Source organism: Helicobacter sp. 16-1353, from assembly GCF_003288815.1.
Taxonomy (GTDB): domain Bacteria; phylum Campylobacterota; class Campylobacteria; order Campylobacterales; family Helicobacteraceae; genus NHYM01.
Genome location: NZ_NHYM01000009.1, coordinates 1 through 56,492, shown reverse-complemented (window position 1 = coordinate 56,492; position 56,492 = coordinate 1). Strand labels below are relative to the sequence as shown.

The following is a 56,492-nucleotide window of genomic DNA, read 5'->3' as shown; positions in this document are numbered from 1 at the left end:
ATTACGACTTGGAAGTAATTTATTTTGTGTTAAAAAAATATCTAATCGCATCAAAATTTAGGATTCTCAATCTATAATTGCATTTCAAAAACTTCATATGTAAAATCAAAATTCATCTCTCCTATAGTATCCACTACAAGATTGAGTTTCATATTTTTTTTATCATATTCATCAATATCATCAAATGCGATTAAAAACCCCTTGCTCCATTTATTTGACACATTTAGCACATCATCAAATTCATCTTTATCAACCTCCCGAATCCACAAAAACCGCTCATTATTCGTTATACTAAAAGTCATATAATATATAAGTGGAATATCTAATTCGCTAAAAACCTCTATAAAAAAATATTCTCTAGTATTATAAATATCTGGGTTTACATTATTTAGATAAGTGGCAATTACCACCATCACAACCTTTCCATTCTGCACAATCTCTGCTTTTCTGCTTGATAATATCTTTTTTTCGGCTAAAACCTCTGGCTTAAAGCTATTATTATAAAAACCACAACCACAAAATACAAAACAACATATAAATATAATAATTTTCAATTTAACACTCTTGAAAAATAATTTTAGATATGATTTTACCATCTTTTAGTTTAAGAGGAATGTATATGCTACAACATCTAATAAGCACCAAAGATTTAAGCTTAGAGAGTATCAATAAAATCATAGATGAAGCTATTAGTTATAAAGATAAGATACCGCATAACACACTTGAAAATAAGCTTGTAATAACTATTTTCTTTGAAAATTCAACGCGGACTTTAAGTAGCTTTGAGATTGCTGCAAAAAGATTAGGCTCAAAAGTCGTTCGATTAGATATTGCCAAAAGCTCCACATTAAAAGGTGAGACGATAGCCGATACTGCATCAAATATCAATGCGATGAATCCAGATGCTATAATAATTCGCCACAGCCACGCAGGAGCGGGAAATTACTTGGCGAAATATGTCTCCTGCCCTATAATAAATGGCGGCGATGGAGCTCACGCTCACCCCACACAAGCACTTCTTGATGCAATGACAATGAAGCTACATTTTGGTGATTTAAAAAACAAAAAGATTGCAATCGTAGGAGATATAATAAATTCTAGGGTTGCAACAAGCGGGATAGATTTATTTAGGCGATTAGGAATGAAAGTATTTTTGGTCGCTCCGCCACATTTTCAAAGTTTATTTGAAGAGGAGGAGAATCTAAAAAAAGTTAATAATATACAAGATTGCCTCGATGATTGCGATGCTATAATGAGTCTAAGAACACAAACAGAACGACATAATTATCAAATCTATAGTTCGCTAAAAGATTATGCATCAAGATTCTGCATAACCAAAGAATTAATAGGGCATAGAGATATTATCGTGCTTCACCCCGGACCAGTTCATAGAAATATAGATATTGATGATGAGATGTTGCGAGATTCTAGATGTAAGGTGTTAAATCAGGTTTCAAATGGTGTTTTTATACGAATGGCAATACTAAATCGATTTATCAATAAGCTAAATTAATTATTAAAATAATATAATTTCGACTATTTTACAATTTATAAGGATTCTAATATGGTTATAGCAATCTTATGTGGTGGAAGTGGCACTAGGCTTTGGCCTCTATCTAGGGAGTTAATGCCGAAACAATTTGTATCATTAGTAAATCATTCTTCATTATTCCAACAAACGATAATTCGAAATATCGAATTTAGCAATGATTTTTGCATAGTTACTAATGATAAACACTATTTTTTAGCCCTTGATGAAATAGAACAAATACAAGCAGAAAATGTAAAATATAGATATATCCTAGAGAGTGTTTCTAAAAATACCGCAGCAGCACTACTTTTCGTTGCATTAAGTAGCAAAAAAGATGATATTATCCTAGCACTTCCAAGCGACCATATTATCAAAGATAATGATTCTTATAAAAATGCGATTTTGCAAGCACAAACATTAGCAATGGAGGGAAATATCGTAGTATTTGGCATAAAACCAACCTCAGCAAATACGGGATATGGCTATATAAAAGAAGATAAAAATGGTATTGAGTTTTTTGAAAAGCCAGACAAAGCCACTGCAAAAAACTATATAGAAAATGATTATTACTGGAATAGCGGAATGTTTTGCTTTAAAGCAGAGGTGCTAATTAATGAATTTAAACTATATAAACCTGAATTACTAGAATCTTGTAAAATAGCCCTAGATTCTGCGGTAAATGAAAACTCATTTAAACGAATTAGAAAGGAATATTCTAACGATATTGAGGAAATAAGCATTGATTATGCCATTATGGAAAAATCAAAAAAATTAAAGTTAGTAAAAGGGGATTTTGCTTGGAATGATGTAGGAAGTTTTGATGCCCTAAAAAATGAATATCCAAAAGATTCTAATAATAATGCCTCAAACACAGAGCTTATTGCCTTAGATTCTAAGAATAATTTCATCATATCAAATAAATTAACAGCCACAATTGGCGTAGATGATTTAGTCATTATTGATACTACAGATTCGCTTCTAGTTAGCAAAGCAGGGGAAAGCCAAAAAATCAAAGAAATAGTTAAGATTCTAAAAGATAAAAATAGTGAATTATGCAAGATACATAGCACCGCATATCGTCCGTGGGGGAGTTATACTATATTACTCGATGCGACTAATTATAAGATTAAGCAAATTGTAGTTAAGCCAAAAAAGCGTTTAAGTCTGCAAAAACATTTTCATCGAAGCGAACATTGGGTGGTTGTAAGTGGAAGTGCTATTGTTACACTAGAAAATAAGGAATTTTTCCTAAAGGCAAATGAAAGCACATATATCCCAATGGGAAATGTGCATAGATTGGAAAATCCCGGGAAAATAGATTTGGTTATTATAGAAGTCCAAGTTGGAGAATATCTCGGCGAAGATGATATTGTTAGAATCGAAGATGATTTTAATAGAATAGAAAAAGAATAATCCCCTAAATATTATAGTTGGAGTTTATTTGCTATCATCATAAGAATCAAAATGAACTAGTATAGTCCATTTATATGCATTAGATAGTTTTTCAATGCTTTGCTCAATATCATTTGATATGGAATGAGCATCAAAAAGCGAAATATGCTCATTAAACACCAAATGATATTCCAAAAATATAGTATCTCCGCTAATCCTACTTTTTATATCATGGTAGCTTGTTATGTTCGTATTCTTATCTAAAATATCCACAATTTTCTTATACAAATCATCATCAATCGCCCTATCAAGCAACATAAAAAATCCGCTTTTAGTGATTTTAAAAGCATTGTAGCAAATATATATCCCAAGCACACAGCCAATGATAGAATCTAGAAATCCAAATCCTGTAATTTCTATAATCAAAAGAGAGATAATAATACCCAAATTGCCAAATAAATCTGTTTTATAATGCAGAATCTCGGCTTTTATAATAAGATTATTTTTAGCATTTAAGGAGATTTTTTTCAAATATATTACTAAAAATAATGTTACAAAAATCGATACAATCATCACAAAAAGCCCTTGATTTATATTACTAACCCCCTCATTATTTATAAATTTTATAATCGATTGATAGATAATATAGATTCCAGATATGAATATCGCACAACCCTCAAATAATGATGCTAATCCCTCTAATTTACCAAATCCATAATTAAAATATTTATTTGATGGGGATTCTATCTTTCGTAAAGCTATGTAATTAAATAATGAAAACACTACATCTATAAGGGAATCTAATGCAGAAGCTAAAACGATAATAGAACCGCTAAAAATACTAAAAATTATTTTTAAAATAGCTAGAGATAAGGCTATCAAACTAACAAATAAAATAGAATTTTTCATTTATTTGTTTCCTTGCTTGCCTTTATCTTTTGTAAAAAAAGGTGTTATATTTAAAACAATCTTTATAATAATCATAAAAAGCACTGCTTCTAACATAGCACTTAAAACGAATGAATAATATTGCTCTTTTTGAATGGCACCTATTTTTAGCCCAAGTGTAGCAGTTGCTACTAAAAAAGTTAAAGGCATAGTATCGCTCAATGCAAATAATAATGTATTTTTAAAATTCCTAAAAAATGAGCTAAAAACAACACTAGCAGCAATCAATCTAATAGTAATCATAATAAAACAGATTTGAAATGCGTGGAAAATCACTGCTTTATTAGCGAAAATAACATTAAAATCTAATGTAGTTCCTATATAGACGAAGAATAAAGGTATTAGAAATCCAAATCCAAAATCATTCAATTTATAATGCAATTCTTTTTTGTATTTAAAAAAGCTTGATATGATGAGACCAGATAAAAATGCCCCAAGTGCAGCCTCTATATGTAGAAGTGAGACTATTACTACCATTATAAAAAATAACATCATACTATATCTTATATCTTGATTAAGTGTGCTAGAAGCTGGGATTAACATCAAGCGAATATTAGGAAACCACCAAAATAAAATGCTTGATATTTTAAAAATAAGCACCATAAGAAGTAAGAATGCAATTAAGATTCCAAGTGATTTATATAATTCTAAACCTACACCAAATGAATAATATCCATTTAGCAAAACAAGCATTAAAATACTTACTAATTCGCCTATTATGCCAATCTTTAAGCATAGATTCAGCCATTCATATTGTTTGCCATAATCTTGTATCAAAACCATTATCATACCAAGCGACATCACAGGAAAAGCAACAATATAGATAATAGAAAAATCAAATATGAGAATTATGATTAAAGCGACGGAATATAGGATAAAAAAATAGAGAACTACTTGTTTAAAAAATGATTTGCCCATCATTTTAAAGCTTTTTAAATCCACTTCCATTCCAGCTAAAAACATCAAAAACAAAAAGCCGATATGGGCGATTCCCTCTACTACTTCAGATTCTACTAGCATTCCAATGTTAATAGCAAATGCCCCAAGCAATATCTCAACTACAACAACAGGAATCCTAGTAATGCTATTAATCAATGGTGCGATAAAAATAAGTATTGATATGATTCCAAAAAGGATTAAATCTTGCATTTACTTAATACTTTCAATATGGCTTTTGGGTAGATTTTATACTCTAAAGAATGGATTCTAGCTTCAAAAGATTCTAAACTCTCGCCTTCTATTTTATGGATAATATCTTGCTCTACTAAGATTCCGCTATCTAACTCCTTGCTTACGAAATGCACACTTACACCCGCTATTTTCATATCGCTTTGGTAGGATTCTATAATTGCATTGCTACCTTTAAAAAGTGGTAAAATCGAAGGATGTATATTTAATGCACAAAAAGTTTGGCAGAATCTATCGCTTAAAATACGCATAAATCCCGCTAATACTACCAAATCGATATTATATGATTGCAATATCTCTATTAATCTAGCATCATATTCTTCCACACTTTTATCCTTATAATCCTTACTTGATAAAATCTCGCATTTTAGATTTAGATATTCACATCGTTTGATTCCATATGCATCTCTCCTGCTACTTAAGGCAAGGGGAATATTTATTTTCATACCATCAAAAATCTTATTATGCAAATGTAAATAAAGATTTTCCAAATTACTTCCATTGCCACTAAATAAAATTGCTAGATTTTTTATCTTCATATTTATTTAAAAAGCTCCCTCTTTGTATTTTTTAGCTTTAGGATAATATCACGGACAGCTTTATAGTCATAAATTGCATCATCGTCCATCTCTTCTACTATATTTTGATATTCCTCAAGAGCTTTATCCATAGATTCATCTTTCACACCAGCTAGGCTTAACGCTGCCATCAACATCATTATTATTTCATCTAATAATTCATTTTGCTCTATCTTATCCATTGTATTCCTTTCTTATTCTTTCGAATGTAGTAGATTTACTACTTGTTCTTTTGCATATTCATATAAAAATGTTTCCTTAAAGCCCTCAAATTTTCCACCAGAGGCATTTTTATGCCCTCCGCCATTAAAGCAAATCTTAGCCATTGAGCTAACATCACAATTACCATTTGCCCTAAGAGATACATTTCCCCTATTACTAATATCCATAAAAAAGTCAAAATCGCTATTTTGCTTTAAAAAAAGATTCGCCACAATAGAGATTCCACCAACCATATAAGTTAATAAACCTTTTTTATCATTATAAAAAATGCTATATTCGTCCTTATTTTTATTCAAAAGCTCTGTTTGTTTTAGGGATAATATTTCCTCCATCGTTTGTGTTTGCACATCTCCGCCAAGCAATTCTTTCTTAAATAGAAAAATATTATTATCAAGATTCACATTTGCATTTGGTATTAGCTTATTAGCAGAATCTAATAGGTATTTTTTAGCTTCATATAGCATATTAAACTTAAAGTTTCTATCATAATCATCAAACATAAAGCGACTAAATTCCTTGCTTTGGGCTATCATTCCAAGTGCCACTTTACCAAAAGAAAATGCAAAATTATTTTCCTGCCAAGTATCTGCAGAATTTATCATCTCTACAAATGGCTCTAACCATAAAGCTACTTCATTCCTAAATCCAAATTCTTTTTTTAAGATATTAAAAGTAATCTTTGAAGCACAAATACTAGAATCCAAATGATACCAATCAAACGCCTCCGCACAATCCTTACCACTTATATGGTGGTCTAATAATTTTAGCTTGATGTGTTTATTTGATAGATTTAAAATGCTTACTTCATCTTGTAAAAATGTTGCTTCATTAAATGTTAGATTCAAATCTGTAATTAATATCATAAAGTTAGATTGATTACTTTTTTTAATATTGTCTAAGATGTGCTGGATTCTAACCTCTACTTCTTTGCCATAGTTTGCATTATAGAATCTTATATCACTAAAACATTCTTTAGCGACCAATTGTGCTCCATATCCGTCTAAATCAATATGTGATAGATGATGAACTTGCATTTTTATCCTTACAATGTATTAAATTTTAAATCTAGGTTTCCTAGAATCTCACATTTTGCATTACTGCTTATTTCGGAATGCCCTATAACCTTAATAGCTAAAGCATTACTTTCCATCTCTTTTGCTAAAGCTCTACGCAAAGTCGTCCCAACAAGCACAATAGGAATACTATGAATACTCTGTGCTTTTGCTATCGCTTCTTCTACAGCATTTCTTAATATTTGCGTTTCTCCAATGCTTAACATTAATTTTCGTCCATATGGCTGTATATCTTTTAATTTAGAAAGCAAATAATCCTCGCTATCTTGCGGTAGAATAAATAGCTTTACAATGCCATCATCACTTTTTAAACTATCTGTTATCACACGAGCAAGAGCACTTCTCACATAATCCATAATAATAGGAACGCTATTTTGTGCCCCCGGTGCTACCTCAATAATCGTCTCTAAGATAGTAAGCATATCTTTTATAGGTATTTCATCGTGTAATAATTCTTTTAAAACCTGATGAATCACCCCAAGTGGAATCTTATCGCTATCCGCAACGAGGCTTGGGAAATCATCTTTTAATCTATCAATTAGATTCCTTACATCTTGTCTTGTTATAATATCCTCTGCATAATATTTAATAATTTGTGAGATATGAACGCTTATTATATGTGCAGAATCCACAACGGTATAACCAGCAATAGTCGCATCATCTTTATCTTTTTTATCAATCCAAAGTCCGTCCATATTAAGTGCTGGGTCTTTTGCCTTTATCCCTTCTATCTCTGTTATTTCCATACCTGTAGAATTTATAGCCAAAAATTTATCTGGCATAACCTCACCCTGCCCTACACTAACGCCTTTAAGCAGAATCTCATATCCATTTGGAGAAAAATCATAGCTTGGATTAGCTTTAATGCGAATATGTGGCACTACAAAGCCATAGGTTTGTGCGATATTTTCTCTTACACCGCGAATCCGCTCAATTAGCTCACTATCTGGGTGTTCTGCCAACCTAGTCAATCCATATCCAAGTGATAGTTGCAAAACATTAATCTTTAATTTATCATTTAAACTTGCTTGTTCTTTTAGCCTTATATGCTCTTCTAATTCCCTTATACTTTTAGCACTTCGTGGCTCTTTGGTGGATTCTTTTGGAACTTGTTTAATTTGTGGTTTTTTATCCTCAATATCCATTTTTTTAAATAGCCATTTTTTACTATTTGTAAAAATATTATCCTTACCTTGTGTGCCTAGTAAATAGCTCATCAATAAAAATATCATTCCAACAAATCCAAGTGAAAGACTAGGAAGTCCGGGGATTAACGCAAAAAATATTAAGATTCCGCCTACTATGGCTAGAATCTTACTATTTCCTAAAAGCTGACTAACAATCCCAGAAGCAAAATCTCTCTCTTCATTTTTTGTAGCACGAGTTATCACTATACCTGTAGCAGTTGAGACGATTAAGGCTGGGATTTGTGTAACTAAACCATCACCAATCGTTAGAATCGTAAATACACTAGCACTTTCTGCGATACTCATATTATGCCCGAATACGCCTATTAAGAATCCACCAATAATATTTATAAAAGTGATGATTATCCCAGCAATCGCATCGCCTTTTACGAATTTTGAAGCTCCATCCATTGAGCCATAGAAATCTGCCTCTTGGACTAGAATCTCGCGTCGTCTTTGGGCTTCTTCTTTTTCTATTAAGCCAGAGTTTAAATCCGCATCAATTGCCATTTGCTTTCCGGGCATAGCCTCTAGTGTGAATCTCGCTTGAACTTCTGCGACCCTTGTAGCACCATTTGTAATAACTATATAATTCACAATTACAAGTATGGAAAATACTATTATACCTATGACATAGTTTCCACCCACAACAAAATTTCCAAATGCACTTATAATCTCACTTACGCTATCCACTCCTAAATGTCCATTGCTTAGAATCATTCTTGTGGTGGCGACATTTAATGCTAAACGAAATAATGTAACCATCAATAAAAGTGTAGGAAATGCACTAAAATCTGTTGGCTTTGCAATATATAAACCGATTAATATAATAAGCACAGATAATGCAATGGAGATTGTTAAGAAAAAATCAAGTAAATAGCTTGGCAATGGAACGATTATAATAGCTAAAACCGCCATTATAAATAACACAACCACTAAATCTTTTGATACAAAAAGATTCTTTAGTAATGGTGATATTGCACCTATAATTTGCCCTCGTTCTTTTGCCATTCACACTCCAAGATTTTTGGATTCTACTTAAATAGAATCTAGGATTTTAACAATTTTGTATTAAATCTTTGCTTTTTTAAAGAAATTTATAGTAGAATTTTGACTTTTAAATTATACCAATCAGGAGAAGGTCAAATGGCTTTAGATTCGGCGAAAAAACAAGAGATAATATCTCAATTTGCAAGAAAAGATAATGATACAGGTTCAAGCGAGATTCAAATAGCATTGCTTACAGAAAGAATTTCAAGCTTAACAGAGCATTTAAAAGTAAATAAAAAAGACCATTCAAGCAGACTTGGAATGCTAAAGCTAGTAGGTCAAAGAAGAAGTCTATTAAAATATCTAAAAAGAACGCAATATACTAGATACGCAGAGCTCATCAAAAAACTTAATCTAAAAGATAAATAGATTAGATTGCTAGGGATATTTAATTAAGATATTAAATATCCTAATCTAAAATCTTCCTTTAATCATTCAATCATAATACCACAAGATTTAATAATGTAAAAATTTTATTCTCAAATAATATAAAGTAAAATTATCTTGGCTTTAAGAAGAATCTTAAGAAATCTCTTTATTATATTTTTAAAAGATTTATAAAAAGTAGTTTAATGGTGTCAAGGGGGAGACTTGAACTCCCGACCTCCGGCTTATGAGACCAGCGCTCTAACCAGCTGAGCTACCTTGACAAAAATGAGTTTATATAAATTTCACAATAAAGCAAGGATTCTACTTTAAGCAAAATAAAAAGTCAATTATATTTATACTTCGCTTAGATTAATATTTTATTTATCTAATTTAATTATATCGTTGTAGTATTTTTATAATACTATCTGCGACATATTCAGCGTCCTCTTCATTCATTTTTTGATGACAAGGAATGCTTATCTCGCTTTTATAAAAATTTTCCACATTTTCTATAATAGAATGATTTTTTTTATATAAATTGTATTGATATATTGGCTTATAATGAACTTGAACTCCTATCCCTAAATGAAGCAAAGAATTAAAAATCTCCTCTTTATAGCACCATAGATGTTGATTTAGTAAAATAGGGTATAAGTGATGAGTAGATTTTATATACGATGGAATATTTAATGTCCTAAAATGTCTATTATCTTTAAAAAAAGTATCATAAAATAATGCGATTTTATGCCGTTTATTGATAAAAAAATCTAGTTTTTTTAATTGTGATAAACCAAGACTTGAAGCGACATCGCTTAATCTAAAATTATACCCAATGGAATCCAACTCACTATTCCAAAGCCTTTTTTTGATGATTGAGTGAGAGCGAAGCAATATTGCTTGATTGTAAAATATCTCATTATTTGTAGCTATAGCACCTCCTTCAATAGTGGTTATTGGTTTTAATGCATGAAAACTAAAAATAGTCATATCTGCGAATTGTCCTATTTTCTTATTTTTATATTCACCACCACAAGAATGGGAACTATCGGATATAAAATACAAATTATACTCTTTGCAAATATCCAATATTCTATCTACATCTACACTATTTCCAGCAAAATCAACGCTAACAATAGCTTTCGTATCATTTGTTATATTTGCTTTTATGGATTCTGGTGATATATTTCCATTATCATCGCAATCACAAAATATAGGATTTATATTATTTTCAAGCATCATATTAGTAGTTGCACAAAATGAAAGAGGTGTAGTGATAGCTCTACTTCCACTCAAAGGTAAAATTTTATATGCAATATTTAACGCTGAGGTAGCGGAATTAAACACAGCTACAAACTTAACACCTAGATATTTTGCTAATTCTTTTTCAAATTTATCTACCATCTCACCTTGCGTTATAAAATCGCTTTTAAGTGTAGCTATAACAGCATTTATATCATCATCATCTATACATTGTGTGCTATATGGAATCATCATTTATGCCAATAATGCATCAATCTTTGAAGCAAGTCCTGCCACATTATGTGCTTTTTGAAAAAGGTTTGAATTTGAATGTAAGAAATCTTTATTAAACTCTATATTATTAATATTTTCTATAGTGTCATTTTTTATATTATTAATAGAATCTACAATAAAATTATGCTCCACTCTTAAGGCTTTTTTAAATATATAAATATCTTTTTTATCCTTAGGTAATATATCTAGAATCCTATTTGCATCAAACAATATATTATCATTAGAATCTTTTAATATTTGATTAGAAACGAAAATCGGCTTATTTAGGAATGTAGCATTTTCTAATTTATTTAAAGTTTCTTCGAGAGTTATATTATTATCACGCAAAATCTCATCTATAACCCTATCTGCAATCTGTAAAATCCCAATATTATTATTTAATTCTCTAGTCTTTAAAGAAGAATATCCATTGTCTATAAAATCACTAGAAAGTCCAATTTTATTTTTAGATTGGATTTGCTTTTTATGATTTATAATGCCTTGAGAATCTAATGTTTTTGAACTAACAATATTATTGGAATCTATTTTCATAACAATGCCTTTAGTAAAGTAAATTTACTAAAGTTTATAGCATTTTTTGTTCCAAATATTTTGTGTGGATTCTGGATTTTTGGAAATCCTCGTTATCCATCATCTTAATATGAAATGGGATAGTAGTCTTTATCCCCTCGACCTTGAACTCCCTCAAAGCTCGCTTCATACGCACAATCGCCCTCTCTCTATCCTCTGCCCAAACGATTAGCTTAGCAATCATTGAATCATAAAACATTGGCACGACATACCCAGCATATACATGCGTATCAAGTCGCACATTTCCCCCGCCGGGCGTAATCCAAGTGGTGATTTTCCCCGGGCATGGATAGAACTTCTCTGGGTCTTCGGCTGTGATTCGGCACTCGATAGCATGACCTCTAAAAGTAATCTCGCTTTGCTCTGGGAGTTTCTCGCCCTCTGCGATTTTTATCATCAATTCGATTAAATCAAGATTGCTTACCATTTCGCTAACTGTATGCTCGACTTGAAGCCTCGTATTCATCTCCATAAAATAAAAATCTTTTTTGTTTTCATCTAGTAAAAACTCAAAAGTCCCCGCGCCCTCGTATTTTATATGCTTTGCCGCACGCACTGCAGTTTCAAGCAATTTTTTGCGAATTTCTGGGCTTAGCACGGCTGCGGGAGATTCCTCTATTAGCTTTTGCTGTCGCCTCTGTGTAGAACAATCGCGCTCCCCTATATGCAAGACATTACCATATTTATCCGCCATAATCTGCACTTCAATATGCTTTGGATTCTTGATAAATTTCTCCACATAAATCGACCCATCGCCAAAGGCACTCACAGCTTCGCTCTCTGCGGCAAGTAGCGAGTTTTTAAATGCTTCTTTACTTTCCACTATCCGCATTCCGCGTCCTCCACCACCTGCAGCTGCTTTGATAATAACTGGATAGCCTATCTCATCGGCGATTTTTTCTGCCTCTTTGGCGTCCTTTACCACGCCATCGCTCCCTTGAATAACTGGAATCTTCGCTTCCCGCATCACATCTTTAGCACGACTTTTGTCGCTCATCAGCTCCATTACGCTTTGGCTTGGTCCAATAAATGTGATGTTGTGATTTTCGCAAATCTCCACGAAATTCTCATTCTCACTTAAAAACCCATATCCCGGAAATATCGCATCGACTTTGAAAAGCTCGACCACGGTGATAATTGCTGGGATATTTAGATAGCTCTCGCTTGACTTTGGACCACCGATACAAATCTTAATATCAGCGATATCCAAATAATGCACATCTTTATCGGCAGTGGAGTAAATCACCACGGCTTCTTTCCCCATATCTTGGATAGTGCGGATTGCCCTAAGGGCGATTTCCCCGCGATTTGCGATTAGAATACGATTTAACTTTTTCTTTTTCATTCAACTTCTCTTTTTTGTTTTTCTATTATTTTTGCCCTATTTTACGATTGCTCTAAGCCACTTTTATAGAATCTTTAAGAATCTATTATTAGAATCTAGATTCTAATAAATTTATATTTTTTCTACCTGAAATAATACCGTGCTAAACTCCACGCTTTGAGCGTCATTTGCTACAATCTCAACGATTTTACAATCAAACTCTGCTTCAATCTCATTCATTATCTTCATAGCCTCGATAATGGCAATTGTCTGCCCCTTTTTGACCTTATCGCCCACATTTACATACGGAGCAGAATCTGGACTAGGAGCGCGGTAAAATGTGCCTACCATAGGTGAAGTAATAGATTCAGTATTTACACTTTTTTCTTTTTCTTTGACTTCTGCATTCGATGGGACACTTTCTTCAATATTATTTGATATTGGAGCAACACTTGCGATATTGGTGCTAGGTAAACTAAATTGAGGTATAGGAGGCGATTTTGGATTTTTTGCTCCACTTTTTTCTAATGAAATTTCAAAATTCTCATTTGTAATTTTCAGTTTAACAGAATTTGAATTATCAAACATTTCAAGTAATTTTTTTATTTCTTGTATATTCATCAAATAAGCCTTTTTAATGTTATAATAAAATAGAAAATGAATAATCAATTTTGTATAATAGCACAAATAAAATAAAAAGGCTTAGTTTAATGGGGTTAAAATCTGATAAATGGATTAAAAATATGTCACTAAAAAAGGCAATGATTGTGCCTTTCGTTGATAGTCAAGTGAAAAGAGGAATTATTAGCTATGGGGTTAGTAGTTATGGCTACGATATACGCGTTGCGGATGAATATCAAATATTTACGAATGTTAATTCTACAATTGTTGACCCTAAAAATTTTGAATCTTGTAATGTCGTTCATCATCAAGGGGAAACTTGCATTGTCCCGCCGAATTCTTTTGCTCTTGCTAGAACAATAGAATATTTTAAGATTCCGCGAAATGTGCTCGCCATTTGTCTTGGGAAAAGCACCTATGCAAGATGTGGGATAATCGTAAATGTAACGCCATTTGAGCCGGAATTTGAAGGGCATATAACCATAGAAATATCTAACACAACGCCACTTCCAGCTAAAATATACTCAAATGAGGGCATTGCACAAGTTTTATTTTTCGAGGGCGATGAGCCGTGCGAAATAAGCTATAAAGATAGAGGTGGCAAATACCAAAAACAAACAGGAATTACGCTTCCAAAAGTGATAAAATAATTATCTATTGATAAAATTAAGAATAAAGAGCGATTATCAAAATAGCACTAATAAAAATGACATAGAATTAAATCAATATAAAAAGAGAATTAAAGTAATTTTCTACCGATATTTTATCAATAATGATAATTTTTATAAATCGATGTTCTAACTTGGATAGTAAAGAGAGAATCTATAAGAACATTAATGCTCTTATAGATTAGGAGAATCTTAGATATATTATATAAATTAAGGGCTATTTTACAAACTCTATTATAGCCATTGGAGAGGCATCACCTCGTCTATTTCTAGTTTTATGGATTGAGGTATATCCACCATTTCGCCCAGCAAATTTTGGGGCAATCTCACTAAGTAATTTTTTCGTAGTTGCCTTATCTTGCAAGCTAGAAAATACTTGCCTATGGGCATTACTATCGCCTACTCTAGCCTTTGTAATTAGTCGCTCGATATATGACTGAAGCTCTTTTGCTTTGAATAATCCTGTTTCAATCTTTTCGTATTTAATCAATGCAATTGAGAGATTCTTCAATAATGCCTTTCTATGAGCCGAAGTTCTCCCCAGCTTTCTATAGTCGTTATTATGTCTCATTTTTCAATCCTTAACTCTGTTTATTAAATTTTTTATATAAAAGCTCTTTAATATTATTTGGTAGTTTTTCACCAACTTGATAGCCTATCTCTTTTAATTTTTCAGCTATTTCATCATAAGACCTTTTACCTAGATTCTTAATATTTTTTAAATCATTTTCTTCCATTAATACTAATTCACCAATGTATTTTAGCCCTATTTTATCAAAACAATTAGAACATCTTGCACTAAGATTTAAGGTTTCTATTTTTTGGAATAGAATCTTAGCTTCATTTGGTTCTTGCTCAATACTTTTATCAGAGCCATCTAATATATTTAATTCTTGGTTAAATATACTCATTTGTTTATACATAATTGAAATAGCATATTTAAACGCATCAATGGCACTAATTCTGCCGTCTGTTTCTATATCAAAAATAACTTTTTCAAAAGTTGGGTCATCTTTAACTAGAACATTTTCTATCTCATATACAATCTTTTTTACTGGTGTAAAATAAGCATCAACTGGTATAAAAGTATCTAATATAGTATCTCGTATATCTTCGCTAGATACATAACCTATGCCTTTATTTATAATGAGAGAAAAATCAAGCTTAGTATCATCATTAATCGTAGCAATATAAACATTTGGATTTATAATATCAACTTTATCTGTTTTTAGGTCAGAACCTAAAAGTATTTTTTCACCCAAAAACGAATAATTTACAACAACATTCGTTTCTTCAGGGTCTTTAATCTTAAATTGTAACTTCCGCAAATTAATTATAAAAAGAGATACATCTTCTGTTACACCTCTTATGGAATCAAACTCGTGAGTAACACCATCAATCTTAATACCAACTACAGAATAGCCAACAGAGCTTGACATAAGAAGTCTTCTTATAGGATGAGCCAATGTTATAGCGTAGCCGGTCTCAAATGGATATGCCGAAATCCTAGCCCTATTTGGAGTGATTTGCTGCACATCAATATTTGTAGGCACAAAAGGAAAAGTTTTAATAGTCTTCATTACTTACACCACCTAACAATCATTATTTAGAATATAATTCAACGATAAGTCTTTCCTCGATAGGAATCACAACTTCATCTCTATTTGGCAATCTTGTAAATATACCAAAAAACTTACTCTCATCAACATCAACCCAAGGAACAATACCTGTTTGCTTTGTAAGCTCTATAGAGCGAATAATTTGCTTATTACTTACACTTTTTTCTTTTACACTTACTTTTTGACCTGCTTTTAGTATATATGAAGGAATGTCAACCTTTTTACCATCTACTAAAATATGTCCGTGAGTTACAAGCTGACGAGCAAATCTCCTAGTTGTAGCAAAACCCATTCTATACACTACATTGTCTAATCGTTGCTCCAATAATCTTATTAGATTCTCACCCGTATTGCCCTCTATTCTATGAGCTTCGGCAAAAATGCTTCTAAATTGTCGTTCGGAAACACCATACATAAACTTAGCCTTTTGTTTCTCTCTTAACTGAAGTCCATATTCCGATATTTTACCACCACTTTGTCCGTGTTGTCCCGGTCCATATTTCCTAGAATTTAAAGCACATTTCCCAGCTAATCTCCTTTCACCTTTCATATCAAGGCTAACGCCGAATCTTCGCTCGATTTTCTCTACAGGTCCTATATATCGCGCCATAATCTCTCCTTATACTCTTCTTCTTTTAGGTGGTCTGCAACCATTATGCGGTAATGGTGTAACATCTTTTAGCCATAGAACTTTTATACCCTCTATTGAGCCGATACTTTTCACTGCTGTTTCTCTACCACTTCCGGGTCCTTGAACCTTAATACCAACTTCTTTAATTCCATATTCCTTAGCTTTCATTAATGCAACTTCAACTGCTTGTTGAGCGGCATATGGAGTGGATTTCTTTGAGCCTTTGAATCCTAGAGCTCCCGCAGTGCTCCAGCATAGGACATTTCCCATTTCATCAGTTACCGTTACGGAAGTATTATTGAAAGTAGCAGAAATGTGGACTATAGCTTTAGCTATATTTTTCTTTGTAGCTTTTTTTCTAGTATTTGTTGATTTTGTATTTGTTTTTGCCATAATTTCTCCTACTTGCTACCTATCGTTTTTCTCTTGCCTTTTCTAGTTCGGGCATTATTTTTTGTTGTTTGTCCGCGAACTGGAAGACCTTTCCTATGCCTAATACCTCTATAACTTCCTATTTCCATCAATGCTTTTATATCCATTGTGGTTTTCTTTCGTAAATCACCCTCGACTATGTAACTTTCTTGTATTTTTTTGGCAATCAAAGAAGCTTCATCTTCGCTGAGATCATTAACTCGCTTATCAAAAGAAATATTCACAGCATTTAAAATATCCCTTGAGCTTTTAAGCCCAATACCATAAATATAAGTGAGTGCATACTCTACTCGTTTCTTTTTTGGCAAATCTACACCAGCAATTCTAGCCATTTTCTATCCTTGTCTTTGTTTATGTTTTGGGGTTACGCATATCACACGAATAACGCCCTTTCTTTTTATTATCTTACACTTATCACACATTTTCTTAACCGATGGTCTAACTTTCATACATTCTCCTTAAGTTAATTTAAAAATATAAGCTTTTAGATTCTGGGTTTTTAGTGAAAATCTAAGATATAAAAGCTTATATTTTATAATATCTTTGTTTAAAAACTACTTATATTTTTCATCTAAAATTTTTTGAATCTCTATTAATTCTGGCTCTTTTTGAATATCCTCTGCCTTGTATCTTAGTGTAATTCTACCTTTATCAATACTATATGGTGTAAGCTCTAGTTTTACAATATCACCTGTTAAGATTCTAATATAATGCATTCTAAGCTTTCCTGCGATATGGCACAATACTATATGCTCATTTTGAAGTCCAACTCTAAAGGTTGCATTAGGTAAAACCTCGATTACCTTACCATAAATTTCAATTACATCATCTTTTACTTTTTTCTTTTTATTTTCTTTATCATATTTATCTTTTCTATCTTTTGCCACAATTACTCCTTTGATAAAATGACTGCTTTATTATCAATCATAGCAATAGTATGTTCGTGATGACTTCCATTTAATCCATCTTCTGAGACAACTGCCCATTTATCATCTAAAATCTTAAAATTGCCACTTTTATTGCAAACCATCGGTTCTATACAAAATACCATTCCATTGCGAATCTTTGGACCCTGCATTGAATTAGTTTCAATAAAATTGGGAATCTCTGGCTCTTCGTGCGGCTTACTCCCAATCCCATGCCCACAGAATCCTCTAAGTGGCACAAAGCCACGAGAAATAATAAATCTCTCAATCAAAGCACTTAGCTCTTTAAATCGCATTCCAACTTTTATATTATCAATCGCATACATTAGTGAATCATAAGAGCAATCTAGGAGATTTTTATCACTAGAATCTATTTCGCCTATCCCAAAGGTAATCGCTGCATCGCCATACCAACCATTATATTCCACGCCAATATCGACCCCCAAAATATCGCCATTTTGGAGTTTATAAGAATCTGGGATTCCGTGGATTATAACTTCATTTACTGATAAACAAATAGCTTTGGGGAATCCATATAATCCCTTAAATGATGGCTTTCCACCTTTAGATAGAATAAAATCATCAGCAATTTTATCTAGTTCTTCTAGGCTTACACCAACCTTTGCTGCTTTTTTAACCTCATTTAAGCTCTGGGCTACGATTTTACTTGGAATCCTAATAGATTCAATCTCTTTTGGATTTCGTATATTAATAGCCATTATAAGCCTGTGGCACTTAGTGTTTGATATTTATTCATATAAACTTGTGCTTCGATTCGCCTCATCGTATCAATCGCCACTTGCACCACGATAAGAACCGCCGTCCCACCGAAAACAAACGGCACTCCAGCACTTTTTAAAATTACCCACGGGATAGTGGAGATTATCGCAAGATATAAAGCTCCCCAAAAGGTAAGGTTACTAGCTGTGGTATTTAAAAAATTCGCAGTCCCCTCGCCCGGGCGAAGTCCGGGTATAAATCCGCCTTGTCGTTTTAGATTCTCCGAAATATCTTTGGAGTTAAACACAATTGATGAGTAGAAAAATGCAAAAAACATAACTAAAAAAAACATCAAAATATTATAAGCATAACCATTTGGACTTAAGAAATCTGCTATAGCTAACATCACACTATTTGATGAAGCTTGTAAAAGCGTGGATGGGAAAATCAAAACCGCGGAAGCAAAAATCGGCGGAATAACGCCACTTAAGTTTAGCTTAATTGGAATGTAGTTCATAATCCGCTTATTTTGATTTTGCATAATGATTTTTCTTGCGTAGCTTACTGGGATTCTCCGCTCTGCAAGCTCAATATAAATAATGATAAAAATTGTTCCAAGAATAATTAGAAGTATTAAAATCGATACTAAGAAATTAATCTCCCCAGTATTAATAAGCTCAAATGTTCCGCCAATCGCAGATGGAATCCCCGCAACAATACCAGCAAAGATTATAAGGCTAATTCCATTTCCAACGCCCCTTTGGGTAATCTGCTCGCCAATCCACATAAGCATCATCGTTCCAGCTAACATTGAAAATACAGAAATAGCAATAAAGGTATTCATATCGATTAATATAGCACTACCATAACCGCCCTCTAATGTTTTTAGCCCCACTGATACGCTTATGGCTTGGACTACGGTGATTGCGATAGTGGCGTAGCGAATGATTTGCATATATTTCTGCATTCCATCTCGTTCTTTTTTCATCTTAGCTAGATTTGGGAAAGTGGCAGCTAATAGCTCCATAACAATTGATGCGGTAATATAGGGCATAATCCCAAGCGAGATAATGCTAAATCGCTCCACAGCTTGACCGCTAAACATATTAAATAATCCAAGTGCATTACTAGAATTAGAATCAAAGAAACTTTTTATCACTTCAGCATCTACGCCGGGAATGGGAACATAAGCTAAAACTCTATATGCAAAAAGAAAAGCTAAAGTGATTAGGATTTTATTAATTATAGTTTTATTCATTCTTATTGTCCACTAAATGAAACATCGCTATCTTTGATTTTAGAAGCAAGTTCTTTAGCTGTTTTTCCTATAAGTTTGATTTTACTTGTTTGAGATGGATATTTATGAACACTTCTTATACTTAGCTTTGTGATTTCATCTAGCTCGGCAACTTTGGTGATTTTATCCACATTAATCATATATGGCTTCTCCACTCTACTTTTAAATCCAATCTTAGGAAGTCGTCTTTGAAGTGGTTGCTGACCACCTTCGAATCCTACTTTTTGGCTATAGCCTGTTCTAGCAGTTTGTCCTTTACCGCCTCTTGTGGCAGTTTTACCCATACCGCTACCTTGTCCTCGCCCAACTCGTTTTATAGATTTTATACTATTTTTAGCTGGTTTTATATTTTCTAATGCCATTTTAATTCCTTCTAAAATATTATGCTTTTATCTTACTTAGGGCATCAACTGTTGCTCTAACGACATTATAAGGATTGCTTGAGCCAAGTGATTTTGTAAGAATATCTTTAATACCTGCAAGCTCGATAACTGGTCTTGCACTTCCACCTGCAATTATCCCTGTTCCCTCACTAGCTGGTCTAAGTAAGATTCTACTTGCATTATATTTATGCTCGACATCGTGTGCTATTGTAGTCCCTTTAATATTAACTTCGACAATATTCTTAAAAGCATCATCTATTGCTTTTTTAATCGCATCTGGGACTTCTTTCGCCTTACCAAGCCCGAATCCTACAAGCCCATTTTTATTTCCTACAACTACAAGTGCATTAAAGCGGAATCTTCTACCACCTTTCACTACCTTTGTAACGCGTCCTATATTTACCACAACCTCTTTGAACTCTTCTTTATTGATTTCTACCATTTAACTAATCCTTAAATTATAAAGCTATACCATTTTCTCTTAGAGAATCCGCAAAACTAGCAACCACTCCATGATACAAATAACCATTTCTATCAAAAACCACTGTTGAGATTCCAGCGGATTTTAGATTTGCCACAAAAGCTTCAGCGATTTTTTTCACATCTTCTTTATTGTTTGATAAACCTAGCTTTTTGCCATCTACACTAGCTAGTGTGAATCCTTTTGTGTCATCTATAGCTTGAGCATAAAAATATCGATTCGAGCGGAAAATAGTAACTCTAGGTTTTGAAGCACTTCCAAAAATCTTACTCCTAACCCTTGCTTTTCGCTTTGTAATCAATTTCTTTTTTAATTTTAAAGTATTATTTAACATCTTTTAACCCCTTATTTTTTCGCAGTTTTACCAGCTTTTCGTAAAATTGTCTCTTCGACATATTTTACTCCCTTGCCTTTATAAGGCTCAGGCGGACGAAATGCACGAATCTCGGAGGCAATCTGTCCTACTTGCTGTTTATCTACTCCCTTGATTGTAAGAATATTCTTATCCAAGCTCATCTCAACGCCATCAGGAATATCATAATTTATAGGGTGGGAGAATCCTAGCATAAGCTCTAGAATCTTGCCCTTAATAGTCGCCTTGTAACCAACGCCATTAATCTCAAGCTGTTTTGTAAAGCCACTTGTAAGACCTACTACGATATTATTTGCTAATGCTCTATAAGTCCCCCAAAATGCCCTAGCTTGTGAATCTTCATCGCTTTTTAATCCAAAAGATAGGATTCCGTCTTTTAGCTCGATTTTCACCCTATCAAAGGTTTCTAGCTCTTTTTGAAGTTTGGCATTTTTAAAGATTAGCTTTGTGCCTTGCAATGAGACATCTAAGCCCTTTGGAATAGTTATTGACTGCTTACCAATTCTTGACATTTTTATCTCCTACCATATGCTACATAATGCTTCGCCACCGACATTATTTCGGTAGGCTTCGTCATTTGAAATTACACCTTTAGAAGTGCTTACAACAATAGTTCCATAACCATTTTTAAATCGCTTTAATTCAGCTCTATTTTTATAAACTCTTCTCCCGGGTTTGCTTATTCGTTTTATTTCATTTATTAATGATTTACCTTTTTCATCATAATTAAGCATAACAGTAATATTTTGCTTATTATCCTTAGAATTCACTCTAAAATCTTTAATAAAGCCTTTTGTTTTGAAAACTTCTAATATTGATACAACAATCTTAGCGTAATATAAAGTTGTATATTCCAATCTTCTCATAGAAGCATTTCGGATTCTAGTAATAGAATCTGCAATTATATCATTTACCATTTTTTCCCCTTACCAGCTAGATTTTCTAAGACCCGGAACCAAGCCTTCATTGCCCATTTTTCTAAGACAAACTCTACATAGACTAAAATCCCTATACACTGAATGTGGTCGCCCACAAACTTGACATCGTGAATAAGCCCTCGCACTAAACTTTGCTTTTCTTTTGTTTTTTGCAATCATTGATTTTTTTGCCATTTATCTTCCTTTCCCAAAAGGCATACCAAGAAATTCTAATAACTTAAATGCTTCTTTATCATTATTTGTCGAAGTAACTATTGTGATATTCATTCCGTGTGTTACCATAATATCATCATAAACAACCTCAGGGAATACAAGTTGCTCTTTAAGACCAAAGTTATAATTTCCATTCCCATCAAACCCATTTCTTGGAATCCCTCGAAAATCCTTCACTCTAGGCAATGCAATAACAATTAATTTTTCTAAAAAGTTATACATTCTTTTTCCTCGAAGTGTAACTTTAACCCCCATCAATGCTCCCTCTCTCATTTTAAAACCAGCTACAGATTTTCTAGCATAAGTCATTATGGCTTTTTGTCCAGCTATAAGAGATATAGTATCAGCAATATTTTGCATAATTTTAGCTTCTTTAGAGTATTCACCTGCGCCAACACTTATTATTATTTTTTCTATTTTTGGGACAAGCATAGGATTCTTAATATCAAATTCCTTTGATAATTTACCCTTTACTTCGTCTAAATAGAGTTCTTTTAATTGATACATCTATATTACCTTCCTATGACTTTTTAACATTTGAGATATGAATTGGTTTTTCTTTTTCAGTAAAACCGCCTTTAGGATTATCATCAGTCGGCTTGATTGCCTTTTTAACGATATTACAACCCTCTACAATAATTTTAGAATCTTTGGGATACACCGCTAAAACCTTGCCCTCTTTGCCTTTATCATCACCTGTGATAATTGTAACCATATCATTTTTTTTAATTTTTAATTTAATCATTATAAAACTTCCTTATTACAAAACTTCTGGAGCAAGTGATACGATTTTCATAAAATTTGCATATCTCACTTCTCTACCAACAGGTCCAAAGATTCTCGTGCCAATAGGCTCTTTTTTAGTATCTAAAATAACAGCTGCATTATCATCAAATCTAACCGAAGAGCCATTTTCTCTATGGACTTCTTTTTTTGTTCTAACAATAACAGCCTTTACAACATCACCTTTTTTAACTTTTCCATTAGGGATAGCTTTTTTAACAGATGCAACTACTACATCGCCAACACTTGCATATCTCCTATGACTGCCACCTAGAATCTTAATACACATTAATTCTTTAGCACCACTATTATCAGCAACATTCATTCTAGTGAAACTCTGTATCATTATTCAACCCCCGTAGTTATTGTTTTATTTAACCTAAAAGATTTAGTTTTTGATATAGGTTTGCATTCTATGGCTTCTATAAAATCACCTATATTGCAGGTATTATTTTCATCGTGAATTATATATTTTTTAAATCTTTTTACAATTTTTCTATATTTTGGATGAACAACTTTTCGCTCAACCAAAATATTTGCACTTTTATCGCCACTCTTTTTAATAACTTTACCTTGAATAACTCTTTTATGTTTTTGCTGTTCACTCATTTTTAACCTCTTTTTGCTGATATTGCAGTATTAATCCTAGCTATTTCTTTTCGAATAGTCGAAATTTCGCAATAATTTGTAAGCTGCATTGTTTTAAGCTGTAATTTTAATTCAAAAAGTTTTAATCTTTTTTCCTTTAGCATAGCTTGTAATTCTTTTATATCTTTATCTTTAATATCATTAAATTTTATTATATCAGTAGATTTCATTTTCACTCTCACTTGTTATAATTTTTGTTTTAAATGGGAGTTTGCTTTGAGCTAGAGCCAATGCATCTCTTGCTAAAGATTCTTCAATACCAACCATTTCATAAATAATTCGACCCGGCTTGATATTCATCACCCATTTTTCAACAGCACCCTTACCTTTACCCATTCTCGTTTCAAGTGGTTTAGCAGTAATTGGCTTATCAGGGAATACACGAATCCAGATTTTACCTGCTCTTTTGATATGTCTTGTCATCGCAATCCTAGCTGCTTCAATCTGGCGAGAATCTATCCTCCCAGATTCCACTGCTTTTATAGCTATATCACCAAAAGCTAGTGCATTACCTCTAGTCGCTTTTCCTCTATTGCGACCTTTCATTTGTTTTTTATATTTAGTTTTTTTTGGCATTAACATAATTATTGCCTCCCTCTTTTTTTATTAGCTCCTACTTTGCTTTCGGCTTCTTTCCTATCTATTTGGATTCCCTTTTGTAAAACCTCACCTTTGAAAACCCAAACCTTAACACCGATAATCCCAAAAGTAGTAATTGCTTCTGCGAAACCATAATCAATCTTTGCTCTAAGTGTATGAAGTGGAACTCTGCCCTCCATATACCATTCCGTTCTAGCCATCTCAGCTCCAGCCAATCGCCCAGAAACCTTGACTTTTATGCCTTTAGCACCGGATTTCATCGCAGATTGCATTACCTTTTTCATAGCTCTTCTAAATGCCACTCTTCGCTCTAATTGCATTGCAATATTTTCCGCTGCAAGCTGTGCATTTGATTGCGGTCTTTTAACCTCTTTAATATTAACTGCAATATCTTTTTTTACAAGTTTTTTTAAACTTTCTTTTATTTTTTCAATATCAGCACCTTTTTTGCCAATAATAATACCGGGGCGAGCAGCTACAACGGTTATTTTAATCTTCTTCGTTGTTCTCTCTATTATAGTTTCACTAATTCCAGCATAGTAAAGCTCTTTTTTAATAAACTTACGAATCTTATAATCTTCACCTATATTAAATGCAGTTACCTTTTGAGAAGGAAACCATCTTGATATCCAATTTCTATTAATCCCTAATCTAAGACCGATTGGATTGACTTTTTGACCCATTATTTAATCCCACCTTTTTTTGCTTTATCTTTTTTTTGTTCGCTTTTTTGCTCAGCAACTTCTACAATAATATGAGAAGTGGGCTTTCTTATAGGAGCACCTCGACCTCTAGCTTTTGGAGTCATTCTCCTTAATACTGGACCCGCATCAACTCTACAAGATGTTATAATAACGCTTTGTGCATCATAATTACCATTTGCAATAGCAGAAGCTACAACTTTATAGATAATCTTGGCAGCTTTATTTGGAGTAAATTCTAAAGTCGCAAGTGCTAATTCTGCATTCATTCCTTGTATCTCTCTAGCAATTAATCTAGCTTTTGTAGGAGATAATCTTATATATCTTAATAATGCTCTACTCATATTTATTCCTTACTTACCTATCTTTTTTTGAACTGTACCTTTATGACCTTTAAATGTCCTAGTAGTAGCAAATTCGCCTAATTTATAGCCTATATGAGATTCTGTAATATAAACAGGGATAAATGCTCTTCCATTATGAACATTAAAAGTAAGCCCTATCATTTCTGGAATTATAGTGCTTCGTCTAGACCAAGTTTTTATAGGTTTATTATCTTTAGTAGATTTTGCATTCAATGTCTTTTTTACTAGATAATCATCAGTAAATGGACCTTTTTTAATTGACCTTCCCATTATGTTGTCCTTATTTTTTCTTTCTTGAAATAATTAATCTATCACTAGCTTTTTTGCGTCTAGTTTTATAGCCTTTTGCTGGGGTTCCCCAAGGTGATACAGGGTGTCCGCTAGAGCCTGTTTTACCCTCGCCACCGCCGTGTGGGTGGTCTATTGGGTTCATCGCTGAGCCTCTAGTTTGTGGTCTAATTCCCATATGTCTAGCTCTACCAGCTTTACCTAAAGTTATATTCATATAGTCTTCATTTCCAACACTTCCTATTGTAGCTCTACACTCCCCTAATATATATCTCATTTCGCCACTAGGCATTTTAAGAATAGCATATTTACCTTCTCTACCCATAAGTTGTGCACTTGCTCCTGCACTTCTTACTAGCTGTGCACCAGCTCCGGGGTGAAGCTCGATATTATGGATAATTGTCCCAATAGGAATAGCTTTTAATTTCATAGAAAATCCAACCTTAACATCTATCCCCTCATCTGCAGATAAGATTCTATCTCCAACACTAAGACCGCTTGGTTGTAAAATATATCTTTTTTCACCATCTAGATATGAGATTAAGGCGATTCTACAATTCCTAAATGGGTCATATTCTATGGATTTAACAATACCTTCGATATTTAATTTATTGCGTTTAAAATCAATAATTCTATATATCTTTTTTGCTCCGCCCTCTTTATGCCGAGATGTAATCCTACCATTATTATTTCTACCAGCAGTTACTTTTAATTTAATCAACAATGATTTTACACTTGCTTTAGATGTTATATCACTAGAACTAAGACCTGACATAAAACGCCTACTTGGCGTATATGGTTTATAAGTTTTTATAGCCATTTCATCACCTTATACTTTTAGAGATTCTATCTTAGCACCTTCAGGCACTTTGACATAAAATTTCTTAAAATTATTCCTACTTCCTTCGATTCCTCTAAACTTTTTAGTTTTACCTTGTTGGTTAAGAGAGTTGATTCTAAGAGGTGTAAATCCAAAATATTCACTACAAATATGTTTAAGTTGATTTTTACTTACTCGTTGAGAAGTTTGCATAACTATTATTCCACTTTCTTGCTGACTTAGGGATTTTTCTGTATACATTATTGATTTTATATCTGTTATATCTGCCATTATTTACCCCCTTTGTTATTTACAAGCTCATCAAATGCATCTTTTTCTATAACTACTGCTCTAAAAACTGCTATAAGATAAGCATTAATTTCATTTAACTCGATTAAATAACAATTTTTTATATTTCTAAAAGCAAGAAATGTTTTATCTTCAATATTTTTCGTTACAAAAAGCACACTTCGCTCATTTAGTTTTTCAAACATAGAATATGCATCTTTTGTTTTTCCACTTTCAATATTAATGGAATCTACTATATAAAGTTTATTTAGATTTGCCTTTTGTTGCAAAGCATATTCTAAAGCCAATCTTTTTTGCTTTTTATTAATTTTAATATCATAATTTTTATTATTTTGTGGTCCGTGAGCCACACCACCACCGACAAAAACAGGTGAAGTAATACTTCCAGCCCTTGCCCTGCCACCACCTTTTTGTGCCCATGGTTTTTTACCACCACCACTTACTTCGCCACGAGTTTTGGCTTTTGCGGTATTATTTCTAATGGAAGCGAGATATGATTTTACATATAAATATAAATTATGCTCTTTAATCTCCAAGTATTTTTCTGGAAGTGCAATATCTGCATTCTTTTTAAATTCTTTATCTAAAACAATAGCTTTACTCATTTTACAACCTTTATTCGACCAAAGATTCCATTATATCCCGGAACTGAGCCTTTTAATACTAAGATTAAATTATCCTTATCAAAAGAGAGAATCTCATTTTGTGTTGTAACTAATTCATCTCCATAATGTCCGGACATTTTCTTTCCTTTTTGAACACGACCTGGCCACTCTCTATTCCCAATAGAGCCCGGAGCTCGGTGGAATCTAGAGCCATGAGCTGCTGGACCACCTTGAAAATTCCATCGTTTCATAACGCCAGTAAATCCGCGACCTTTTGTTTTTAAAGAAACTTTAACACATTTTGCATTTTCTAAAATACTCAAATCTAGATTCCCAGTCTCTTTATTTGATACTTTTATAGTGGCAAAGTTATTAAATTCTTTTGTTATATTATATTTTTTTTGCTGACCTAAGATTGGCTTATTTGTAAATTTACCTTTTTTATAGGCAACTATTGCTTTTCCATTGTCTAACAATTCACAGACTTTTGTATCCATAATCTTAAGTAGGGTTACAGCGACACTGCTAGTGCCTATTGTCCTACTCATACCTATTTTTTCTACTAAAAATTCCATTGACTACTCCTATCGAAACATCTAATTAAGCTTAATTTATAAAAATAACTTCTACTTCTACTTCTGGTGCTAAATCAAGCCCCATTAGGCTATCCACAGTTTCTGGAGTGGCAGACATAATATCTATGATTCTACTATGAATCCTTATCTCAAACTGCTCCCTCGAATCTTTATTAACATGTGGGGAGCGTAAGAGAGTATATTTTTTCTTTCTCGTAGGTAATGGAACAGGTCCAATTATCTCTGAACCTGTTCTTTTTGCTGTCTCTACAATAGATGAAACTGACCTATCTAGCACTCTATGGTCATAAGCCTTTAATTTAAGTCGCATTTTTTCCATAATTTACATTTCCTTAACTTTATATAGAACGCCTAAAGCAATAATTCTATTACTTTTAGTTTTTAAAAGATGAAATTCTATAACAAAATCATATAGTTAGTCAATACATATAGCCAAAATTAGGAATATTTAAGAAAATTTATTTCCTTTTTAAAAGGAAACTATAATGTTTTATAAAACTATTAATAATATTTAATTTTTTAAATTTTTATTATCTTCTATAATCTCAACATCAATAATCTCAGGATTATCTTTAGAATTCTTAGAATCTTGGAATCCACTGAAATCACTAGAATATCGAAACTCTTGAAAATCATTAGGGTTACTATCATTTTTTAGTTTGGTAGGGAAAAAAAGTGAAATAATAAAAAAACTAAGCCCAATAACATCGCTTAAGATTCCGGGAACTATTAATAAGATTCCGCCAATTAGGCGAAAAAAGCTTTTACCAATAAAATTCCCAATTCCATTTTGGCTTCTAAATATGGAATTATAAGATTCAATCATAACTCTATATTGTGTAGCAAGTATCCCAATACCAACAAATGCACTAAGTAAAATCTCTAAAAATAAACTTAAAATACCAAATTCATCAGCAAAAGAAACGATTAAATAAATCTCCACAAATAAATACACTATAAATAAAATAAGTCTCAAATCAATCTCCTAAATCTATAATCTTACTAACTCCAATAAATCCTGTAATGGGATATTGGAATCTAATTGCAACTTTTCTAAGGTTTTTCGCCTTACTAACTCAATTTTTCCATTATTTAATGCTTTGCCGACAATTATGGCATTTTTAAAGCCAATTAGCTCGAAATCCGCCATTTTAGAGCCAAACCTCACATCTCTATCATCGATAATTACCTCTATGCCGCATTTTTTTAGATTCTCATACAAATTATTTGCAAACTCCACTTCGGCTTCATTTTTGATATTTGATATTACAATATCCACTTCAAAAGGAGCCAAATCGCCCCACACAGCCCCACTCTCATCTGCTTTCTGCTCTAAAATCGCAGGTAAAATCCTACTCACGCCAATCCCATAACAGCCCATTTCAAAGAGCTTCGCCTTGCCGTCCTTATCTAGAAAACTTGCCTCCAACGCCCTAGAATACCTATCGCCCAGCTTAAAAATATGCCCGATTTCAATGCCCTTTGTAAGTCCCAAAGTTCCGCCACATTTTGGACACAAATCGCCCTCTTTAACCTCAAGCAAATCCCTATACTCCAAGCCCTGAAACTTGCTCAAATCCACGCCTACAAAGTGATAATCACGCTCATTTGCCCCACATATTAAATCCGCAGAATCCTCTAGCTCCCTATCAAAAAATATGTATTTTGCATTGGTGATATTTCGCAAACCATATGCTCCAATAAAGCCCGCTGGTAGCCCAATAGCCTCCAACTCGCTAGAATCTAAGTCGATTAAATCAATGGCATTTGGGATAGCATTTAGTGCCTTTGTGTGGGATAGCTCATCGCAACCGCGTAAGAAAAAGAAGCAGATTTCGTGGGTGGAATTATTTGTGATAGTGGCGGAATCTGTAGAATCTCCCAATTTCGCGGAATCTGTGGAATCTGCCGACTTATTAGAATCCACCGAAGTTCCACACAACTTAGCAGATTCCCCACTTGCAAAAACCGCCTTTTTTGCCACGCATTTAAGCAAATAGTAGCTATCGACTTTAAAAAACTCACTCAAATCCTTAATATTACTTACATTTGGCGTGTGAAACTTCGCAAACTCCGCCTTTGGAGCTGGGCTATCCACACGCTTAAACGCCCTTGTGGCAATCTCAATATTTGCGGCATACTCGCATTTTTGGCAAATCACAATGCTATCCTCGCCACTTGGGGCAAGTAGCATAAACTCCTTGCTTCCACTCCCGCCAATCGCTCCGCTATCTGCCTCAACGACGCGGAAATCCACCCCAAGACGCCTAAAAATACTCTTATAAGTCGCCTCCATAAGCTCAAATTCCCTATCCAAATCCTCCTTATTTGCGTGAAAACTATATGCATCTTTCATCAAAAACTCACGCCCACGCATTAGCCCAAATCTAGGGCGAATCTCATCTCTAAATTTAAGATTTATTTGATAGAGATTTAGCGGAAGTTGCTTGTAGCTTTTAACCTCGCCTTTCACGCACTCCACAATCGCCTCTTCGTGCGTTGGACCCAGCACAAATGGATTTTCTTTCCTATCTTTAAACTTCAATAATTCCTTGCCGTATTTGTCGTATCTTTGTGATTTTATCCACAGCTCCGCAGGGGTTACAAAGCCTAAGCTTAGCTCGTTTGCACCGCTTTTATCCATTTCTTCTTTGATGATTTTTATGACTTTGTTTAGGATTATTTTGCCAAGTGGGAGAAAATTATAGATTCCACTGCCAATTTGCTTGATAAATCCGCCTCGAATCAAATATTTATGGCTCTTTAAAACGCAGTCTTTTGGCTCTTCTTTGGAAGTGATTGCAAAAAGTTTTGAAAATCTCATTTATTTCCTTTAAGTGCATTTTTATCGTGCTTAATTTCTGCTTCCTTAAGATTCTCATCACTAATATCAAAAAGCATTTTTAGCGTCCGCTCAATCTCTCCTAATTGTGCTGAAGAAGAAACTTCTTTTAGATTTTTAGTTGGGATATGAAGAAATACATTAAAAACATTATGTATAACTTTCTCAATATTTTTTCTATGTGATTCTAAGATAAAGCCTTTTTGGATTGCCTTATTTAGCTCATTTATTGAAGCATCTTTGGCAAATTGTCTTAATGTTTTAATTATTGGTTGCACGGATAAAATATTTAGATATTTAAAAAATTCATTTACTTGGTCGCCTACTATTTGATATGCGATATTTAGACTATCTTTTCTATATCCAATATTTTCATCGACTATATGTCGCAAATCATCAATTAAAATCAAAGTTATATTAGAATCCTCTAAATCTTCAATATCTCTAGGCAGAGCTAAATCAAAAAAATAACGCTTAAATGCCGTTTTACTAATCATATCATTAGTAATAATTGGGATAGGGGAAGCTGTCGCACTAAATAAAAGCTCGATATTATTAATCTCATTTGCTAGATTTTCAAAATCGCCAATAATAAGATTCTCATTATTTATTTCCGCTTTAAAATCTAATGATTTTTGATGATTTCTATTTAATAATTTGACTTTATAGCCAGAATTAAGGAGATGTTTTATTGCTAATTGACCCATTTCACCCAAGCCAATTACCAAAGATTCTTTGTTATTTAGTTTAAAACTTTTGGCACTAGATACTGCAACTGAAGCGATGGATATGGGTTTTTTAGAGATTCCTGTTTCATTTCTAACACTAGAAGCACATTTAAAAGCAAAATCAATTACATTTCCCAAACCCTTATTGGTGCAATAATTATTGCGTAAAGAATATCTATAAGCTTTTTTCAACTGCCCTGAAATCTGTGTTTCGCCAATCACCAAGCTATCAAGGCTACTTGCCACTAAAAAAATATGATGTATCGCCGAGTAACCCTCAAATGTATTGGCACGACCCTCTAGCTCCTCTTTGCTTATATTTGATAGGGTTGATAGTTTATTAAAACATTTTTGTAGTGCTTCATAGGAATCACTTACCATCATAAGCACTTCCATTCTATTGCAAGTAGAGAGCAAAATCGCTTCACTAACTAATCTAGAATCTAATAAATAATCTAAAAAGATTCTAATCAAATCATCGTTTAGAGATAATTTTTCCCTTAAAGCTAAATCTGTATTTTTATGCGAAAAACTAAGAACTAAATACTGCATTAAAACTCCCTATCTAGCATATCTTTCATTATTAATGCTAGATTGGAATCCTCGTAATCTAGCACATTTAATGCTTTATTTCCATAATTAGATACAACTTCTTTTACTTGCTCTATTATGTTGTATTTATCCATTTTGGCTTTAATCCAATCCTTATCTTTAGAATCCAAATCTTGTTTAAAATAAGATAATAATTGCTCTCTCTCATTTTCTTGCATTTTTTGATAAAGATATATGTATGGCAAGGTGGTTTTGCCCTCTTTAAAATCGCTAAATGCGGCTTTTCCTAGAATCTTTTCATCTTGCGTAATATCCAATAAATCATCGATTATTTGAAATGCAATGCCTAGAGAATTTCCATAAATCCTATATTTATCGCCCTTTTCGCCCTTTAGGATTCCAGCACATTCCGCACTTGCCTCAATTAAAGCGGCAGTTTTATGCTCTATCATTTGGAGATATTTTGCGGAATCTAGATTAAAACTCTCCCCCAAACTAACATCTTCTAATTCCCCTAAACTAAGCTTTAAAACGCAATTTGAGATAATCTGTGAAAGCCTAGAATCCATACAAGAAATCTCATAAAACGCCTTAGAATACAATATATCGCCTAACATTATGGCATTTTTATTGCCATATTTGGCATTAATACTAGCTTTCCCACGCCTAACTAGCGAGTTATCAATCACATCATCATGCAAAAGTGAAGCAAAATGTATTAATTCCACTATCGCACAAAGTCGCACACTAAGAGTAGAATCTGGAGCAATAGCAAATATAAGCTTACTTCTTAGCATTTTTCCAAATGAAAAACTATCCCTAAAAGTATCAAATATAGGATTATTCAAATCATCAAAATATCCTTTTATTGTTGATTTTACAAGCCCTAATCTATCTTCCAACTACATCACCTCAACATTATTATTAAATCTAAAAAGATAATATCTAAATTTTGCCATCTTACTATCATCATTAAAATCAACAAAGTAAAAAATTATATGTGGATTCTCATTACTAAAGCTATTTATACTACTTAGATTAATTTTAATCGAATTCGAACCATCTTTATACACTATAAATTGATGTGGAATATTATCATATTTAAAGTGCATAATTAATGCCTTATCTTTATACAAAGTCCAGCGAAAAGATAATGTTTTTCTCGTATTTTCTACAAATACATTTAATGTTTTTACCTCATCTTTAGCTAATGTTACTTCGCCAAGAAACTCAGCTCTAAGCCCAACAATACAAAAACACAATAGAATAAATCTTAGCAAATCTCTACTCTTGATATGGCTCTGTTTGATATGACTCTAAGGGTAATTTATCTTTTTTCCACTGCAAAATTCCACCTTTAACATAAGTGATATTATTAAATCCTTGAGATTGTAACTCTTGGATTGCTTTTTTTGTTCTAAATCCGGAATTGCAAATTAATGTTATTGGTGTTCCTTTTTTGATATTGTTATTTGATAATTCTTTGATAAAACTCCAAAGCAAACTTTTTCCATCATTATTGTAAAAAGTGATTAGCTTTGAGCCTTCGATTACGCCTGTAGATTCCCATTCCATAGGTGTTCTAATATCTATTAGGATTCCATTATTATTTAATACATTTAAAGCACTTTTTGTGCTTATAGCAAATTCATCAACCACATTACTCCTAACCTCCAAATCAGCATAAGCAAAAGAAAATAGTAAAATGAAAATATATATAATTTTTCCCACAAATCACTCCTTGATAACTTTTTTCATATATGGTGAAATTTTACATAAAATTTCATAAGGTATTGTTCCAAATATATTTGCAAAGATAGAAGCATCATTCATTATACATATTTCTTCTTCATTTGATATAATAGAAGTAGAATCCATAGACATTCTAGGAAGTATTATATATCCCTCTTTTGTAGTTAATTTATGATGATTTTCATTTAGTCTAAATAAACCATCACCATAACCTATATCATAGCTTGATACAATGCAATCCTCTTGTATTATATATTTTCCTTCATATCCAACCTTATCGCCTTTTTTTAAGAATCTACTTGATATTTTAGATGTCCAAATCTCTGCTATCGGCTGTAATTCATTAACAATATCGTGATTAGTGCATAAATACCCATACATCGCTATACCAATTCTTACTAAATCATCATCTACATTCCCTACTTTTATCGCTCCAGATGAGCTTAGAGAGTGGAATCTAGGCTTTGGGAGATTATGTTTAGCCACAAAATCTAATGTTTGATTTTTTATTTGTTTAAAAAGATTCTGCTGAGAAATAAAATCATCACAATGTGAATTTCCATAGCAATCCCCATAAGCATTATGAGTAAATACGCCTATAAGCCTAAGATTCTGAGTTTTTATAAGATTTAATGCCATTATTAAATCACTAGGCTCTATGCCATTTCTATTCATTCCAGTATTTACTTTTAGCTCAATACCTGTATTTATGGGAATCTTTTGTATACAATCCAAACTAGAAATAGTTAAATATACATTATTTGGGATATTCTCATAACAATTAGGATATAAAATCGTTATATGCTGAAATTTATTGTTGACCTTATTTGCTTCAAAATTATTTTTCACAAAAACACTATTAATGCCAAATTCAACCAAAAGATTAGAAATTTCTTCTATTCCATGACCATATGCATTATCTTTTATAACAGCAGCAATTTGCGTATTAATAGTATTTTTTAATATATGTAGATTTGAAAAAAGTTTTGATTTAGAGATAATTAATATAGGCATAATGCTAAGCGTATAGTAAGCAAAGAAAATCTTTACTTACTATAAAATAAAATCACTAACAATTATTTTTTAAGTGTTTGAATATATTCAGCTACACTTTCCATATCCGCTTCACTATATCGTTGAGATTGTGCCCACATTATAGGACCTGCACTAAATTGATTTAATTTTTTTGCTTTATAGCCTTTTAAATCTTCTACGATTTTATCTTTTGGTAAATCAACTAATAATGATGTTGCTTTTGACCCCGGCGGTATTTTATCCGCATTTGGTCCATGACAAACTGCACAAGCCTTGTATATTGTCGCTCCATCTGCCGCCATTAACCCAACTGCACTAAAAATGCAAATTAAAACAAACTTTCTCATATTTCTCCTTATGAATCTTGTTAGATTGTTTAAGTTGTTTTAAAAACTTAAACTCAAGTTAGGATTTTAATCTAACTACCTTAAATAAAACTTTATTAATATTTCATTTACAATTAAATTATTTTCTATCCATTTCATCAGCCATTTTTTGAACTTCTTCTAAGAAAACATCTAAGATTTTATCCTCTTCTAGTTTACATAAAATCTCACCTTTTTTAATAATAAGCCCACTTTTATTGCCAAATGCTATAGCTAAATCTGCGTGTTTTGCTTCGCCTAAGGCATTTACAGCACAGCCCATAACAGATATTTGTAAGGGTGTTTTTATGTGTTTTATTTTCTCTTCTACAATTTTCACAGCCTTAATTAAATCAACCTCTATTCTTCCACAAGTTGGACAAGATATAATGGTAACGCCCTCTTTTTGTCGCCCGGAATATTTTAAGATTGATTTTGCAACTTTTATTTCCTCCTCTAATTCGCCTGTAATTGACACTCTCATAGTATCGCCGATACCATTTAATAAAAGATTCCCTAATGCCATTGAGCTTTTTATCATAGAATGATACAAACTCCCAGCTTCCGTTACACCTATGTGAAATGGATATTCTACAAGCCCTCTAAGCATTGTATAAGATTCTATTGTCCGCTCTACATCACTTGCTTTTAGCGATATTTTTATATTAGTAAATCCGCAATCTTCTAGTAATTTAATATTATATAACGCAGATTCCACCATTCCCTTTGGTGTTGGTCCATATTTATTTTCAAACTTTTTTTCCAAGCTCCCTGCATTTACGCCGATTCGAATGGGGATTCCCCGCTCATTACAACCTTTGGCAATTTGCTCAACCCTATTTTTATCTCCTATATTTCCCGGATTTATACGAATGCAATCCACCACCTCCAAAGCAATCAAAGCTAATTTATATCTAAAATGTATATCTGCCACAAGCGGAAGTGAGATTAGAGATTTTAATTCTTTTAATGCCTTTGCGTCCTCTTCATCGCTCACAGCCACACGAACTATATCGCAGCCGGCAAGTTGTAATCTATCGATTTGAGCTTTTGTGGCACTAATATCCTTTGTTTTGCTAAAAGTCATACTTTGCACACTAATTGGTGCATCACCGCCAATAGGGATATTTCCAACAAAAATTTGCTTTGTTTTATATCTATTCATTAATAAGCCTTAAATAAAAATTCGATATATTACTTAGTAAATACTTAAAAAGGCTTTTTATGTTATCTTTAATGAGTAAATATAGATTAAATTCAAGCATTCTTTCAATAGGTGCTAATGATAAAAGCGTCATTATTTTGGATAGTAATTATACGCTATACGAGCTATTAGATGATGAATTTATATTCGTCAAAAAGATTTTTGATTTCACTCCCCAACATCATTTTAGTAAAGCCTGTGCAGTCTCTATGCAAGGATTTATCGCCATAGGAAAGCCAAAAAGTAATCTTTGTGAAATCTTATATCTTAAAAATGGGAATCTAAAACATATAAAAACATTATCGTGGCACAAAGCAGATATTTATAATATAAGATTCTCAAGAGATGGTAAATTTCTAGTAACAGGTGGGGAAGATGGAAAGGTGTTTGTTTTTAGATTGCCTGATTTTCATATAGTAAATATTTTGCCACCAAGACCTGATTATATATCCAATATACATTTTGGAAAAATATCAAAACTAATAGTTTATAGCTCATATGATTTACAAAACTGCGTTTTTGATATGGAGCAAAATATTATTGTCGGCACTTTTAATACAAATAGTGTGGTTGAGGATATTGTATTTTTTCATAATGATAAAAAGATATTTTGTGTATGTTCAAATGGTGAGAGCGGAATCTATGATATAGAAAATAAAAGCTTGGATTTAAAGCAAAATTACAATTTCTGGCTAACTAGAACAGGTCTTAGTAAAGATGATAATTATGCCTATATTGGAGCAAGAGGCAATATCCTTTCATATCTACATTTAGACACTAATACACCTAGATTCAATGTTTTGCTTGAATATGAAGATGGCGTATCATTTATGCGTGTTATTAATGCAAGATTATATATTGGCTATAGTAATGGATATTTACAGATTTTTGATTTAACAAAATATGAAAACGAATTGCAAAAAGCAATAGATAACAATGATTATAAAAATGCCAAAGAAATTAGTGATAAAAATATTTCTCTAAAAACACATAAAATATATATTGAGTTTATGAAACAATGCTGGGAAAATGAATTTAAAAAAGCTAAAGAAATGTTACAAAAAGATACGAGTGAAACGACACTAAATAATGTTATGAATAATATTAAAGTCTTTTTTGAGGATAAAGATAAAAAAGATGAGTTTAGCGAGTTTATGTCAAATATTGGAGTTTTTAAGGAATTCAATGAGGCAGTTTTAACCAAAGATTATGTAAAAGCCTATAAATTAATAGAAGAAAATACGATGATTAAACAAACAAGTGAGTTTGAAAAACTAGAAAATATATATAATCAAACATTCGAAGCTGCAAAAAAACTGCTATTAAATAATTCTTTAGAATCTACTAACGAAGCAAATATTATCTTAAAACCTTTTTTATTAGTTCCTTCCAAAAAAGAAACAATCAATGTGCTTTTAAGAAATGCAAATAAATTTGCTCAAGCAGATTTATTGCTTAAAAATAAACATTTTGTTGATTATTTTAAATTAGCAGAATCTTTTAAAGAAATCAAAAACACACCAAATTATAAAAAAGCGATAATATTTGGAGAGCAGATTCTAGCGACAATAAACGAGCTTGAAACAAAACAAAATTTTAATAAAGCTTTAGAATTGACTGAGATTCTAATAAAATTTGTCCCATTTTCTAAAGTGGCACTAGATAAGAAAAATGATATAAATCTAAAGGTTGAGTTTTTAAACCTATACAACAAAAAAGAATATATCAAAATATACCAATCCATACAAAAATATGCCTCGCTAAAGGGTTTGCTAGAGTATATAAATCTAAGCAATCATTTTAATAAAATATTTGATGATGCATTAAATCTAGCTATAAATGGAGAAAATAAAACAGCATATAATATATTAAAACCATATTTTAATATCCCATTTTGGAAAAATAGAATTGATAGTATTTTTAATCTAAGCTATTTGAATGAAATAGAAATAAATATTGATAAATTACAAGAAAATGATAAAGCAACACAATCTAATGCAAAAGATGAAAATCCAATAAATTGGAAACTAACACTAGAAACTTATATTTATATGTTTGGCAAAAATGATGAATTAATAAAAATATGCTCCAAAAATAACGAGATTTTGGATATTTTGAATAAATTAGAAGTTGAGAGTAAGGATATTGATTATCTACCATCAATTATTATATATGATACACTCTAAGGATATTAATTCAAATCCTATCAAATCTAAAATGTAAAATTACATCCAAGTGCAATTGAGTAGTTTTGCTTTAGCTTTGCTTCCACGCCGTTTATGGTTTTCTTAGCATCAGCAAATGGGATTTTTATGATAAATTCCACTTCGTGATTTTTGGCGACATTTGCCCTAAGCCCAAGCTTTAAGTCCGCATAGAATCCATTTGCATTTTCATCAATAGTATAGTTCCCACTTATCGCAAAGAACCGGAATTTTTAAACTCTCCATTTGCTCCACCAAATCCAAAATCTGCAAATGCACAAATATTTGCAGATTCTACATTATAAAAGTTAAAAAGTTCATCGGCATTTGTAGCATAAATCAAGCTTTCTAACTCTAGTTTTGTGTTACTTGCGGAGGCTCTATACTCGGCACTGGATTGCGTGTAGTTGATATTTACATATCCCCGCACTCCAAACCACTAATTTACAAAATATTTATAGCCGATTTTTCCACCATAAGAAGTGCTATTTTGCGTTAGCTTATCGTCCCATACTACCCCGGCTAAATCTGTGCCTTTTGCTGTTAGTTGAGATTCTCCGCCTCCTATCTCAAATCCAACAAAAACACCACTCTCCTCATCTGTATTTGCTACACTCAACCCACCTACTAAAAGTCCAAAAACTAATAAAAGTTTTTTCATTTTTTTCCTAATGTAAATTTTTTTAAGAAAAATAATTCTACTCCCCCATTAAAGTAAGCTTAAATTTATTTAGATTCTTGAATTTTTGTAGATTTTTAGCAAATATATTTGCAGATTCCACTTTAAATAATACTGCCAAGATTCCGCTATTTTTCAACCTTATAGATTTCTACATCGTGCATTCTATAAATCCTATATAAGAATCTATCCAAAATTTTTAGCTCCATTTGCTTAAAGCCAAAATCCGCAAAAATCTTTAAAATCTCATTTTTAAGATTCTCATCTTGTATCTTTAAAACATTTTCATATTGCTTTTGAAATAGGATATTTTTAAGTCGTTTATTTATCTTAAGATTATCTCGTGTGTGTAGAAAATTAACAATAGAGCCATAAAACATCGTATCTTTGTTAAAACTTAGATTTATGCTATATCGATATTTACTAAGGAATTTATCTAGTTGATACACGCTCGCATTTTCCGCACAACGAATGTGGCAAAACCAATCATCGCTTGGAAAATAGCTTTGATTATACCCGCCTAATTTTAGGAAAACTTCCTTATTGTGAAGCATTGCAGATGGATGCAGGGGATTATATTTAGCGATATAATCTGCACTTCGCTTATCTAATAATTTATATTTCTTAACGCCTAAAATAGGAAAAATTATATGATTTATACAAAATGATTTTATAGATTTTAGAGCTAAAAATAGGCTCTTACATTTTTTAAGTTGCTTTTTAATCCCAGAATCCTCCGCCTGTCTATAATTAATCAAATCTAGATTCCCAAAATATATCGCTCTATGCGAAATTAAAGCGGTATTTTCCTCCACTTTTTCTACTGCTTTTTTCATCTCGCTTAGATAATTTGGCAATAAAATATCATCATCATGCAAGATACAAACCCACTTGCCTTTTGCTAGGGAAATACAACGATTCCAATTACCAAAAAGATTTAGGTTTTTGGCGTTTTTATAATATGTGATTTTACCCCTGTAAGATTCTAAAAATTCGCTCGTTTGGGAGCTAACACTTGGATTTTCTACCACGATAATTTCATATGATTTTTTAGATTCTTTGGATTCTATTGATTTAGATTCTAATATCTTGCTCTCTTGCTGCCCCCCCCATTTAGCTTATCTATATCTTGATTTAATGCCGATTCTATTGTCTCTTTTAACGTGTCAAGGCGTTTATAAGTTGGGATTGCGATGGTAAAAAGCGGATTTTTAGGGGGCAAATCAGTGCTAAATATGCAAGCAGATTCCACGCTATTCGTATCCTTAAAGCTATTGTGAAGTTTTAAAAACTCATATCCATTTTGAAAAGTTATATTTTGCATTTTATGTCCTTTTTGTAATTTAATTTTTTAAAATATATCCGCCATTGCAAAAGGCTTTAGCCTTGAAAGCCCTGTAAAGCGAAGATTCCTGTAAAAGGGATTTACTCCCTTATCGCAAAAACTAGCTTAGCTAGGGTTGCGAAGTTAATACCTTAGCCTCTTGAATTTCGTTAGAAATTCGTAGCTTCGTGTAAAATAAGGCTTTAGCCGAAGTTTCCTGTAAAGAGGCGAAGCCCATTAAAAACTAGCAATTCCATTATTGCTGGTGAAACTAGGTTTTGCCTCTCCCACCTTTAACGGGTGGCTTTTAAAACCAAGTGAAAATTTCAAAGAAAAACGATAAAGATTGCCTTTAGATTTGCAAATCCCATCGCTACTTTTAAAAAATCCTTTAATCTTAATGTTCCATCACCGCTATTTTTATTTTGCTTAAGTGGCAAAGTCTCTTACGAATTTTATTTTCCATTTTTATAGATTCTTAAGATTATCATCCACTTATTACAATGAGATTTCCCTAAATTTCCCTTGTAATAGCTTATTTGGAGAATCTCTCCTAATCTCTCCTAATCTCTCCCTTGAATCTTCCCCCAAATCTTTTTAAAAATTCTTTTTGTAATTTTAAAGTAGATTCTAGGGTCTATAAAAAAGAGCTTATTTCGCTTAAATAGGGCTTTAAGCCGATAGGGCAGAGTTGTTTTTATGTAATTATTTATGATTACGCATTCTATATTTGCTAGAAAAATTTTTAAAAATGGCGTTTTTGCTAGATAGCTATACCAAAGCTCACTTTTTGGCTCACTTGGGTAGTTCCACGGCTTTTTATCCCCGATATAGTGGAGCTGTATGGGGTGCCTCCTAGCAGAATCTAGCTCATTTTTGCTATAAACTTTTGGCGGATATTTCTCCCAGCGCTCCCCATATCGCTCCCACATTTGATGTCCTACGATGTGGGCTGGGGAGAGCGTGGCGATTTTAGGATAGCAGATGATATTTAGCACATCTTGCTCGGCTAGGACTAACTTGTGGGCGTTTAGGCGTAAGTATTCTATCATCTTAGATTCTATATCATCGTGCCGCCATTTTTTAAGATTTGCGATTAGGTAGCCTCCGCCTACGCCATATTTCACGGCTTCAAACTCGGCTTTGCTAAATTTCTTATAGCCCTCTTTCCAGCCAGTAAGTGGGAAAATGCCATTTGGGTCATTTGCCCTAACTCCGCTGATATAGACATCGCTCTCTATATCAAAGTCCAAAAAACTTTGCGAAATATCGCCCAAAAATACCACATCAACATCGCTAATAATGATTTTATGATATTTGGCGAAATGCCCTTGCAATAGGATTTTATAAAGCACTTCCTTTGCAAAGTGGCTTTTTTGGGGCATTTCCTGCCACTGCTTTTCAAAAGTCCCTTGACAATTGATAAAAATAAGCTTAGCAAAATCCCTAAATGGCTCTATGCTTTGATTTAGCAAGTCTTGGTAATGCGCGGGAATGTCATTATGCAAGATATAAAGGTGGTAGAAAAGGGGGATTTGAGATTTTTTTATGGCATTAGATTCTTGTAGTTGGTGAGCTTGTGGGACTTTGGGCGTATTTTGATTCTTAGATTTAATGGAGTTGGCGGAATTTTTGGAGCTGGAATCTGTGGAATCTTTGGAATTTAGGGTTTTGGATTCTATGGAATCTGCGGAATCTAAGATTTTGGATTCTGCTTTAGAATCTAGATTTATTAAATCTGTATTTTTAGAGCCTTGCTGCCCCCCCCCTATTTGCGACAAAATCACCGGTGGAATCTAAAGGATTTGTTGAATTCGTAGAATCTCCAAAGTCTCTTAAAATCGCCGAATTTGCCCTTTTTAAAAACTCCACATCGCCACTAACACATTTTGCAGTATTTTCTAATAGCGAGTAGAACGCCACACTTGCTGGCACACAATAATTTTTATCAAAGCAAAACATCACTGGAATAATTATTTTTTCTTGCATTTATGTCCTTTTTTATAGTATTTTACCCATTTTTCACTTTAATTTTTAGCGAGTTTAGCGTAACTAGAAGTGAGCTAAAGCTCATGCTAAGTGCCGCAAATAGCGGGATTATAAAGCCAAATGCGGCAAGTGGAATGGTAAGCAGGTTGTAGATAATGCTAATTTTAATATTTTGTTTTATCACGTCATAGGTCGTTTTTGAGAGCCGATACGCCTTTAAAAGGCTCTCCAAGCTATCATCAAGCAAAACTATATCGCTAGATTCGATAGCCACATCGCTTCCTTGCCCCATGCTAATGGCTATATCGCTCTTGTTTAGGGCGATTGCGTCATTTATGCCATCGCCCACCATAACGCACACAAAGCCCTTTTCATGGAGTTTGTCGATAAACTCGCTTTTATCTTGTGGCGTCTGCTCGAAATAATACTCGCTAATCCCTACAGATTCCGCTATTTTTGCCACCACTTCGTGCCTATCGCCACTTAAGCACACCACGCGAAATCCATAGCTTAAAAATGCTCTAACGACCTCTTTTGCGTTTTCTTTCAAGCTATCTTCGAGGCTAAAAATCGCACGAATTTCCCCATTAATCGCAAAGTAAAAGCTCATATTATTATCGCTAGTTTCCTTGCATTTTACGCCCATTTCACGCATAAATTTATAGCTTCCGCCAAGTAGAATCTGCCCCTTATAATTTGCTTGAATCCCCTTTTGACTAATTTGCTTGAAGTCCTCTAGTGGAAGTTTTTGGGCGATTTGTGGGCGATTTGTGGTGGAATCTGTTTTAGATTCCGCGGATTCTATGCTGGAATCTTTGGAATCTAGTGCAGATTCTGCCTTGGATTCCGTCTTGGATTCCGCCTTGAATTCTGTGGCGGATTCCACAGATTCCACGCTAGATTCGGCAGAATCTAGATTCTCCAAATACTGCTTAATGCCATTGCTAATTGGGTGATTATTTAGGTTTACAAATGAATATAAAAGGGAATATAAAAGTGCACGAGATTCCGCAGATTCCGCAAAATCGCCAGATTTCACAATCGCACAAGATTCCGCCAAATCCACACGCTCACGAGAATCTAAACCGCCACCAGATTCCCCAAACCACCGCACATTTACCACCTTTGGCTTCCCATAAGTTAGCGTCCCAGTTTTGTCAAAAATTATGGCATTTGTTTTGGCGAAAGTCTCTAAAAATCGAGCCTCTTTAAAAAGCAATTTATGCTTATACGCCTCGCTGATGCCTGCAATCGTGGCAATAGGCGTAGCAAGTGCGAGCGCACAAGGACAAGCGATGATTATGACACTCACCGCCACCACAATCGCACTCTCCACCCCGCTCACATACCACCACACCGCAAATGTGAGAGCCGCGACCACAAACACAAAGCCACTAAAATAATGCGAAATGCTATTTGCCTTATTTTGGATATTTGGCTTTTTGTTGATAGATTCTTGGATTAGCGTGATGATGTGGCTCATCGTGGATTCGCTAAACTTCTTAGTAACCCTATAATTTATGTGATAATCCATATTGATACTGCCAGATATTATCGCCTCGCCCGCAGTTTTCTCCACATACACACTCTCGCCAGTTAGCATTGATGAATCTAAGAGTGCATTTTTGGAGAGCAAGATTCCATCAAGTATTATTTTCTCACCCGGTTTCAACGCCACAACATCGCCAATCTCGGCTTCTTGTGGGGAAATCTCTAGGATTTTGCCATTTTTTAAAATATTAATTTGCGTTGGAATCTCGCTAATTAGCTTATCAATCCTATCTCCGGCACTTTTCCTTGAGCGCACCTCCAAGAATTTCCCAATCAAAATAAATGTGATTATCATAGTAACCGACTCAAAATAAGTCTCGCCAACATGCGTGAGTGCGGCATAAATCGAGTAAAAATAAGTCAGCGACGCCCCAATACTGACAAGCAAATCCATATTTATAAAGCCATTTTTAAGCCCATAGTAGCCACCGCGGAAAAATATCCAGCCAGAGTAAAATAAAGTCGGCGTAGCTAGGACAAACGAAGCAAAATTCAAAATATCCTTTATGTCCCTATCCATTCCAAGAAAGTAGCCTAAATACTGCGCCACGGCAATCCACATAATATTCATAGTTGCAAACACGCCCACAATCATTCGCGTATAATAATCCCTCCGCTCCCTCGCATTTATCGCCTCGAGCGTCTTTGGGTCGTAGGCTTTGGCATCGTAGCCGATAGAGCGGATAAGACGGATTATCTCGCTTACCTTGATTTCTTGCGGGTTGAAGGTGATTTTTGCCTTATTATTCGTGTAGTTTATATCCGTCGCCAAAATCCCTTTTGCGTTATCTAATATCTTTTGATTTAGCCACACACAGGCGATGCAGTGGATTCCCTCGATTATTAGTGCGATTTCAGCGGTGTTTTCATCGATTTTGTTTAGATATTGTTCCAAAAATAGGAGCGAATCGAATTTGCTTAAATCATCTTTAAGCTCCTTTGGGGGCTTTAGCGTGGAAGTCCCAAGCCTATCATAAAACGAATCTAGCTGATATTCCCCCAAAAGGCGGAAAACCCCCTCACACCCCTTACAGCAGAATCTGCGTTCAACGCCCCCAATCTCGCAAGTATAAAGTGCGTCTTCGTCGTATTCTAAATGGCAGTGGGAGCAGGTTTGTTTCATACTAAGATTTAGGAATCTTTTATTTCTTTAGTAGTTTCATTATCATTAATATTATCATTTAATTTAGATAGTAAAACCTTATATGCCTCGTCAATATCGCGTAAAACCGGCAATGATGTATCTTTAAAATTCTTATTAAGATTCTTATTTAAGAGAATATTTTGCTTACTATCTTTTATTTTTTTAGTATGGACGTTTTCTAAATCACTTAATGTATAGTTTTCATCTAGCCCTAGAATCTCCATTGCTCTTTTGGAATCCATCGCTACATTAGTGGCATATTCATTTTCAAAATCATCATAAATCTTATTAAAATCATCATTATTTAGCTCAAAAATAGCCGCCACATCAATAATTTTCTCTCTCTCATCTTCATCTAGATTCCCATCGGCATAGGCTAATGCAAATAAAAATTCTATTACTTTTAGCCTTTTTTTATACTCGCCCTTTGTTAGATTCGCAAAAGATTCTGCTAAATCATCAAGATTATCTTTATTATTATCAAAAATATTTTGTAGGATATTTCTTGCGTCCTTAAAATCGCTCAATTCCATTGCAATATCATCTAGCATATTGGATACAAGCTCTTTTTCTAATTTACAAATATTTCCATCGCTATGTGTTATACATTGCAAGATTCTAGTCAAAACGCCAAATTCGGTTTTTTTGACTTTATCTTCTGGTGTTTCTTGGATATATGGATTCTCATCTACATTATACTCAGTCTTATATCCATTATTCTGTTCTTCTCTTTTGTATGGATTTTTCATATAGTCTTGGAATCCGTTGTATAAAAAATATAACACAACTCCAGCGATAATCAATAGCAAGATTTCCATAATGTTAAAACTCCTTTATTTGTTATTTTTAGCTTCTCTTTGTTCGATGATTCTTTTCTCTTCAATTCTCACTTTACGCTCTTGTGCTTTTTGTATTTTCTCTTTAAAATCATCTTGTTCTTGGGTGCTTTTAGATTTTTTCGGTTGAAATAATAAAACAGCAAATATAAATATAAATAAAATAATGGAAATTTCTTTTCCACCACCAAAAAAATACCAACATAGAGCAATTAAGGCAGAAAAAATCATTTTTAGAAATATCATATAAAATCAGCCCCGATTTTATGGTATCTAAGAGCTAATGCCGTATCATCTCTTATTCCAAATGAAAGCAAAATTACTTGTGGTAAAAATAAAATAGGTATATTTCCAAAATCCCTATTAATCACTTTGGATAATTTTAAATATTTTTTATCAAATATATCAAAAATCCCCATAGAATTACTAAGTATAAAATCGCTACCAGAATCTACCGCATTTTCTAAAGACTTTGCACTATATTTATATGCGATTTTTGGGCTAAATAGCTCATTTTGAAAAAATGCATTATGCTCTTCATAAACAATATTTAATCCCACAACATTAAGGATTTTTTTAAGATTTGCATTGCTTTTGTCATCAAAATCACTAATATCTCTACTTGAGTGAAAAATACTTACATGAAAATCGCTAAATGAGGTTTTATTCTTTGCTTTTATTTTTTCTAGATTATCGCCAAGCAAATTGTTTATATAGATAATTTTTGTTTTTTCGCTATATGTTAAATCATATTTTGCTAACTCGCTTTGGGCTAGATTAAAAAGCGTTGGATTCTCCTCAATATGCTTTTTAGCAAAGCATAGATTATAATACGCATCTTCTTCTAACACGAGTAAATCACAATCCTTACTAGAAGCTAAAGCTATATTATAAGCTTGGGATAAAAAGAATATTCTCTCATTGACTACATATCCCCAATGTCCGCCATAGTATTCAAATACATTATCATCAATAAATGGAATCTCTAATTCCTTTAGTAAGACAATACTAGAATCTATAAGCGATAGATTCTCATAATCATAATAAATTAGATATTTACTCATTTTATTCCCCTCTTTAGCTTGATATTTAGTTTTTTACCAGCTGTTAGTTTAAATAAAGATTCTACTTTTTTGGCGATTTTGACCCAATGATTTCGGCGGATTGGACAGCGGATACTCTGCAAAAGCATTCGTTGTAAACCCTCTATTTCCTTATCTATTGAGCCATCAGGTGGATAAATCATATTTTTTACACTAATGCTATTCATAACGCCATCTTCATACCTTGCAATAGACATAAGCAAATCTTTAGCATAATCCTTATAATGAATCATCATCCATTTAATATATAAGCAATATCCATCGCCCACATAATCATCTAAATCAAGGGGGCTAATTAGGTTTATCAAAATGTATTTTTTAAACTCATTCTTAGATTCTTCGCTTAGGAATTTAAACTTATCAAGCTTTGTTTTATAGAGCGAATAAATTGCTTCTTTGTCGATGATTAAATCTTTCATCGCATATTTTGTAGATATTGGCGTAATAATTAGGCTTGTCCCAAAATGAGATTTTAAATCTAATAATTTAATATTACTAAAAACCACAATATTATTAATACGAAACCCGAAAGATTTATCATCATAAGAAAAATCATCTAAGGACTTTGATATAGCTATCAATAAATCTTTTAAGTTTAGATTCTCATCTATGCTAATATCGATACTTTGATAATATTCGTTATAATCAGTATTTGCATTAAATCTAAAAACACTTATCTTAAAATCCATTATATTTCCTTTTAACAATTATGCTAAATTCATCTAAAATCTTTTTAACCTCATTAATACCATATTCCCAGAATCTAGAATCCTCAATATCAAAGCCAAAGATTCCAACTAATTCTTTTGGTGATTTTGACCCACCTAATGATAAAAACTCGCTATATTTTGGGACAAAATCCTTATATCCACTCTTATACAATCCAAATAAAGTAAGGCTCAAAAGCTGCCCGTAAGAATACGCATAGCAATAAAATGGCGAGTGGATAAAGTGCGGGATATAGCTCCACCAAAGGGCGTAATTTTTAGTTAATTTTAGAGAATCGCCAAACATCTTTTTATTTTCTTCGCTCCAGATTTTATTAAATTCTTCCTTGCTTAACTCGCCTTTTTTATCGTGGATTCTTCGCTCGAAATTTGTCATTACCACTTGTCTAAAAAGTGTAGAGAAAATATCCTCAATTTTCCCTGCATAAAGCCCTAATAACTCTTCTTCTTTTAGCTTTTTTTTCATTCTATCGAATAAAAGCATTTCACCAAAAACAGATGCGGTTTCTGCGGTGGTTAGCGGTGTATCCATATTCAAATAGCCCATTTTTTTGGATAATTCTTGGTGGATTGCATGACCGAATTCATGTGCGATTGTGAAAATATCTCGTCTGCCATTTGTGTAGTTTAATAATATATATGGGTGGGCTTTGGGAACTGCTCCGTGAGAGAACGCTCCGCCCCTTTTATTTGCACACGGATGAGAATCTACCCAGCCATTTTTAAAAGCATTTTCTACGATTTTGCCAAATGCTGGGGAAAAGTCGCTATAGGATTGGATTACGATATTTTTTGCATCCTCATATGGAAACTCTCGCTCTTTTATATTTTTATGATTTAGTGGTGCATATCTATCATAATCTTTTAGCTTTTTAATGCCTAGAATCCTAGATTTAAGCCCATAATATTTATGCACTAAATTAAAATTAGCAACCACAATATCAATCATAGAATCCACGCTTTTTTGGCTTATTTGATTATCGATATGCCTAAAAGATTCTGGATATTTATATCCTCTTAAATCCATTTGTATTTGCAAATCTTTACGAACAATATTAATAATATATTTTAGGATATGGGAGGATTTTTTAAGTTTTTTGGTTAGCTCTTTTTGTGCGTTTTTTCGTATATCTCTATTGCTATTATGAAGTTTTGATAGAATCTCCTCTTCATTTAAAACCTCATCTTTTAGCTTAAATTTCAAGCTACTCATATACTCATCAAATAGCCTACTAAAGGCATCTTTACCAATGGGCGATACTTTTAGAAGTATTTTTTCTTGGTCTTTATTTAGTTGATATTTTTTTTGCTCTATTAATTTATGTAGGTAATATTGATATTTTTTGCTTGATTTTATGTATTTAGTGGTTATTTTTGTATCCAAATGTGCCAATTCTAATTCAAAGAAAATAATATAATCTTGAATCTCATTTGCACGCAATTCATATTTTGCATATAATGCACCATTATTTGTATCTTTTGCGAATAATAAAAATACATAAGTCATTATTCTACCAATGCCCTCTAAAATGCCCTCATATTCGCTTATTACCTCATCAATATCGCGAATCTTTGCTAATTTACCGCTATAGTTTTTCTCAAATTTACTAGCCTTATGTAGAATCTGTGTTACAAAACTATCTAATGAATCATTATTTTCAAATAAGGATTCCAATCTCCATTCATCAGCTGCATTCATATTTTTCCTTTAATTTTATTTCAGTTTCTCCTCTATTGCCGCAATAGCCTCTTGTCCTAAGATTCTAGCGATTTCCTTTTTTTCATCTACTACAGCATATAGATTCAAATCCTCTACTTCGTTATCTATCGCCCTTGCATTGATTTTTGCAATTATATTGCAATTTGGTAGGTTGTCTAATAAAATCTTACAAACATCTCTTATTTTATAGCTATTATCTATAGCAATTATAATAGCAGCAGAATCTTTAATGTTTAGTTTTTCTATCAAACTTGTTTGCATAATATTACCAAAAACAACCACATTACCATCTTTTATACCATCTTGGACTTTAGCATAATTATGGTCTATGGATATATAATTAACATTATGGCTTTTTAGATAGCTTACTATACTTTTCCCAAAGTTTCCATAACCACAAACAATGATATGATTTTTATACTCGCTAAAATCATCTGCCTCTTGTGTCGGCTTTTCATCATTATAATCACTAATATCTGCTATAGAAATATTATCTCTTAGTATAAAATTTGTTATAGCTTTGATTCGCTCTAGGATAAAAGGCGTAACAATCATAGATAAGATAACAACTAATGTTAGATATTGATTTAGGTCGTTTGCGTCTATATTGTAGTTTGCGATTATAGGGATAATAGAATTACTAAGATTCCCATTAAATATATTATTTTTATCCGCAAGTAAGAAAACTACAAATGCGAACTCTCCTATTTGCGATAAACTAAGGGCTGTTTTAAACGACTCTTCTTTATTGCGAAAAACCCTAATAGTCCAATAAATCACAAAAGTTTTAATAACAATAACACAAATCAATAAGATTAAAATAATTACTATATGCTTTAGAAAAAATAATATATCAACCTGCATTCCAACGGTAATAAAAAAGAATCCTAAAAATAAATCCTTAAAATGCTCAATATCAGCTTTTATTTTGTATCTATAATCAGTTCCAGCGATTACCATTCCAGCGATAAATGCTCCTAAGGAATGTGAGAATCCAAAATATTCGCTTACAAGTGATGCTCCTAAAACGATAAGTAGAATAGTAGAGATAAAAATCTCGTCCATTTTCGTATTTGCTGCAAGTCCTAATATCTTTGAAGCGACATATTTTCCGGGTATCATCAAAATAGCGACAACTATTACAGCACTAATGACAGTTGTTATTATTATCTTACTTATATTTGTATCGCCACTTAAACTTAGTGCTGGAATAATAAGCAAGATAGGAATAACAGCAATATCTTGCATAATCAAAATACCAATAGAATTTTTTTGATAACCTGAATAGATTTGATTATCAAAGCTTTTTAAAACAATCGCAGTTGATGATAATGCAAAAGATACGCTTATTACAAATGATGTTTTATAATCCAATCCCATAACATAATAACAAGCAATGTAGAATATAAACGAGCAGGTTATAAGCTGTAAGATTCCAAATAAAAGTGTTTCTTGTTTCATTGTCTTAAATTTATCAAAGCTAAACTCAAGCCCAATTACAAACATCAAAAAGATAATTCCAAATTCCGCTACTTCGCTAAGCTCACCAGAAGATGATAAACTCTTAAGATTAAAGGCATAAACGATAATAATGCCTGTTACAATATAGCCAATAACGATAGGTATATTTATTTTCTTAAAGAATATATTAACAATAACAGTTATACAAATAGTAAAAACGCCTATAGTAAAAAAATTTAATTCCATTATTTTTGATTAAACCAATCTTTGATTTTTGATATATAATTTTCTAAAATAGTTTTATGTGGCTCACTTTTTAATCCAAAAGATTCGTGTAATTTTAATAAAAGTTTCTTTTGTTCGGCATTTAATTTTTCACTTGGATACACGATTTTTACCTGAACTATTAGTCGTCCTTTTTGTGAATTATTAATATGCTTCACACCCTCGTTTTTAAACACAAATCTTTCTTTATCTTTCGTATTTGGTGGAATCTTTAAATCCAATTCACCGCGTAGAGATGGCACTATTATCGTAGCACCAAGTATAATATTTGTAAAAAATACAGGTATTTCGATATAAACATCACTTCCATCACGGATAAAATACTCATCATCTTCTACATTAACAATAAGGTATAAATCGCCTCTTTTGCCATCTGGTAGCTCATTTCCTCGTTGTGAAGCTCTAATTCTATTATCAGTATCAATACCTTCTGGGATATTTATCTCAAAACTTTCCTCTTGCACGGTATATTTTTTACCATTGCAAGTTTCGCATTTTTCTTTTATAATCTCTCCACTACCGCCACATTTTTGACAAGTTTGTGTAAAAGTCATAAAACCATTTCTACTATAAACCCTACCCTGTCCGCCACAAGAGCTACACTTTTCTTTACTTTTTGCACCACTTCCTTTACAATCTTTGCAATATTTTTTATATTTATTTGTGATTTCCTTTTTACAGCCAAAAACTGCTTCTTTGAAACTAAGATTTAATTCCATAGCAAAATCGCTCTCAAATTCATTTGAATGTCGCCTAGTGCTAAAACTTTGCCCAAACACACTCTCAAAAATAGAGCCCAAATCCCCGAAAATATCTCCAAAATCTTTTCCGCTAAATCCTCTAAATCCACTACTTTCTAAGCCAGATTTGCCATATTTATCATAAATCTCACGACTATTATCATCACTTAGCACTTGATAAGCTTCATTGATTTGCTTAAATCTCTCTTCTGCTTCTTTATTCTCAGCATTTCTATCAGGATGATATTTTAGAGCTAATTTTCTATATGCTTTTTTAATTACCTCTTTATCACTAGTTCGCTCAATCTCTAGTATCTCGTAATAATCTAATTCTTCCAAAATATGCAACCACCTATAAAATAATTTGTAAATTGTTATTGTAGTAAATTTGTATTAATTTTTGAGTAATTTTTTAGGATTTAGTTTTATTTTTACACACACAAAAATAATATCCACCATTTGGAAGATTAACTTTTTGCGTATCTATGCCATATATTTCTTTTAGATTAGGTGGGCTTAATATCTCAAAATCACCTTGTTTAAATAATTTACCATTTTTTAATAAAATAATATTATCGCTATTATAGGTATGTTCTGGATAATGTGTCGTTTGAATAATCGTTTTGCCCTCTTTTTTAATATCTTCTAAAAGCTCTAAGAGATTATGCTGATTTCCTAAGTCCAATCCACTTACAGGCTCATCTAATACGATAATTTGGCTTTGTTGTATTAATGCTCTTGCTATTAGGACAAGTTGCTTTTGACCGCCAGATAGATTCGAAAATCGCTCATCTTTAAGATGGGCAATACCTAATCGCTCCAAACTAAAAGATGCGAGATTTTGGTATTTTTTAGCATATCCAAAAAAACCACTTCGTGCATATAATCCCATCAAAACAACATCAAGCACACTAAATTCAAATGCAATATTATATCTTTGTGGCACATAAGCGATTAATTTGGCTAATTCTTTAGCACTAATTTTTTTGGTATTAATGATTTTATCTTGTTGCTTTATAAGCACATCACCACTAAAAACTATAGCATTTAGAATTGCTTTTAAAAGTGTGCTTTTACCGCTTCCATTTGGTCCTAAAATAGAATTTATGCTATTTTGTTTTACACTAAAATTAATATTATTTAGAATATTTTTCTTAGCATAACTAACGCTTAGATTCTGTATTTTAAGTATAAAATCCATCATTAAATCTTATTGCGATATGCAAATAAAATACCACTAAAAACTACAACGCCAACAACACTTGTAAGGATTCCTATGGGAATCTCTATGCTAAAAAACTCCCTATTTATGGTATCAATAGCAAGTAAGAATAAAGCACCAAAAAATGCACTAAATAATATTAAATATCTATGATTTGCCCCAACCACAAATCTCCCGATATGTGGCACGACAAGCCCTATCCAGCCTACTATCCCTGCAATCATAACGCTTGAAGCGGCACTTAAAGTAGCAATGACTATAAAAAAGATTCTAGCGCGTCTAACATTTACACCCAAACTTCTTGCTTCATCTTCACCCAAACATAAAATATCTAATTCTTTTGAATATATTAGAGATAGAACTACACTCAACACAAGCACAACTAAGGCGAAAAATAAACTTTGTTCTCTTATATGTGCCAAACTCCCCATTAGCCAAAATACAATATTTGGTAAAACCTCATATGGGTCAGCAGTAAATTTTAAGATACTAACCAATCCACCAAAAAGAGATGAGCTTATAATCCCGCCTAAAATAAGCATTAGAATCTTATTATTATTTGCAAAAATAAATGCTAGAAATACTGCGAATCCTACACTTAAAAATGCAAAGCCAAAGGATAGAATCTCAATAAAAGCATAGGGCAATCGCAAAACCATACCAAGTGCCGCACCAAACGAAGCACCACTTAAAACACCTAAGATTCCCGGAGAAACCAATGGATTTGTAAAAACACCTTGATATACAACACCACAAAATGCTAAAGATGCACCAACTATTATCGCACCTAAGATTCTAGGCAATCTTATGGAATTGATTATATGCATAGCATTTTCATCAGGGATAGAATCCACAAACCCAATATTAAAGGCTAAAATATGCAAAATATCTTTAATGCTGACATTTAGGATTCCGCTACTTAGTGCGAAAATACTAAGCAAAATAAGTGCTATTGCAATGATAAAGATACTTAAAATTTTCATTTACACCCTAATTATTTTCTAATTGCCATTATACCTATTTCCATAATGCTTTTATAATGCACGATATTTTCCCCATTATCCGTAATATCATAGCATTTCATCTCATTATTTTCATCGATTTTGCCAATTCGTAAATCCCTAGAATCTGCTAAATCTTTAAATTCTCGCACCTCGCTAGAATCTGTAGAATTTGCAGAATCCGCAGAATCTAAAGAATCCCTAGAATCCAATTTCGGCAGAACTGAATCACTAGAATACGCCGACACTCTAGGGGTCGCAGAATCTTCTAAATCGCTTGAGTTTAGATAGTCCGCCTCCCTCCACTTTAGCGATACCTCTTTTATAAGCTCGATATTTGGCGTTACCTCGTGGGCTTCAAGCTGCCAGCTTGCGTCTGCCACCGCACTCTCAAGCGTTTTTCTATGATGAATAGTTTTGGTAATGAAATGCACCGGCGGGACTTCTAGCCCCAAAGATTCCAAATATTCTGTTACATTCATCGCCCCTGTTGGCAGTGCGACTTCGGCATTATGAGCTTTAAAAACGGCGTTTAGATAGGCATTCTCACGCTTTCGCCCCCATCCGATATACATAATCGCCTCTTTTGCGAGATTATACGCCTTTTCAAACTTCTCAAAAGAGTTTAGCGCAGGGGTGAGAGACGCAAAAACAATATCGATTTTATCCCTAAACTCCCCAAACTCCGCTATATCAAACTCGCCCCAATCTCCGCAAAATGTATGGATATTGCTAAATCCGTGCTTTTTGGCGTCCGCTTTTACATTCTCTAGCATATTTGGCGAGATGTCAAAGCAAAGCACATTTTTTGCATTTTGTGCAAGTGCTAGGGCATATCTGCCATTTCCACAGCCTAAATCAAGCACATTTTTACCGCTAAAATCAATCCCAGCATTTTTGAAATACTCAAATATCGGCTTGTCTTCGTCGCTATTTGCGATGTATCGCGGGAATGTTTTTGCCTTTTTGTCCCAGACTTCTTTCATTTAACTCCTTTAAAATTAATTTCGTAGGCTCGTCTTTTAAGTGCTTTTACGAGAGTTTGCTTTTCGCTCGGTCGATAGACCACTAGTCTTATCTCCTAGCTCAAAATTTCACAGCTTGTAAAACGAAGTTTCTCGTAAAATCATCTTAAAATACTTCGCCTTGAGATTATGTTGGTATTTTAATTTAGCTTCCACCTTTTAAAAATTGCGTTAGCAATTTTGTTTAATTAGATTCCGTGCAGTAGCACCAAAAATGGGCGGTGGGAAAACGAAGTTTCCTGTCATAGATATAATCTAGGGCGAAGCCCTCACAACAAAAACTTTAATTTTTTAAAACTAAATTTTAAAATCCCCACTAGATTCTTTTTAAAGAATCTTAAAACTTAGAATTTTATCTTAAAAATAAATTTTAAGGTGCTTAAAATATTTTTTATCTTATAAAGGCTTCGCCTTTGTTTATCCACCTATCGCCCTTTTAAATTATGGGGCTAACGCCTTATGCGATTTTTTATAAAATAAATTCCGTGCGAAGCACAACCCTTAAAAAACATTGTCGGGGATTGACAGAAAACTTAGTTTTCCCACACCTCTATTTTACGAATTTATGAAAAACTTAAAGTTTTTAATAACTCGCTTTTTTGGGTGCTAAAGCACAAATTTTAATCTAAAAATTGCGGAGCAATTTTTACAAAGATTCCGTGAGGCATAGCCTCACATATAAAATGGGTGGTGGGTGGAACAAAAAAATAAACTTAAAAATTTAAAACTAAGTTTATTTTGTAGAATCCCTTTAAGCCACACTTAAAAACAAACTTAAATTTCTTGGAATTCTAAAAAGTTTCCAAGCCAAAAAAACTTTACAAAAATGCGAAAAATAATTTTTATAGCTAATTCAACATTAAAGGCAAAGCCTTTACAAAATCATTTTTCCATAGAACATTTGCCTTTTGTTTTAAAGCGTCTTGTTTGGTAAAGGGAGGACAAGGGGGCTTGAATGATGAATTTGCCAAAGGCAAAAGCGAAATCGCTCCCCTTATCCCCCCAATGCTAACGCAATCC

72 protein-coding genes, 1 tRNA gene and 1 pseudogene (1 of these 74 running past the window's edge) are annotated in these 56,492 nt (G+C 32.8%); 5 read left to right on the top strand and 69 right to left on the bottom strand.

All coding sequences use genetic code 11. The features are described from left to right. A protein-coding gene (locus CCY99_RS06720) for a TlyA family RNA methyltransferase (protein WP_112060674.1) crosses the window boundary here: on the bottom strand, positions 1-51 show its 5' end (the start). It extends 660 nt beyond the left edge of the window; only the first 51 of its 711 coding nucleotides appear in the window; the start codon lies at positions 49-51; its stop codon lies beyond the left edge, outside the window. A 20-nt stretch (positions 52-71) separates the two neighbouring features. After that, positions 72-554 (bottom strand): hypothetical protein, encoded by a 483-nt coding sequence (locus CCY99_RS06715; RefSeq protein ID WP_112060652.1) that lies wholly within the window; start codon positions 552-554, stop codon positions 72-74. A gap of 65 nt (positions 555-619) precedes the next feature. Between CCY99_RS06715 and CCY99_RS06710 the strand changes: the two genes are divergently transcribed. Next, complete coding sequence (locus CCY99_RS06710; protein ID WP_112060651.1) at positions 620-1,513, top strand: aspartate carbamoyltransferase catalytic subunit; 894 nt, start codon at positions 620-622, stop codon at positions 1,511-1,513. A gap of 51 nt (positions 1,514-1,564) precedes the next feature. Continuing rightward, positions 1,565-2,944, top strand: a complete 1,380-nt coding sequence (locus CCY99_RS06705; RefSeq protein ID WP_112060650.1) for a mannose-1-phosphate guanylyltransferase/mannose-6-phosphate isomerase — start codon at positions 1,565-1,567, stop codon at positions 2,942-2,944. 24 nt (positions 2,945-2,968) lie between these two features. On the opposite strand, the gene CCY99_RS06700 is transcribed toward CCY99_RS06705, so the two are convergent. The 6 genes from CCY99_RS06700 to flhA are packed head-to-tail and all read right to left on the bottom strand — an operon-like array spanning position 2,969 to position 9,130. Continuing rightward, positions 2,969-3,832: a cation diffusion facilitator family transporter gene (locus CCY99_RS06700; protein WP_112060649.1), complete on the bottom strand. Its 864-nt coding sequence runs from the start codon at positions 3,830-3,832 to the stop codon at positions 2,969-2,971. After that, positions 3,833-5,020: a cation:proton antiporter gene (locus CCY99_RS06695; protein WP_112060648.1), complete on the bottom strand. Its 1,188-nt coding sequence runs from the start codon at positions 5,018-5,020 to the stop codon at positions 3,833-3,835. Beyond that, positions 5,008-5,598 (bottom strand): phosphoribosylglycinamide formyltransferase, encoded by a 591-nt coding sequence (gene purN, locus CCY99_RS06690; protein ID WP_112060647.1) that lies wholly within the window; start codon positions 5,596-5,598, stop codon positions 5,008-5,010. The genes CCY99_RS06695 and purN overlap by 13 nt, the downstream gene beginning before the upstream one ends. A gap of 2 nt (positions 5,599-5,600) precedes the next feature. Next, on the bottom strand, positions 5,601-5,819 hold the full coding sequence (locus tag CCY99_RS06685) for a hypothetical protein (RefSeq protein WP_112060646.1): 219 nt from the start codon (positions 5,817-5,819) through the stop codon (positions 5,601-5,603). A gap of 12 nt (positions 5,820-5,831) precedes the next feature. Then, positions 5,832-6,893, bottom strand: coding sequence for a 3',5'-cyclic-nucleotide phosphodiesterase (locus tag CCY99_RS06680; RefSeq protein ID WP_112060645.1), 1,062 nt, complete (start codon positions 6,891-6,893; stop codon positions 5,832-5,834). An 8-nt stretch (positions 6,894-6,901) separates the two neighbouring features. Next, the gene (gene flhA, locus CCY99_RS06675) at positions 6,902-9,130 is read right to left on the bottom strand and encodes a flagellar biosynthesis protein FlhA (protein WP_112060644.1); all 2,229 of its coding nucleotides are present in this window, start codon (positions 9,128-9,130) and stop codon (positions 6,902-6,904) included. Positions 9,131-9,265: 135 nt separating this feature from the next. Here flhA and rpsO point away from each other — a divergent pair, with 135 nt between their 5' ends. Beyond that, positions 9,266-9,538: a 30S ribosomal protein S15 gene (rpsO, locus tag CCY99_RS06670; RefSeq protein WP_112060643.1), complete on the top strand. Its 273-nt coding sequence runs from the start codon at positions 9,266-9,268 to the stop codon at positions 9,536-9,538. Between the two features lie 204 nt (positions 9,539-9,742). Here the strand turns inward: rpsO and CCY99_RS06665 are convergent. The 5 genes from CCY99_RS06665 to accB all read right to left on the bottom strand — a co-directional run bounded on the left by CCY99_RS06665 (position 9,743) and on the right by accB (position 13,586). After that, a tRNA-Met gene (locus tag CCY99_RS06665) sits at positions 9,743-9,819 on the bottom strand. A gap of 109 nt (positions 9,820-9,928) precedes the next feature. Further along, a complete protein-coding gene (pseC, locus tag CCY99_RS06660; protein ID WP_112060642.1) occupies positions 9,929-11,029 on the bottom strand; it encodes a UDP-4-amino-4,6-dideoxy-N-acetyl-beta-L-altrosamine transaminase in 1,101 nt (366 codons plus the stop codon). A 3-nt stretch (positions 11,030-11,032) separates the two neighbouring features. Beyond that, complete coding sequence (locus CCY99_RS06655) at positions 11,033-11,602, bottom strand: hypothetical protein (RefSeq protein WP_112060641.1); 570 nt, start codon at positions 11,600-11,602, stop codon at positions 11,033-11,035. A gap of 34 nt (positions 11,603-11,636) precedes the next feature. Then, positions 11,637-12,986 carry an acetyl-CoA carboxylase biotin carboxylase subunit gene (locus CCY99_RS06650; RefSeq protein ID WP_112060640.1) on the bottom strand — a complete coding sequence of 450 codons (1,350 nt, stop codon included), beginning with the start codon at positions 12,984-12,986 and terminating at the stop codon, positions 11,637-11,639. Between the two features lie 111 nt (positions 12,987-13,097). Beyond that, a complete protein-coding gene (accB, locus tag CCY99_RS06645) occupies positions 13,098-13,586 on the bottom strand; it encodes an acetyl-CoA carboxylase biotin carboxyl carrier protein (RefSeq protein WP_112060639.1) in 489 nt (162 codons plus the stop codon). Positions 13,587-13,675: 89 nt separating this feature from the next. Between accB and dcd the strand changes: the two genes are divergently transcribed. Beyond that, positions 13,676-14,236 (top strand): dCTP deaminase, encoded by a 561-nt coding sequence (gene dcd, locus CCY99_RS06640; protein WP_112060638.1) that lies wholly within the window; start codon positions 13,676-13,678, stop codon positions 14,234-14,236. 235 nt (positions 14,237-14,471) lie between these two features. On the opposite strand, the gene rplQ is transcribed toward dcd, so the two are convergent. The 38 genes and pseudogenes from rplQ to ispG all read right to left on the bottom strand — a co-directional run bounded on the left by rplQ (position 14,472) and on the right by ispG (position 36,421). Then, positions 14,472-14,825, bottom strand: a complete 354-nt coding sequence (gene rplQ, locus CCY99_RS06635; RefSeq protein ID WP_112060637.1) for a 50S ribosomal protein L17 — start codon at positions 14,823-14,825, stop codon at positions 14,472-14,474. A gap of 10 nt (positions 14,826-14,835) precedes the next feature. Next, positions 14,836-15,834, bottom strand: a complete 999-nt coding sequence (locus CCY99_RS06630; protein WP_112060636.1) for a DNA-directed RNA polymerase subunit alpha — start codon at positions 15,832-15,834, stop codon at positions 14,836-14,838. A 22-nt stretch (positions 15,835-15,856) separates the two neighbouring features. Then, complete coding sequence (gene rpsD / locus CCY99_RS06625; protein WP_112060635.1) at positions 15,857-16,483, bottom strand: 30S ribosomal protein S4; 627 nt, start codon at positions 16,481-16,483, stop codon at positions 15,857-15,859. 9 nt (positions 16,484-16,492) lie between these two features. Beyond that, entirely contained in the window at positions 16,493-16,897 is a 405-nt protein-coding gene (gene rpsK / locus CCY99_RS06620) for a 30S ribosomal protein S11 (protein ID WP_112060634.1), read from the bottom strand. A gap of 8 nt (positions 16,898-16,905) precedes the next feature. Next, positions 16,906-17,268 carry a 30S ribosomal protein S13 gene (gene rpsM, locus CCY99_RS06615; protein ID WP_112060633.1) on the bottom strand — a complete coding sequence of 121 codons (363 nt, stop codon included), beginning with the start codon at positions 17,266-17,268 and terminating at the stop codon, positions 16,906-16,908. A 3-nt stretch (positions 17,269-17,271) separates the two neighbouring features. Continuing rightward, the gene (gene rpmJ, locus CCY99_RS06610) at positions 17,272-17,385 is read right to left on the bottom strand and encodes a 50S ribosomal protein L36 (RefSeq protein WP_112060632.1); all 114 of its coding nucleotides are present in this window, start codon (positions 17,383-17,385) and stop codon (positions 17,272-17,274) included. A 174-nt stretch (positions 17,386-17,559) separates the two neighbouring features. Then, positions 17,560-17,823: pseudogene (gene infA, locus CCY99_RS06605) on the bottom strand (translation initiation factor IF-1); the annotation flags it as partial. 2 nt (positions 17,824-17,825) lie between these two features. Then, the gene (map, locus tag CCY99_RS06600; protein ID WP_112060630.1) at positions 17,826-18,581 is read right to left on the bottom strand and encodes a type I methionyl aminopeptidase; all 756 of its coding nucleotides are present in this window, start codon (positions 18,579-18,581) and stop codon (positions 17,826-17,828) included. Next, a complete protein-coding gene (secY, locus tag CCY99_RS06595) occupies positions 18,581-19,840 on the bottom strand; it encodes a preprotein translocase subunit SecY (RefSeq protein ID WP_112060629.1) in 1,260 nt (419 codons plus the stop codon). Before secY ends, map begins: the two co-directional genes overlap by 1 nt. 2 nt (positions 19,841-19,842) lie before the next feature. Next, complete coding sequence (gene rplO / locus CCY99_RS06590) at positions 19,843-20,241, bottom strand: 50S ribosomal protein L15 (protein ID WP_112060628.1); 399 nt, start codon at positions 20,239-20,241, stop codon at positions 19,843-19,845. 19 nt (positions 20,242-20,260) lie between these two features. After that, positions 20,261-20,704 carry a 30S ribosomal protein S5 gene (gene rpsE, locus CCY99_RS06585; protein ID WP_112060627.1) on the bottom strand — a complete coding sequence of 148 codons (444 nt, stop codon included), beginning with the start codon at positions 20,702-20,704 and terminating at the stop codon, positions 20,261-20,263. Positions 20,705-20,720: 16 nt separating this feature from the next. Further along, positions 20,721-21,077 (bottom strand): 50S ribosomal protein L18, encoded by a 357-nt coding sequence (rplR, locus tag CCY99_RS06580; RefSeq protein WP_112060626.1) that lies wholly within the window; start codon positions 21,075-21,077, stop codon positions 20,721-20,723. An 11-nt stretch (positions 21,078-21,088) separates the two neighbouring features. After that, a complete protein-coding gene (rplF, locus tag CCY99_RS06575; RefSeq protein WP_112060625.1) occupies positions 21,089-21,628 on the bottom strand; it encodes a 50S ribosomal protein L6 in 540 nt (179 codons plus the stop codon). A gap of 9 nt (positions 21,629-21,637) precedes the next feature. Further along, positions 21,638-22,033 carry a 30S ribosomal protein S8 gene (rpsH, locus tag CCY99_RS06570; protein WP_112060624.1) on the bottom strand — a complete coding sequence of 132 codons (396 nt, stop codon included), beginning with the start codon at positions 22,031-22,033 and terminating at the stop codon, positions 21,638-21,640. A 9-nt stretch (positions 22,034-22,042) separates the two neighbouring features. Further along, positions 22,043-22,228 carry a type Z 30S ribosomal protein S14 gene (locus tag CCY99_RS06565; RefSeq protein WP_112060623.1) on the bottom strand — a complete coding sequence of 62 codons (186 nt, stop codon included), beginning with the start codon at positions 22,226-22,228 and terminating at the stop codon, positions 22,043-22,045. Continuing rightward, positions 22,229-22,774 carry a 50S ribosomal protein L5 gene (gene rplE / locus CCY99_RS06560; RefSeq protein ID WP_112060622.1) on the bottom strand — a complete coding sequence of 182 codons (546 nt, stop codon included), beginning with the start codon at positions 22,772-22,774 and terminating at the stop codon, positions 22,229-22,231. Between the two features lie 13 nt (positions 22,775-22,787). Beyond that, positions 22,788-23,009 (bottom strand): 50S ribosomal protein L24, encoded by a 222-nt coding sequence (gene rplX, locus CCY99_RS06555; RefSeq protein ID WP_112060673.1) that lies wholly within the window; start codon positions 23,007-23,009, stop codon positions 22,788-22,790. A gap of 18 nt (positions 23,010-23,027) precedes the next feature. After that, complete coding sequence (gene rplN, locus CCY99_RS06550; RefSeq protein WP_112060621.1) at positions 23,028-23,396, bottom strand: 50S ribosomal protein L14; 369 nt, start codon at positions 23,394-23,396, stop codon at positions 23,028-23,030. Then, on the bottom strand, positions 23,396-23,659 hold the full coding sequence (gene rpsQ / locus CCY99_RS06545; protein WP_112060620.1) for a 30S ribosomal protein S17: 264 nt from the start codon (positions 23,657-23,659) through the stop codon (positions 23,396-23,398). Before rpsQ ends, rplN begins: the two co-directional genes overlap by 1 nt. A 2-nt stretch (positions 23,660-23,661) precedes the next feature. Continuing rightward, positions 23,662-23,850 (bottom strand): 50S ribosomal protein L29, encoded by a 189-nt coding sequence (gene rpmC, locus CCY99_RS06540; protein WP_112060672.1) that lies wholly within the window; start codon positions 23,848-23,850, stop codon positions 23,662-23,664. A 4-nt stretch (positions 23,851-23,854) separates the two neighbouring features. Further along, positions 23,855-24,280 carry a 50S ribosomal protein L16 gene (gene rplP / locus CCY99_RS06535; RefSeq protein ID WP_112060619.1) on the bottom strand — a complete coding sequence of 142 codons (426 nt, stop codon included), beginning with the start codon at positions 24,278-24,280 and terminating at the stop codon, positions 23,855-23,857. Between the two features lie 2 nt (positions 24,281-24,282). After that, entirely contained in the window at positions 24,283-24,981 is a 699-nt protein-coding gene (gene rpsC / locus CCY99_RS06530; protein WP_112060618.1) for a 30S ribosomal protein S3, read from the bottom strand. Next, entirely contained in the window at positions 24,981-25,343 is a 363-nt protein-coding gene (rplV, locus tag CCY99_RS06525; RefSeq protein ID WP_112060617.1) for a 50S ribosomal protein L22, read from the bottom strand. Before rplV ends, rpsC begins: the two co-directional genes overlap by 1 nt. 9 nt (positions 25,344-25,352) lie before the next feature. Beyond that, entirely contained in the window at positions 25,353-25,634 is a 282-nt protein-coding gene (gene rpsS / locus CCY99_RS06520) for a 30S ribosomal protein S19 (protein WP_112060616.1), read from the bottom strand. A gap of 10 nt (positions 25,635-25,644) precedes the next feature. Further along, positions 25,645-26,472, bottom strand: a complete 828-nt coding sequence (gene rplB / locus CCY99_RS06515) for a 50S ribosomal protein L2 (RefSeq protein WP_112060615.1) — start codon at positions 26,470-26,472, stop codon at positions 25,645-25,647. A 9-nt stretch (positions 26,473-26,481) separates the two neighbouring features. Beyond that, the gene (locus CCY99_RS06510; RefSeq protein ID WP_112060614.1) at positions 26,482-26,763 is read right to left on the bottom strand and encodes a 50S ribosomal protein L23; all 282 of its coding nucleotides are present in this window, start codon (positions 26,761-26,763) and stop codon (positions 26,482-26,484) included. Next, the gene (gene rplD / locus CCY99_RS06505) at positions 26,763-27,386 is read right to left on the bottom strand and encodes a 50S ribosomal protein L4 (RefSeq protein WP_112060613.1); all 624 of its coding nucleotides are present in this window, start codon (positions 27,384-27,386) and stop codon (positions 26,763-26,765) included. The genes CCY99_RS06510 and rplD overlap by 1 nt, the downstream gene beginning before the upstream one ends. Beyond that, the gene (gene rplC / locus CCY99_RS06500) at positions 27,383-27,961 is read right to left on the bottom strand and encodes a 50S ribosomal protein L3 (RefSeq protein WP_112060612.1); all 579 of its coding nucleotides are present in this window, start codon (positions 27,959-27,961) and stop codon (positions 27,383-27,385) included. The genes rplD and rplC overlap by 4 nt, the downstream gene beginning before the upstream one ends. A gap of 31 nt (positions 27,962-27,992) precedes the next feature. Further along, entirely contained in the window at positions 27,993-28,301 is a 309-nt protein-coding gene (rpsJ, locus tag CCY99_RS06495) for a 30S ribosomal protein S10 (protein WP_112060611.1), read from the bottom strand. A gap of 192 nt (positions 28,302-28,493) precedes the next feature. Continuing rightward, positions 28,494-28,958 (bottom strand): FxsA family protein, encoded by a 465-nt coding sequence (locus tag CCY99_RS06490; RefSeq protein WP_181646875.1) that lies wholly within the window; start codon positions 28,956-28,958, stop codon positions 28,494-28,496. A 15-nt stretch (positions 28,959-28,973) separates the two neighbouring features. Continuing rightward, entirely contained in the window at positions 28,974-30,806 is a 1,833-nt protein-coding gene (locus CCY99_RS06485) for a proline--tRNA ligase (RefSeq protein WP_112060609.1), read from the bottom strand. Continuing rightward, complete coding sequence (hemA, locus tag CCY99_RS06480) at positions 30,803-32,104, bottom strand: glutamyl-tRNA reductase (RefSeq protein ID WP_112060608.1); 1,302 nt, start codon at positions 32,102-32,104, stop codon at positions 30,803-30,805. Before hemA ends, CCY99_RS06485 begins: the two co-directional genes overlap by 4 nt. Further along, on the bottom strand, positions 32,104-33,006 hold the full coding sequence (locus CCY99_RS06475) for a polyprenyl synthetase family protein (RefSeq protein WP_258443716.1): 903 nt from the start codon (positions 33,004-33,006) through the stop codon (positions 32,104-32,106). The genes hemA and CCY99_RS06475 overlap by 1 nt, the downstream gene beginning before the upstream one ends. Continuing rightward, positions 33,007-33,384: a hypothetical protein gene (locus CCY99_RS09935; protein WP_258443714.1), complete on the bottom strand. Its 378-nt coding sequence runs from the start codon at positions 33,382-33,384 to the stop codon at positions 33,007-33,009. A 4-nt stretch (positions 33,385-33,388) separates the two neighbouring features. Further along, on the bottom strand, positions 33,389-33,835 hold the full coding sequence (locus CCY99_RS06470) for a rhodanese-like domain-containing protein (RefSeq protein ID WP_112060607.1): 447 nt from the start codon (positions 33,833-33,835) through the stop codon (positions 33,389-33,391). A gap of 3 nt (positions 33,836-33,838) precedes the next feature. Then, on the bottom strand, positions 33,839-34,870 hold the full coding sequence (locus CCY99_RS06465) for an alanine racemase (protein ID WP_112060606.1): 1,032 nt from the start codon (positions 34,868-34,870) through the stop codon (positions 33,839-33,841). 62 nt (positions 34,871-34,932) lie between these two features. Further along, positions 34,933-35,238: a c-type cytochrome gene (locus CCY99_RS06460; protein WP_112060605.1), complete on the bottom strand. Its 306-nt coding sequence runs from the start codon at positions 35,236-35,238 to the stop codon at positions 34,933-34,935. A 118-nt stretch (positions 35,239-35,356) separates the two neighbouring features. Next, positions 35,357-36,421 carry a flavodoxin-dependent (E)-4-hydroxy-3-methylbut-2-enyl-diphosphate synthase gene (gene ispG / locus CCY99_RS06455; RefSeq protein ID WP_112060604.1) on the bottom strand — a complete coding sequence of 355 codons (1,065 nt, stop codon included), beginning with the start codon at positions 36,419-36,421 and terminating at the stop codon, positions 35,357-35,359. A 59-nt stretch (positions 36,422-36,480) separates the two neighbouring features. Here ispG and CCY99_RS06450 point away from each other — a divergent pair, with 59 nt between their 5' ends. After that, a complete protein-coding gene (locus tag CCY99_RS06450) occupies positions 36,481-38,646 on the top strand; it encodes a WD40 repeat domain-containing protein (protein ID WP_112060603.1) in 2,166 nt (721 codons plus the stop codon). 26 nt (positions 38,647-38,672) lie between these two features. Here CCY99_RS06450 and CCY99_RS06445 read toward each other — a convergent pair whose 3' ends face one another. From CCY99_RS06445 to CCY99_RS06360, 18 genes are all read right to left on the bottom strand, one after another. After that, positions 38,673-38,861 carry an outer membrane protein gene (locus tag CCY99_RS06445; RefSeq protein WP_258443782.1) on the bottom strand — a complete coding sequence of 63 codons (189 nt, stop codon included), beginning with the start codon at positions 38,859-38,861 and terminating at the stop codon, positions 38,673-38,675. A gap of 14 nt (positions 38,862-38,875) precedes the next feature. Then, positions 38,876-39,094 carry an outer membrane beta-barrel protein gene (locus CCY99_RS06440; protein ID WP_112060601.1) on the bottom strand — a complete coding sequence of 73 codons (219 nt, stop codon included), beginning with the start codon at positions 39,092-39,094 and terminating at the stop codon, positions 38,876-38,878. A gap of 9 nt (positions 39,095-39,103) precedes the next feature. Beyond that, positions 39,104-39,325, bottom strand: a complete 222-nt coding sequence (locus CCY99_RS06435; RefSeq protein WP_112060600.1) for a hypothetical protein — start codon at positions 39,323-39,325, stop codon at positions 39,104-39,106. A gap of 146 nt (positions 39,326-39,471) precedes the next feature. Further along, positions 39,472-40,413, bottom strand: coding sequence for a glycosyltransferase family 2 protein (locus CCY99_RS06430; protein ID WP_258443780.1), 942 nt, complete (start codon positions 40,411-40,413; stop codon positions 39,472-39,474). 11 nt (positions 40,414-40,424) lie between these two features. After that, positions 40,425-40,667, bottom strand: a complete 243-nt coding sequence (locus CCY99_RS06425) for a glycosyltransferase (protein WP_112060598.1) — start codon at positions 40,665-40,667, stop codon at positions 40,425-40,427. A 563-nt stretch (positions 40,668-41,230) separates the two neighbouring features. After that, the gene (locus tag CCY99_RS06420) at positions 41,231-42,454 is read right to left on the bottom strand and encodes a glycosyltransferase (protein WP_181646873.1); all 1,224 of its coding nucleotides are present in this window, start codon (positions 42,452-42,454) and stop codon (positions 41,231-41,233) included. Next, positions 42,414-42,656 (bottom strand): glycosyltransferase family 8 protein, encoded by a 243-nt coding sequence (locus CCY99_RS09595; protein WP_181646872.1) that lies wholly within the window; start codon positions 42,654-42,656, stop codon positions 42,414-42,416. The genes CCY99_RS06420 and CCY99_RS09595 overlap by 41 nt, the downstream gene beginning before the upstream one ends. 22 nt (positions 42,657-42,678) lie before the next feature. Beyond that, positions 42,679-45,330, bottom strand: coding sequence for a heavy metal translocating P-type ATPase (locus CCY99_RS06410; protein ID WP_112060596.1), 2,652 nt, complete (start codon positions 45,328-45,330; stop codon positions 42,679-42,681). A gap of 8 nt (positions 45,331-45,338) precedes the next feature. Continuing rightward, positions 45,339-46,169, bottom strand: a complete 831-nt coding sequence (locus CCY99_RS06405; protein WP_112060595.1) for a TerB family tellurite resistance protein — start codon at positions 46,167-46,169, stop codon at positions 45,339-45,341. 15 nt (positions 46,170-46,184) lie between these two features. After that, on the bottom strand, positions 46,185-46,433 hold the full coding sequence (locus CCY99_RS06400) for a hypothetical protein (RefSeq protein ID WP_112060594.1): 249 nt from the start codon (positions 46,431-46,433) through the stop codon (positions 46,185-46,187). After that, the gene (locus CCY99_RS06395) at positions 46,430-47,251 is read right to left on the bottom strand and encodes a hypothetical protein (protein WP_112060593.1); all 822 of its coding nucleotides are present in this window, start codon (positions 47,249-47,251) and stop codon (positions 46,430-46,432) included. The genes CCY99_RS06400 and CCY99_RS06395 overlap by 4 nt, the downstream gene beginning before the upstream one ends. Then, positions 47,248-47,979 carry a DUF5644 domain-containing protein gene (locus tag CCY99_RS06390; protein ID WP_112060592.1) on the bottom strand — a complete coding sequence of 244 codons (732 nt, stop codon included), beginning with the start codon at positions 47,977-47,979 and terminating at the stop codon, positions 47,248-47,250. The genes CCY99_RS06395 and CCY99_RS06390 overlap by 4 nt, the downstream gene beginning before the upstream one ends. Beyond that, a complete protein-coding gene (locus CCY99_RS06385) occupies positions 47,969-49,717 on the bottom strand; it encodes a M3 family oligoendopeptidase (protein ID WP_112060591.1) in 1,749 nt (582 codons plus the stop codon). Before CCY99_RS06385 ends, CCY99_RS06390 begins: the two co-directional genes overlap by 11 nt. A 15-nt stretch (positions 49,718-49,732) precedes the next feature. Continuing rightward, entirely contained in the window at positions 49,733-51,445 is a 1,713-nt protein-coding gene (locus tag CCY99_RS06380; protein ID WP_112060590.1) for a cation:proton antiporter, read from the bottom strand. Further along, on the bottom strand, positions 51,445-52,563 hold the full coding sequence (gene dnaJ / locus CCY99_RS06375) for a molecular chaperone DnaJ (RefSeq protein ID WP_112060589.1): 1,119 nt from the start codon (positions 52,561-52,563) through the stop codon (positions 51,445-51,447). The genes CCY99_RS06380 and dnaJ overlap by 1 nt, the downstream gene beginning before the upstream one ends. A gap of 73 nt (positions 52,564-52,636) precedes the next feature. Further along, the gene (locus tag CCY99_RS06370; protein WP_181646871.1) at positions 52,637-53,425 is read right to left on the bottom strand and encodes an ABC transporter ATP-binding protein; all 789 of its coding nucleotides are present in this window, start codon (positions 53,423-53,425) and stop codon (positions 52,637-52,639) included. A gap of 2 nt (positions 53,426-53,427) precedes the next feature. Then, complete coding sequence (locus tag CCY99_RS06365) at positions 53,428-54,429, bottom strand: iron ABC transporter permease (protein WP_112060588.1); 1,002 nt, start codon at positions 54,427-54,429, stop codon at positions 53,428-53,430. A gap of 11 nt (positions 54,430-54,440) precedes the next feature. Continuing rightward, complete coding sequence (locus CCY99_RS06360) at positions 54,441-55,433, bottom strand: class I SAM-dependent methyltransferase (RefSeq protein WP_112060587.1); 993 nt, start codon at positions 55,431-55,433, stop codon at positions 54,441-54,443. Positions 55,434-56,492: the final 1,059 nt, after the last annotated feature.

What these genes read in the sequence shown, in the direction of transcription:
- rplQ (WP_112060637.1), bottom strand. Translation starts at nt 14,825, where the DNA reads ATGAGACATAATAACGACTATAGAAAGCTGGGGAGAACTTCGGCTCAT.
- rplB (WP_112060615.1), bottom strand. Translation starts at nt 26,472, where the DNA reads ATGGCTATAAAAACTTATAAACCATATACGCCAAGTAGGCGTTTTATG.
- hemA (WP_112060608.1), bottom strand. Translation starts at nt 32,104, where the DNA reads ATGCAGTATTTAGTTCTTAGTTTTTCGCATAAAAATACAGATTTAGCT.
- rpsJ (WP_112060611.1), bottom strand. Translation starts at nt 28,301, where the DNA reads ATGGAAAAAATGCGACTTAAATTAAAGGCTTATGACCATAGAGTGCTA.
- rpmJ (WP_112060632.1), bottom strand. Translation starts at nt 17,385, where the DNA reads ATGAAAGTTAGACCATCGGTTAAGAAAATGTGTGATAAGTGTAAGATA.
- CCY99_RS06465 (WP_112060606.1), bottom strand. Translation starts at nt 34,870, where the DNA reads ATGCCTATATTAATTATCTCTAAATCAAAACTTTTTTCAAATCTACAT.
- rpsM (WP_112060633.1), bottom strand. Translation starts at nt 17,268, where the DNA reads ATGGCTAGAATTGCTGGTGTAGATTTGCCAAAAAAGAAACGAGTAGAG.
- CCY99_RS06565 (WP_112060623.1), bottom strand. Translation starts at nt 22,228, where the DNA reads ATGGCAAAAAAATCAATGATTGCAAAAAACAAAAGAAAAGCAAAGTTT.
- rpsO (WP_112060643.1), top strand. Translation starts at nt 9,266, where the DNA reads ATGGCTTTAGATTCGGCGAAAAAACAAGAGATAATATCTCAATTTGCA.
- pseC (WP_112060642.1), bottom strand. Translation starts at nt 11,029, where the DNA reads ATGATTCCATATAGCACACAATGTATAGATGATGATGATATAAATGCT.
- rpsC (WP_112060618.1), bottom strand. Translation starts at nt 24,981, where the DNA reads ATGGGTCAAAAAGTCAATCCAATCGGTCTTAGATTAGGGATTAATAGA.
- CCY99_RS06395 (WP_112060593.1), bottom strand. Translation starts at nt 47,251, where the DNA reads ATGAGTAAATATCTAATTTATTATGATTATGAGAATCTATCGCTTATA.
- CCY99_RS06695 (WP_112060648.1), bottom strand. Translation starts at nt 5,020, where the DNA reads ATGCAAGATTTAATCCTTTTTGGAATCATATCAATACTTATTTTTATC.
- rplD (WP_112060613.1), bottom strand. Translation starts at nt 27,386, where the DNA reads ATGAGTAAAGCTATTGTTTTAGATAAAGAATTTAAAAAGAATGCAGAT.
- CCY99_RS06630 (WP_112060636.1), bottom strand. Translation starts at nt 15,834, where the DNA reads ATGAAGACTATTAAAACTTTTCCTTTTGTGCCTACAAATATTGATGTG.
- CCY99_RS06485 (WP_112060609.1), bottom strand. Translation starts at nt 30,806, where the DNA reads ATGAGATTTTCAAAACTTTTTGCAATCACTTCCAAAGAAGAGCCAAAA.
- rpsD (WP_112060635.1), bottom strand. Translation starts at nt 16,483, where the DNA reads ATGGCGCGATATATAGGACCTGTAGAGAAAATCGAGCGAAGATTCGGC.
- rplP (WP_112060619.1), bottom strand. Translation starts at nt 24,280, where the DNA reads ATGTTAATGCCAAAAAAAACTAAATATAAAAAACAAATGAAAGGTCGC.
- CCY99_RS06510 (WP_112060614.1), bottom strand. Translation starts at nt 26,763, where the DNA reads ATGGCAGATATAACAGATATAAAATCAATAATGTATACAGAAAAATCC.
- rplR (WP_112060626.1), bottom strand. Translation starts at nt 21,077, where the DNA reads ATGTTAAATAATACTTTAAAATTAAAAAAGAAATTGATTACAAAGCGA.
- CCY99_RS06405 (WP_112060595.1), bottom strand. Translation starts at nt 46,169, where the DNA reads ATGGAAATCTTGCTATTGATTATCGCTGGAGTTGTGTTATATTTTTTA.
- CCY99_RS06705 (WP_112060650.1), top strand. Translation starts at nt 1,565, where the DNA reads ATGGTTATAGCAATCTTATGTGGTGGAAGTGGCACTAGGCTTTGGCCT.
- secY (WP_112060629.1), bottom strand. Translation starts at nt 19,840, where the DNA reads ATGAATAAAACTATAATTAATAAAATCCTAATCACTTTAGCTTTTCTT.
- purN (WP_112060647.1), bottom strand. Translation starts at nt 5,598, where the DNA reads ATGAAGATAAAAAATCTAGCAATTTTATTTAGTGGCAATGGAAGTAAT.
- ispG (WP_112060604.1), bottom strand. Translation starts at nt 36,421, where the DNA reads ATGAATAGATATAAAACAAAGCAAATTTTTGTTGGAAATATCCCTATT.
- rpsS (WP_112060616.1), bottom strand. Translation starts at nt 25,634, where the DNA reads ATGGGAAGGTCAATTAAAAAAGGTCCATTTACTGATGATTATCTAGTA.
- rplC (WP_112060612.1), bottom strand. Translation starts at nt 27,961, where the DNA reads ATGGAATTTTTAGTAGAAAAAATAGGTATGAGTAGGACAATAGGCACT.
- accB (WP_112060639.1), bottom strand. Translation starts at nt 13,586, where the DNA reads ATGAATATACAAGAAATAAAAAAATTACTTGAAATGTTTGATAATTCA.
- dcd (WP_112060638.1), top strand. Translation starts at nt 13,676, where the DNA reads ATGGGGTTAAAATCTGATAAATGGATTAAAAATATGTCACTAAAAAAG.
- rpsH (WP_112060624.1), bottom strand. Translation starts at nt 22,033, where the DNA reads ATGGTAAATGATATAATTGCAGATTCTATTACTAGAATCCGAAATGCT.
- CCY99_RS06650 (WP_112060640.1), bottom strand. Translation starts at nt 12,986, where the DNA reads ATGAAAAAGAAAAAGTTAAATCGTATTCTAATCGCAAATCGCGGGGAA.
- CCY99_RS06680 (WP_112060645.1), bottom strand. Translation starts at nt 6,893, where the DNA reads ATGCAAGTTCATCATCTATCACATATTGATTTAGACGGATATGGAGCA.
- rpsQ (WP_112060620.1), bottom strand. Translation starts at nt 23,659, where the DNA reads ATGAGTGAACAGCAAAAACATAAAAGAGTTATTCAAGGTAAAGTTATT.
- rplO (WP_112060628.1), bottom strand. Translation starts at nt 20,241, where the DNA reads ATGGCATTAGAAAATATAAAACCAGCTAAAAATAGTATAAAATCTATA.
- CCY99_RS06380 (WP_112060590.1), bottom strand. Translation starts at nt 51,445, where the DNA reads ATGGAATTAAATTTTTTTACTATAGGCGTTTTTACTATTTGTATAACT.
- CCY99_RS06400 (WP_112060594.1), bottom strand. Translation starts at nt 46,433, where the DNA reads ATGATATTTCTAAAAATGATTTTTTCTGCCTTAATTGCTCTATGTTGG.
- flhA (WP_112060644.1), bottom strand. Translation starts at nt 9,130, where the DNA reads ATGGCAAAAGAACGAGGGCAAATTATAGGTGCAATATCACCATTACTA.
- CCY99_RS06655 (WP_112060641.1), bottom strand. Translation starts at nt 11,602, where the DNA reads ATGAAAATAGATTCCAATAATATTGTTAGTTCAAAAACATTAGATTCT.
- CCY99_RS06365 (WP_112060588.1), bottom strand. Translation starts at nt 54,429, where the DNA reads ATGAAAATTTTAAGTATCTTTATCATTGCAATAGCACTTATTTTGCTT.
- CCY99_RS06450 (WP_112060603.1), top strand. Translation starts at nt 36,481, where the DNA reads ATGTTATCTTTAATGAGTAAATATAGATTAAATTCAAGCATTCTTTCA.
- CCY99_RS06700 (WP_112060649.1), bottom strand. Translation starts at nt 3,832, where the DNA reads ATGAAAAATTCTATTTTATTTGTTAGTTTGATAGCCTTATCTCTAGCT.
- CCY99_RS06390 (WP_112060592.1), bottom strand. Translation starts at nt 47,979, where the DNA reads ATGGATTTTAAGATAAGTGTTTTTAGATTTAATGCAAATACTGATTAT.
- CCY99_RS06435 (WP_112060600.1), bottom strand. Translation starts at nt 39,325, where the DNA reads ATGAAAAAACTTTTATTAGTTTTTGGACTTTTAGTAGGTGGGTTGAGT.
- rpsE (WP_112060627.1), bottom strand. Translation starts at nt 20,704, where the DNA reads ATGGTAGAAATCAATAAAGAAGAGTTCAAAGAGGTTGTGGTAAATATA.
- CCY99_RS06710 (WP_112060651.1), top strand. Translation starts at nt 620, where the DNA reads ATGCTACAACATCTAATAAGCACCAAAGATTTAAGCTTAGAGAGTATC.
- rplE (WP_112060622.1), bottom strand. Translation starts at nt 22,774, where the DNA reads ATGTATCAATTAAAAGAACTCTATTTAGACGAAGTAAAGGGTAAATTA.
- CCY99_RS06685 (WP_112060646.1), bottom strand. Translation starts at nt 5,819, where the DNA reads ATGGATAAGATAGAGCAAAATGAATTATTAGATGAAATAATAATGATG.
- CCY99_RS06425 (WP_112060598.1), bottom strand. Translation starts at nt 40,667, where the DNA reads ATGCAAAATATAACTTTTCAAAATGGATATGAGTTTTTAAAACTTCAC.
- rplN (WP_112060621.1), bottom strand. Translation starts at nt 23,396, where the DNA reads ATGATACAGAGTTTCACTAGAATGAATGTTGCTGATAATAGTGGTGCT.
- rpsK (WP_112060634.1), bottom strand. Translation starts at nt 16,897, where the DNA reads ATGGCAAAAACAAATACAAAATCAACAAATACTAGAAAAAAAGCTACA.
- CCY99_RS06385 (WP_112060591.1), bottom strand. Translation starts at nt 49,717, where the DNA reads ATGAATGCAGCTGATGAATGGAGATTGGAATCCTTATTTGAAAATAAT.
- CCY99_RS06460 (WP_112060605.1), bottom strand. Translation starts at nt 35,238, where the DNA reads ATGAGAAAGTTTGTTTTAATTTGCATTTTTAGTGCAGTTGGGTTAATG.
- rplF (WP_112060625.1), bottom strand. Translation starts at nt 21,628, where the DNA reads ATGTCAAGAATTGGTAAGCAGTCAATAACTATTCCAAAGGGCTTAGAT.
- CCY99_RS09595 (WP_181646872.1), bottom strand. Translation starts at nt 42,656, where the DNA reads ATGCAAGAAAAAATAATTATTCCAGTGATGTTTTGCTTTGATAAAAAT.
- CCY99_RS06370 (WP_181646871.1), bottom strand. Translation starts at nt 53,425, where the DNA reads ATGGATTTTATACTTAAAATACAGAATCTAAGCGTTAGTTATGCTAAG.
- map (WP_112060630.1), bottom strand. Translation starts at nt 18,581, where the DNA reads ATGGCTATTAATATACGAAATCCAAAAGAGATTGAATCTATTAGGATT.
- rplV (WP_112060617.1), bottom strand. Translation starts at nt 25,343, where the DNA reads ATGAGTAGAGCATTATTAAGATATATAAGATTATCTCCTACAAAAGCT.
- CCY99_RS06360 (WP_112060587.1), bottom strand. Translation starts at nt 55,433, where the DNA reads ATGAAAGAAGTCTGGGACAAAAAGGCAAAAACATTCCCGCGATACATC.
- CCY99_RS06410 (WP_112060596.1), bottom strand. Translation starts at nt 45,330, where the DNA reads ATGAAACAAACCTGCTCCCACTGCCATTTAGAATACGACGAAGACGCA.